This window comes from Microbacterium sp. P26 (assembly GCF_023712585.1).
In the GTDB taxonomy this organism is placed as follows: domain Bacteria; phylum Actinomycetota; class Actinomycetes; order Actinomycetales; family Microbacteriaceae; genus Microbacterium; species Microbacterium algihabitans_A.
In genome coordinates, this window is sequence record NZ_JAMAXZ010000009.1 from 1 (window position 1) to 55,572 (window position 55,572).

General features: G+C 70.7%; 58 protein-coding genes, 1 tRNA gene and 1 rRNA gene. 38 read left to right on the forward strand and 22 right to left on the reverse strand.

Annotation, left to right across the window (positions count from 1 at the left end; all coding sequences use genetic code 11):
* Positions 1–77 (forward strand): 5S ribosomal RNA (gene rrf / locus M3667_RS15570); the annotation flags it as partial.
* A 201-nt stretch (positions 78–278) separates the two neighbouring features.
* Positions 279–881 (forward strand): gamma carbonic anhydrase family protein, encoded by a 603-nt coding sequence (locus M3667_RS15575; protein WP_251509399.1) that lies wholly within the window; start codon positions 279–281, stop codon positions 879–881.
* Between the two features lie 58 nt (positions 882–939).
* On the opposite strand, the gene M3667_RS15580 is transcribed toward M3667_RS15575, so the two are convergent.
* Positions 940–3,612 carry a phosphoenolpyruvate carboxylase gene (locus M3667_RS15580; protein ID WP_251509400.1) on the reverse strand — a complete coding sequence of 891 codons (2,673 nt, stop codon included), beginning with the start codon at positions 3,610–3,612 and terminating at the stop codon, positions 940–942.
* Between the two features lie 274 nt (positions 3,613–3,886).
* Between M3667_RS15580 and M3667_RS15585 the strand changes: the two genes are divergently transcribed.
* Both M3667_RS15585 and hisS read left to right on the forward strand, forming a co-directional pair.
* Entirely contained in the window at positions 3,887–4,492 is a 606-nt protein-coding gene (locus M3667_RS15585; RefSeq protein WP_251509590.1) for a MazG family protein, read from the forward strand.
* A gap of 104 nt (positions 4,493–4,596) precedes the next feature.
* Positions 4,597–5,844, forward strand: a complete 1,248-nt coding sequence (gene hisS, locus M3667_RS15590; RefSeq protein ID WP_251509591.1) for a histidine--tRNA ligase — start codon at positions 4,597–4,599, stop codon at positions 5,842–5,844.
* Between the two features lie 160 nt (positions 5,845–6,004).
* On the opposite strand, the gene M3667_RS15595 is transcribed toward hisS, so the two are convergent.
* Positions 6,005–6,862 (reverse strand): helix-turn-helix transcriptional regulator, encoded by an 858-nt coding sequence (locus M3667_RS15595; protein ID WP_251509401.1) that lies wholly within the window; start codon positions 6,860–6,862, stop codon positions 6,005–6,007.
* A gap of 126 nt (positions 6,863–6,988) precedes the next feature.
* Here M3667_RS15595 and M3667_RS15600 point away from each other — a divergent pair, with 126 nt between their 5' ends.
* From M3667_RS15600 to M3667_RS15650, 11 genes are all read left to right on the forward strand, one after another.
* Positions 6,989–8,428: an MFS transporter gene (locus tag M3667_RS15600; RefSeq protein ID WP_251509402.1), complete on the forward strand. Its 1,440-nt coding sequence runs from the start codon at positions 6,989–6,991 to the stop codon at positions 8,426–8,428.
* 127 nt (positions 8,429–8,555) lie between these two features.
* Positions 8,556–9,398, forward strand: coding sequence for an SGNH/GDSL hydrolase family protein (locus tag M3667_RS15605; protein ID WP_251509403.1), 843 nt, complete (start codon positions 8,556–8,558; stop codon positions 9,396–9,398).
* A gap of 195 nt (positions 9,399–9,593) precedes the next feature.
* Positions 9,594–10,385 (forward strand): cytochrome c oxidase assembly protein, encoded by a 792-nt coding sequence (locus M3667_RS15610; RefSeq protein ID WP_251509404.1) that lies wholly within the window; start codon positions 9,594–9,596, stop codon positions 10,383–10,385.
* Between the two features lie 31 nt (positions 10,386–10,416).
* Positions 10,417–11,094, forward strand: coding sequence for an O-methyltransferase (locus M3667_RS15615; protein ID WP_251509405.1), 678 nt, complete (start codon positions 10,417–10,419; stop codon positions 11,092–11,094).
* Positions 11,095–11,269: 175 nt separating this feature from the next.
* Entirely contained in the window at positions 11,270–12,550 is a 1,281-nt protein-coding gene (eno, locus tag M3667_RS15620; RefSeq protein WP_251509406.1) for a phosphopyruvate hydratase, read from the forward strand.
* Positions 12,551–12,715: 165 nt separating this feature from the next.
* A complete protein-coding gene (locus M3667_RS15625) occupies positions 12,716–13,366 on the forward strand; it encodes a septum formation initiator family protein (RefSeq protein WP_251509407.1) in 651 nt (216 codons plus the stop codon).
* A gap of 83 nt (positions 13,367–13,449) precedes the next feature.
* The gene (locus tag M3667_RS15630) at positions 13,450–13,968 is read left to right on the forward strand and encodes a DUF501 domain-containing protein (protein ID WP_251509408.1); all 519 of its coding nucleotides are present in this window, start codon (positions 13,450–13,452) and stop codon (positions 13,966–13,968) included.
* Entirely contained in the window at positions 13,965–15,281 is a 1,317-nt protein-coding gene (locus M3667_RS15635; protein WP_251509410.1) for a S8 family serine peptidase, read from the forward strand. Before M3667_RS15630 ends, M3667_RS15635 begins: the two co-directional genes overlap by 4 nt.
* An 8-nt stretch (positions 15,282–15,289) precedes the next feature.
* Complete coding sequence (locus tag M3667_RS15640) at positions 15,290–16,690, forward strand: FAD-dependent oxidoreductase (RefSeq protein ID WP_251509411.1); 1,401 nt, start codon at positions 15,290–15,292, stop codon at positions 16,688–16,690.
* 599 nt (positions 16,691–17,289) lie between these two features.
* Positions 17,290–17,362: transfer RNA gene (locus M3667_RS15645), tRNA-Leu, on the forward strand.
* 113 nt (positions 17,363–17,475) lie between these two features.
* Complete coding sequence (locus M3667_RS15650) at positions 17,476–18,045, forward strand: LemA family protein (RefSeq protein ID WP_144835306.1); 570 nt, start codon at positions 17,476–17,478, stop codon at positions 18,043–18,045.
* Between the two features lie 39 nt (positions 18,046–18,084).
* On the opposite strand, the gene M3667_RS15655 is transcribed toward M3667_RS15650, so the two are convergent.
* A complete protein-coding gene (locus M3667_RS15655; RefSeq protein WP_251509412.1) occupies positions 18,085–19,326 on the reverse strand; it encodes a winged helix-turn-helix domain-containing protein in 1,242 nt (413 codons plus the stop codon).
* A gap of 71 nt (positions 19,327–19,397) precedes the next feature.
* On the opposite strand from M3667_RS15655, the gene M3667_RS15660 reads away from it, so the two are divergent.
* Both M3667_RS15660 and ilvA read left to right on the forward strand, forming a co-directional pair.
* On the forward strand, positions 19,398–20,588 hold the full coding sequence (locus M3667_RS15660) for an AI-2E family transporter (RefSeq protein WP_251509413.1): 1,191 nt from the start codon (positions 19,398–19,400) through the stop codon (positions 20,586–20,588).
* On the forward strand, positions 20,585–21,814 hold the full coding sequence (ilvA, locus tag M3667_RS15665) for a threonine ammonia-lyase (RefSeq protein WP_251509414.1): 1,230 nt from the start codon (positions 20,585–20,587) through the stop codon (positions 21,812–21,814). The genes M3667_RS15660 and ilvA overlap by 4 nt, the downstream gene beginning before the upstream one ends.
* Positions 21,815–22,139: 325 nt before the next feature.
* Here ilvA and greA read toward each other — a convergent pair whose 3' ends face one another.
* Together greA and M3667_RS15675 are read right to left on the reverse strand one after the other, a co-directional pair.
* Complete coding sequence (gene greA, locus M3667_RS15670; protein ID WP_056230000.1) at positions 22,140–22,631, reverse strand: transcription elongation factor GreA; 492 nt, start codon at positions 22,629–22,631, stop codon at positions 22,140–22,142.
* Between the two features lie 106 nt (positions 22,632–22,737).
* Positions 22,738–23,133, reverse strand: coding sequence for a DUF4307 domain-containing protein (locus M3667_RS15675; RefSeq protein ID WP_144835297.1), 396 nt, complete (start codon positions 23,131–23,133; stop codon positions 22,738–22,740).
* 63 nt (positions 23,134–23,196) lie between these two features.
* On the opposite strand from M3667_RS15675, the gene M3667_RS15680 reads away from it, so the two are divergent.
* Positions 23,197–23,472 carry a hypothetical protein gene (locus tag M3667_RS15680; protein WP_251509415.1) on the forward strand — a complete coding sequence of 92 codons (276 nt, stop codon included), beginning with the start codon at positions 23,197–23,199 and terminating at the stop codon, positions 23,470–23,472.
* Between the two features lie 80 nt (positions 23,473–23,552).
* Here M3667_RS15680 and M3667_RS15685 read toward each other — a convergent pair whose 3' ends face one another.
* A complete protein-coding gene (locus M3667_RS15685) occupies positions 23,553–24,245 on the reverse strand; it encodes a hemolysin III family protein (protein ID WP_251509592.1) in 693 nt (230 codons plus the stop codon).
* A 153-nt stretch (positions 24,246–24,398) separates the two neighbouring features.
* On the opposite strand from M3667_RS15685, the gene M3667_RS15690 reads away from it, so the two are divergent.
* Complete coding sequence (locus tag M3667_RS15690) at positions 24,399–25,181, forward strand: isoprenyl transferase (RefSeq protein WP_251509416.1); 783 nt, start codon at positions 24,399–24,401, stop codon at positions 25,179–25,181.
* 263 nt (positions 25,182–25,444) lie between these two features.
* Positions 25,445–26,806, forward strand: a complete 1,362-nt coding sequence (locus M3667_RS15695; RefSeq protein WP_251509417.1) for a PhoH family protein — start codon at positions 25,445–25,447, stop codon at positions 26,804–26,806.
* A 371-nt stretch (positions 26,807–27,177) separates the two neighbouring features.
* Here M3667_RS15695 and M3667_RS15700 read toward each other — a convergent pair whose 3' ends face one another.
* The 7 genes from M3667_RS15700 to xseA are packed head-to-tail and all read right to left on the reverse strand — an operon-like array spanning position 27,178 to position 33,631.
* Positions 27,178–27,834, reverse strand: a complete 657-nt coding sequence (locus M3667_RS15700; protein WP_251509418.1) for a response regulator transcription factor — start codon at positions 27,832–27,834, stop codon at positions 27,178–27,180.
* The gene (locus tag M3667_RS15705; protein WP_251509419.1) at positions 27,831–29,246 is read right to left on the reverse strand and encodes a cell wall metabolism sensor histidine kinase WalK; all 1,416 of its coding nucleotides are present in this window, start codon (positions 29,244–29,246) and stop codon (positions 27,831–27,833) included. Before M3667_RS15705 ends, M3667_RS15700 begins: the two co-directional genes overlap by 4 nt.
* A gap of 46 nt (positions 29,247–29,292) precedes the next feature.
* Positions 29,293–30,687 carry a class II fumarate hydratase gene (locus M3667_RS15710; protein WP_251509420.1) on the reverse strand — a complete coding sequence of 465 codons (1,395 nt, stop codon included), beginning with the start codon at positions 30,685–30,687 and terminating at the stop codon, positions 29,293–29,295.
* Positions 30,688–30,719: 32 nt separating this feature from the next.
* A complete protein-coding gene (locus tag M3667_RS15715; protein ID WP_251509593.1) occupies positions 30,720–31,364 on the reverse strand; it encodes a carbonic anhydrase in 645 nt (214 codons plus the stop codon).
* 8 nt (positions 31,365–31,372) lie between these two features.
* Positions 31,373–32,005 carry a DUF4245 family protein gene (locus tag M3667_RS15720; RefSeq protein ID WP_251509421.1) on the reverse strand — a complete coding sequence of 211 codons (633 nt, stop codon included), beginning with the start codon at positions 32,003–32,005 and terminating at the stop codon, positions 31,373–31,375.
* Positions 32,005–32,232, reverse strand: coding sequence for an exodeoxyribonuclease VII small subunit (locus M3667_RS15725; protein WP_144835277.1), 228 nt, complete (start codon positions 32,230–32,232; stop codon positions 32,005–32,007). The genes M3667_RS15720 and M3667_RS15725 overlap by 1 nt, the downstream gene beginning before the upstream one ends.
* A 10-nt stretch (positions 32,233–32,242) precedes the next feature.
* Entirely contained in the window at positions 32,243–33,631 is a 1,389-nt protein-coding gene (xseA, locus tag M3667_RS15730) for an exodeoxyribonuclease VII large subunit (protein WP_251509422.1), read from the reverse strand.
* A gap of 140 nt (positions 33,632–33,771) precedes the next feature.
* On the opposite strand from xseA, the gene M3667_RS15735 reads away from it, so the two are divergent.
* From M3667_RS15735 to M3667_RS15755, 5 genes are all read left to right on the forward strand, one after another.
* Positions 33,772–34,833, forward strand: a complete 1,062-nt coding sequence (locus M3667_RS15735) for a 4-hydroxy-3-methylbut-2-enyl diphosphate reductase (protein WP_251509423.1) — start codon at positions 33,772–33,774, stop codon at positions 34,831–34,833.
* A complete protein-coding gene (locus M3667_RS15740; RefSeq protein WP_251509424.1) occupies positions 34,830–35,435 on the forward strand; it encodes a DUF6264 family protein in 606 nt (201 codons plus the stop codon). The genes M3667_RS15735 and M3667_RS15740 overlap by 4 nt, the downstream gene beginning before the upstream one ends.
* A gap of 55 nt (positions 35,436–35,490) precedes the next feature.
* Complete coding sequence (locus M3667_RS15745) at positions 35,491–35,994, forward strand: sigma-70 family RNA polymerase sigma factor (protein WP_251509425.1); 504 nt, start codon at positions 35,491–35,493, stop codon at positions 35,992–35,994.
* Positions 35,991–36,695 carry a zf-HC2 domain-containing protein gene (locus tag M3667_RS15750; RefSeq protein ID WP_251509426.1) on the forward strand — a complete coding sequence of 235 codons (705 nt, stop codon included), beginning with the start codon at positions 35,991–35,993 and terminating at the stop codon, positions 36,693–36,695. The genes M3667_RS15745 and M3667_RS15750 overlap by 4 nt, the downstream gene beginning before the upstream one ends.
* A 78-nt stretch (positions 36,696–36,773) precedes the next feature.
* Positions 36,774–37,319, forward strand: a complete 546-nt coding sequence (locus M3667_RS15755; protein ID WP_251509427.1) for an MOSC domain-containing protein — start codon at positions 36,774–36,776, stop codon at positions 37,317–37,319.
* Positions 37,320–37,634: 315 nt separating this feature from the next.
* Here M3667_RS15755 and fbaA read toward each other — a convergent pair whose 3' ends face one another.
* Positions 37,635–38,663 (reverse strand): class II fructose-bisphosphate aldolase, encoded by a 1,029-nt coding sequence (gene fbaA / locus M3667_RS15760; protein WP_251509428.1) that lies wholly within the window; start codon positions 38,661–38,663, stop codon positions 37,635–37,637.
* 179 nt (positions 38,664–38,842) lie between these two features.
* Here fbaA and glpX point away from each other — a divergent pair, with 179 nt between their 5' ends.
* Both glpX and M3667_RS15770 read left to right on the forward strand, forming a co-directional pair.
* Positions 38,843–39,832: a class II fructose-bisphosphatase gene (glpX, locus tag M3667_RS15765; protein ID WP_144835263.1), complete on the forward strand. Its 990-nt coding sequence runs from the start codon at positions 38,843–38,845 to the stop codon at positions 39,830–39,832.
* 464 nt (positions 39,833–40,296) lie between these two features.
* Positions 40,297–40,509: a UDP-N-acetylmuramyl pentapeptide phosphotransferase gene (locus tag M3667_RS15770; protein WP_251509429.1), complete on the forward strand. Its 213-nt coding sequence runs from the start codon at positions 40,297–40,299 to the stop codon at positions 40,507–40,509.
* A 69-nt stretch (positions 40,510–40,578) separates the two neighbouring features.
* On the opposite strand, the gene M3667_RS15775 is transcribed toward M3667_RS15770, so the two are convergent.
* Positions 40,579–41,907: a DNA recombination protein RmuC gene (locus M3667_RS15775; protein WP_251509430.1), complete on the reverse strand. Its 1,329-nt coding sequence runs from the start codon at positions 41,905–41,907 to the stop codon at positions 40,579–40,581.
* Between the two features lie 54 nt (positions 41,908–41,961).
* Positions 41,962–42,555 (reverse strand): 3'-5' exonuclease, encoded by a 594-nt coding sequence (locus M3667_RS15780; protein WP_251509431.1) that lies wholly within the window; start codon positions 42,553–42,555, stop codon positions 41,962–41,964.
* A 119-nt stretch (positions 42,556–42,674) separates the two neighbouring features.
* Between M3667_RS15780 and M3667_RS15785 the strand changes: the two genes are divergently transcribed.
* From M3667_RS15785 to M3667_RS15800, 4 genes are read left to right on the forward strand one after another with little or no spacing between them, the layout of a single operon-like run.
* Positions 42,675–43,424, forward strand: coding sequence for a class I SAM-dependent methyltransferase (locus tag M3667_RS15785; protein WP_251509432.1), 750 nt, complete (start codon positions 42,675–42,677; stop codon positions 43,422–43,424).
* A gap of 39 nt (positions 43,425–43,463) precedes the next feature.
* On the forward strand, positions 43,464–44,537 hold the full coding sequence (gene ychF / locus M3667_RS15790) for a redox-regulated ATPase YchF (RefSeq protein ID WP_251509433.1): 1,074 nt from the start codon (positions 43,464–43,466) through the stop codon (positions 44,535–44,537).
* Positions 44,538–44,559: 22 nt separating this feature from the next.
* Positions 44,560–44,931 (forward strand): hypothetical protein, encoded by a 372-nt coding sequence (locus tag M3667_RS15795; protein ID WP_251509434.1) that lies wholly within the window; start codon positions 44,560–44,562, stop codon positions 44,929–44,931.
* Positions 44,928–45,140, forward strand: coding sequence for a hypothetical protein (locus M3667_RS15800; RefSeq protein WP_251509435.1), 213 nt, complete (start codon positions 44,928–44,930; stop codon positions 45,138–45,140). The genes M3667_RS15795 and M3667_RS15800 overlap by 4 nt, the downstream gene beginning before the upstream one ends.
* Here M3667_RS15800 and M3667_RS15805 read toward each other — a convergent pair.
* The 3 genes from M3667_RS15805 to M3667_RS15815 are packed head-to-tail and all read right to left on the reverse strand — an operon-like array spanning position 45,134 to position 46,403.
* Entirely contained in the window at positions 45,134–45,400 is a 267-nt protein-coding gene (locus M3667_RS15805) for a Txe/YoeB family addiction module toxin (RefSeq protein ID WP_251509436.1), read from the reverse strand. The genes M3667_RS15800 and M3667_RS15805 overlap by 7 nt on opposite strands.
* Positions 45,397–45,534: a type II toxin-antitoxin system Phd/YefM family antitoxin gene (locus M3667_RS15810; protein ID WP_251509437.1), complete on the reverse strand. Its 138-nt coding sequence runs from the start codon at positions 45,532–45,534 to the stop codon at positions 45,397–45,399. The genes M3667_RS15805 and M3667_RS15810 overlap by 4 nt, the downstream gene beginning before the upstream one ends.
* Positions 45,534–46,403 (reverse strand): hypothetical protein, encoded by an 870-nt coding sequence (locus M3667_RS15815; RefSeq protein WP_251509438.1) that lies wholly within the window; start codon positions 46,401–46,403, stop codon positions 45,534–45,536. The genes M3667_RS15810 and M3667_RS15815 overlap by 1 nt, the downstream gene beginning before the upstream one ends.
* Before the next feature lie 171 nt (positions 46,404–46,574).
* Here M3667_RS15815 and M3667_RS15820 point away from each other — a divergent pair, with 171 nt between their 5' ends.
* From M3667_RS15820 to M3667_RS15830, 3 genes are read left to right on the forward strand one after another with little or no spacing between them, the layout of a single operon-like run.
* On the forward strand, positions 46,575–47,060 hold the full coding sequence (locus M3667_RS15820; protein WP_251509439.1) for a hypothetical protein: 486 nt from the start codon (positions 46,575–46,577) through the stop codon (positions 47,058–47,060).
* On the forward strand, positions 47,061–48,449 hold the full coding sequence (locus M3667_RS17085; protein WP_251509440.1) for an ATP-binding protein: 1,389 nt from the start codon (positions 47,061–47,063) through the stop codon (positions 48,447–48,449).
* Complete coding sequence (locus tag M3667_RS15830; protein ID WP_251509441.1) at positions 48,446–49,054, forward strand: response regulator transcription factor; 609 nt, start codon at positions 48,446–48,448, stop codon at positions 49,052–49,054. Before M3667_RS17085 ends, M3667_RS15830 begins: the two co-directional genes overlap by 4 nt.
* A 49-nt stretch (positions 49,055–49,103) precedes the next feature.
* Here the strand turns inward: M3667_RS15830 and M3667_RS15835 are convergent, their stop codons facing one another.
* Positions 49,104–49,583 carry a hypothetical protein gene (locus M3667_RS15835; RefSeq protein WP_251509442.1) on the reverse strand — a complete coding sequence of 160 codons (480 nt, stop codon included), beginning with the start codon at positions 49,581–49,583 and terminating at the stop codon, positions 49,104–49,106.
* Positions 49,584–49,894: 311 nt separating this feature from the next.
* Positions 49,895–51,211 (reverse strand): D-alanyl-D-alanine carboxypeptidase family protein, encoded by a 1,317-nt coding sequence (locus M3667_RS15840; protein WP_251509444.1) that lies wholly within the window; start codon positions 51,209–51,211, stop codon positions 49,895–49,897.
* A 172-nt stretch (positions 51,212–51,383) separates the two neighbouring features.
* Between M3667_RS15840 and M3667_RS15845 the strand changes: the two genes are divergently transcribed.
* Positions 51,384–51,554: a CsbD family protein gene (locus M3667_RS15845; protein WP_074697048.1), complete on the forward strand. Its 171-nt coding sequence runs from the start codon at positions 51,384–51,386 to the stop codon at positions 51,552–51,554.
* Positions 51,555–51,694: 140 nt separating this feature from the next.
* Positions 51,695–52,663 carry an aldose 1-epimerase family protein gene (locus M3667_RS15850; protein ID WP_251509446.1) on the forward strand — a complete coding sequence of 323 codons (969 nt, stop codon included), beginning with the start codon at positions 51,695–51,697 and terminating at the stop codon, positions 52,661–52,663.
* A 58-nt stretch (positions 52,664–52,721) separates the two neighbouring features.
* On the opposite strand, the gene M3667_RS15855 is transcribed toward M3667_RS15850, so the two are convergent.
* On the reverse strand, positions 52,722–53,132 hold the full coding sequence (locus M3667_RS15855) for a glucose-6-phosphate dehydrogenase (RefSeq protein ID WP_251509448.1): 411 nt from the start codon (positions 53,130–53,132) through the stop codon (positions 52,722–52,724).
* A gap of 173 nt (positions 53,133–53,305) precedes the next feature.
* Here M3667_RS15855 and M3667_RS15860 point away from each other — a divergent pair, with 173 nt between their 5' ends.
* Both M3667_RS15860 and M3667_RS15865 read left to right on the forward strand, forming a co-directional pair.
* Positions 53,306–54,721, forward strand: a complete 1,416-nt coding sequence (locus tag M3667_RS15860) for a flotillin family protein (protein ID WP_251509451.1) — start codon at positions 53,306–53,308, stop codon at positions 54,719–54,721.
* 13 nt (positions 54,722–54,734) lie between these two features.
* Positions 54,735–55,550 carry a DNA-formamidopyrimidine glycosylase family protein gene (locus M3667_RS15865; protein ID WP_251509452.1) on the forward strand — a complete coding sequence of 272 codons (816 nt, stop codon included), beginning with the start codon at positions 54,735–54,737 and terminating at the stop codon, positions 55,548–55,550.
* The last annotated feature ends 22 nt before the right edge of the window (positions 55,551–55,572 follow it).

Genomic DNA, 55,572 nt, shown 5'->3' on the forward strand with positions numbered 1-55,572 from the left:
CGAACCCGGAAGCTAAGCCTCTCAGCGCCGATGGTACTGCAGGGGGGACCCTGTGGGAGAGTAGGACACCGCCGGACTTCCTTTAAGTCGAAATGGCCACCCAAAGCTGGGTGGCCATTTCGCATTTGCGGGCCCGATTGCGAAATCGACGGCTCGACGGCTTCAGCGCCGGTGCACGCTTCTTCACGGGAGTGCGCACCGGCGCTTCGTCGTATCCGGGGTACTCGAGTGGCGCAGCCCACGCGACTACGCTGACGGCACCGGAGAAGGGACGCGCCATGCGCTACTCACACCTGGGGGCTGAGCCCCGCATCCATCCCGATGCCGTCATCGCTCCCACCGCGGTGATCAGTGGCGACGTGACGATCGCCGCGGGATGCCAGGTGCTGCACGGGGCGGTGATCACCGCCGAGGGCAGCCGCGTCGTGCTGGGTGAGAACACGATCGTCATGGAGAACGCGCTGGTTCGTGCCAGCTCCACGCACGCCGTGCACGTCGGAGCGCACACCCTCATCGGACCGATGGCGAGCGTCGCCGGTGCCGACATCGGGGAGGAGGTGTTCCTCGCCACCGGCACGCGAGTGTTCAACGGCGCGGAGATCGGCGACCGCAGTGAAGTGCGCATCAACGCCGTCGTCCACGTGCGCACCGTCCTGCCCGCCGACACCATCGTGCCGATCTCATGGGTGGCCGTTGGTGATCCGGTGCAGATCTTGCCTCCTGCCAAGCACGAGCAGATCTGGGCCGCGCAGAAGGAACTCGACTTCCCGGGCTATGTCTTCGGTCTCGACCGTGAGACGCCCGACCTGATGGTGCAGCTGACGCAGCGTTATGGGCGCAGTCTCGCGCGTCACTCCGCCGACCGTCGCCTCGACGGCTGATCGCGGAAACGACGATGCGCCGGCACCCGCGAGGGCGCCGGCGCATCGAGGACGGTTTTCAGCCGGTGTTCTGCAGACCCGCCGCCACGCCGCTGACCGACAGCAGCAGAAGGCGCTGGTGCTCGGCATCCGGAGTCGGATCGTCGGCGTTCGTGTCGCGCAGCGCGCGCAGGGCACGCAGCTGCAGGAGCGAGAGGGCGTCGACGTACGGGCTGCGCATCTTGACCGCTCGCTGGAGGACCGGCTTGTTGCCGAGCAGCTCGCCTCCCGTGATGCGCTCGACCCATGAGCGGGTGAGCAGCATCTCGTCCATCACGAGCTGGGCCAGATCGTCGCGGTCGCCGAGGGCGAGGTAGCGACGGGCGATGCGCTCGTCGGCCTTCGCGAGGCTCATCGCGACGTTGTCGATCATCGTGCGGAACAGCGGCCACTGCTCGTACGCGTCGCGCAGACGGTTCTCGTCGCCCACGGCGTCGAGGGCCGTGCCGAGTCCGAACCAGCCGGCGAGGTTGATACGGGCCTGCGTCCACGAGAACACCCACGGAATGGCGCGCAGGTCTTCGAGCGACTCGACGGAGAGACCACGGCGGGCGGGACGCGAGCCGAGGGCGAGGTGCCCGATCTCCTCCATGGGAGTGACCGTCGCGAACCAGGGCGCGAAGCCCGGCGCCTTGACCAGCGCGAAGAACCGTTCGCGTGAGGCGACATCCATCGTCGCGGCGACATCGGCGAAGGCCTCTGCCGCCCCGCGGTTGCGGCGTTCGATCGAGGGGGAGGAGGCGGTGAGCACCGCGGCCGCGACCTGATCGATGTGGCGCATCGCGATGTCGGGGTCGCCGTAACGCGCGAAGATGACCTCGCCCTGCTCGGTGAGCTTGAACCGGCCGTCGACCGAGTGCGGCGGCTGCGCGAGGATTGCGGAGTTGGCGGGTCCGCCACCGCGGCCGAGGGCACCGCCGCGGCCGTGGAAGAGCGTCAGTTCGATGCCCTCGGCCTGCGCCCACGTCGAGATCTTCGCCTGCGCCTCGTACAGCGCGAGGTTGGCCGCGACGGGGCCGACGTCCTTCGAGGAGTCGGAGTAGCCGAGCATGACCTCGAGGCGGCGTCCGGTCGCCGCGAGGCGATCGGCGAACGAAGGGTGCGAGACGATCTCGGCCAGGATGCCGGGGGCCGCCTGCAGGTCGGCGAAGGTCTCGAACAGCGGGATGACGTCGAGAATCGGGAGGTCTTCACCCGGACCCATGGCGTACGAGGCGAGCTCGTGCACGTTGGCGAGGTCTTCGGCCGACTGCGTGAACGACACGATGTATCGGCCGGCGGCGCGGGGGCCGAAGCGCTCCTGCACGTAGGCGACGGAGCGGAAGACTTCGAGCACCTCTTCGGTCTGCTCGCTGCGGGCGCCGCCGGCGCGCAGCTCGTCGAGCACCTTGCGGTGCACCGCCGAGTGCTGGCGCACCTCGAGCTCGGTGAGGTGGAAGCCGTAGGTCTCCACCTGCCACACCAGACGCTGCAGCGCGCCGTAGGCCTGACGCGCGGCACCGGCCGCCACCAGCGAGTCCTGCACGATGCGCAGGTCGGTGAGCAGGTGCTCGGGGTCGCGGTACGCGAGGTCGGCGTTGCGCGTGCGGGTCGCGGCGATCTTGCGCGCGAGCAGCAGCAGGATGCGGCGGTGCGGCTCGGCGGGGGAGCGCTCGGCGATCTCGGCCGCGGCGTCTTCGTCGGCGGCGCGCAGACGGTGCCACAGCGCGAGCAGAGCGTCGCTGGGCGGAGTGGTCTCGGCATCCAGGGTCAATCCCCGACCCACGCGCTGCGTGGTGCGCTCGAGACCCAGGAGCACGTGCTCGCTCGCGATCGCCGCGGCCTTGCGCGTGACGGACGCGGTAACGAACGGGTTGCCGTCGCGGTCGCCGCCGACCCACGAGCCGACGCGGACGAACGGCTTGACGATCGGGGCGCGGGCCCCGGCGTTCTCGCCCTGCAGGATGTCGTCGATGCGGCGGTAGACCCGCGGGACGGCGGTGTAGAGCGTCTCGTCGAAGACGGCCATGACCGAGCGCACCTCGTCGACCGGCGACGGCTTCTCGCGCCGCAGCGGGGCCGTGCGCCAGAGGGTGTCGATCTCTTCGAGCATGCGGCGCTCGGCGCGGCGGCCCTCGGAGTCGTTGTCGCCCGCATCGTCGTGCTCGACGAGCAGCTCGGACAGGCGACGGATGCTCGTCGAGATCGCGCGCCGCCGCGCCTCGGTGGGGTGCGCGGTGAAGACGGGGTGGAAGCGCAGCGCCTGAAGACGGCTGAGGGCGGTCTCTTCGCCGACCTCGCTCGCGAGGCGCTCGTAGGCGGTCGCGATGGTGTCGGGGGTGCCTCCGCGTGCGGGACGATCGCCGCGCTCGCGCAGCACGCGCACGCGCTGGTGCTCCTCGACGAGGTTGACGAGGTGGAAGTACGCCGTGAACGCGCGGGCGACCTCGTCGGCGCGCTCGATCGAGAACCCGTCGGCGATGGCCGCCGCGCGTTCGAACGCCTCGGGCGTCTCGTCGGTGTAGGCCTGGATCGTCGCCGTCCGCAGGCGCTCGACGTCGTCGTACAGGCCGGGGGAGCCGCTCTCCTGAAGGACCCGGCCCAGGAGGGATCCGAGCAGGCGCACATCGGCACGCATCTGTTCGGGGAGCTCCTGGCCGGCTTCGAAGCGGCCCACGAGGTCGATGGCCTCGGTCGGGGTCAGTTCACGCACACGCCCCAGATTATCGGCGTCCTGTTGCCGACAGATCACACGTGACGACGTGCAACGGTCGCCGGGGCCGAACTCCGGATTTTCTCCGGGGATGAGCGGGGGAATCCCCAGGGTTTCGCGGTGGCGGGGGCGCGGCATCCGGAAAGATCCGGAGTTCGGCACGTACCGCCGCCCGGGGCGGCTCAGCCGGGGGATACTCGCAGTCAGCGGAGCCGCCGGGCCCGCGGAGGGAGAGACCGTGAGCGACGACGCCCTGCGGGAAGCCGCCGAGACCATGCGTGCGGTGCGCGAGCGCTGCGTGTGGACGCAGCGGATCGACCACCGCGACCTCGTGCCCTACCTCGTCGAGGAGAGCGCGGAGGTCATCGACGCCGTCGAGGCGGGCACGCGCGCCGATCTGCGCGAGGAGCTCGGCGACCTGCTGTGGCAGGTGCTGTTCCACGCGGAGATCGCCGCAGGAGACCCCGACGACCCGTTCGACATCGACGACGTCGCACGGGGGCTGACCGAGAAGATGGTGCGCCGGCACCCGCACGTGTTCGCGGATGCCGTGGCCACCACGCCCGAAGAGGTCCTCGTGCACTGGAATGCGGCCAAGGCGGCCGAGAAGCGCGAGCGCACGAGTGTGCTCGACGGGGTGAGCGACCATATGCCCTCGCTCGCCCTCGCGCAGAAGGTGATGGGCAAGGCGGTGCAGGTCGGCGTCTGCGCCCCGACGCATCATCTGGCCGATCCCGAGACCGAGGCGGAGCTCGGCGACGCGCTTCTCACGCTCGTGCACCTCGCCCGGGCTCGGGGGTGGGATGCCGAACGCGCCCTGCGCGAGCGCGTGCGTGATCTGCGTGCCGAGGTCAGGGCGGCGGAGGCCGGTACGAGCTGACACGTTCGGCTCGCGTCCGTGCGGCGGGCGACGCGCCGGGAGACGGAGCCCCTGATCCGCTCTGGAAGAATGGCACCGTGGCATCCGTGAACCCGCCGCGCGGCATGCGCGACTTTCTCCCCGCTGACAAGGCCCGTCGCGAGCGCGTGCTCGCCGTCATCCGCGAGCGCTACCGTGCGCACGGCTTCGATGAGATCGAGACCCCGGTCGTGGAGGACTACGACCGCCTGCACGCCGGTCTCGGCGGCGACAACGAGAAGCTGTCGTTCAGCATCCTCAAGCGGGGGATGGATGCCGACGGCATCCGGGCCGCGGCCGACGACCCTGCCGCGCTGGCCGACCTGGGCCTGCGCTACGACCTGACCGTGCCGCTGGCCCGGTTCTACGCCACGCACCGGGCGTCGCTGCCGACGGTGTTCCGCTCCATCCAGATCGCCCCGGTCTGGCGTGCCGAGCGCCCGCAGAAGGGTCGCTACCGCCAGTTCATGCAGTGCGACATCGACATCATCGGCGACGCATCGGCGCGTGCCGAGGCCGAGCTCATGGTGGCGAGCCTCGACGTGCTCGATGCGCTCGGGCTCGAGGGCGGCACGATCCGGGTCAACGACCGGCGCGCCCTCGATGCGATGCTCGACGTCTTCGGCTTCGCCCCCGAGGAGCGCCCGGGCGTGCTCATCACGATCGACAAGCTCGACAAGGTCGGCCCCTCGGGGGTCGTGGAAGAGCTGCGCGGCCGGGGAGTGGCCGCCGCAGCGGCGGATGCCTTCGCCGCGTACCTCGAGCGCCCCGCGGTCGAGTCGTCGTTCGATGAGGCCGGTATCCGCGCGGCGCTACCCGACGGCATCCCGGACGAGGTCGTCGCGCACCTCGTCGACCTCGGAGACACGGTCGCCGCCGCCCGCGGGGGAGCGGTACCGCTGGTCTTCGACCCGTTCCTGGTGCGCGGCATGGGGTACTACACGGGCACGATCTTCGAGCTGGCCCACCCGAGCGTCGATTACTCGCTCGGCGGCGGAGGGCGTTACGACGGCATGATCGGCCGCTTCCTCGGGCAGCAGGTTCCGGCCGTCGGCTTCTCGATCGGCTTCGAGCGCATCGTCGACCTGCTGCCGGCCACCGACGCCGACGGCGAGCGGTCGGTCGTTCTCGTCCACGATCGCGACGTGCCGTTCGCCCAGTTGCTGTCCATCAAGACGGCGCTGGTTGAGCAGGGCGCGCGCGTGCGCGTGGAGCAGCGCGCGAAGAACATGAAGGCGCTGCTCGAGCGCTCCGCCGCCGACGGCTACACCTCGTTCGCGACGGTGACCACCGGCAGCAGCGTCGACGACCTGGAGCTCAAGCCGCTGGGCTGAGGCGGCCCCGGACCCTTCGACAAGCTCAGGGACCTCCCGACCGAGGTGGCTGAGCTTGTCGAAGCCACCGGGCCGCGCGTGGGTCCCGGCCCCTTCGACAAGCTCAGGGACCTGGCTTCGACAGGCTCAGGGACCCCGAACCGAGATGGCGGAAGGTGCCTCAGGCGACGGCGCTGATCAGCGCCTCGTCGGGGCGCTCGGCCGCCAGGCGTTCGAGACGGTCGGCGGTGGCCGCATCGCGCGGCGAGAACCACACCACCCGGGAACCGAGAGCGTCGTCGAGCCAGAGACTCGACATCTCGAGGTTGAGCTCTCCGACCCGGGCGTGGACCAAGTGCTTCGTCGCGGCGCGCTCGCCCCCGACATCGCCCAGACGCCAGAGCTCGGCGAATCGCGGGGACCGCTCCTCGAGCTCGGCGATGAACCGTTGCCACGCGGGCTCGTCGTGGTGACGGCCGAAGGCGGCGCGGAGACGGGCGGCGATGCGGCGCTGCGCGTGGTCGAGGTCGACGTGTGCACGCTGCCACTCGGTGTCGGTGAACAGCAGCACGGCGCAGTTGCGACCCTCGGCGGGCAGCTGGTCGAGGTCGCCGAAGAGGTGGCGGTACGACCGGTTGTAGGCGCGGATGTCGAAGCGCGCGGTCTGCACCGCGGCGGGGTAGGGCAGCAGCTTCTCGAGCAGGTCGAGGTGCGCGGCGCCGACGCAGGGGCGGCTGTCGCGGTCGGGCACGGGAAGGTCGGCGAGGGCGAACAGGTGGTCGCGCTCGTCGTCGCTGAGGCGCAGGGCGCGGGCGATCGCCGACACGACCTGGGCGGATGCCGCGATGGGCCGGCCCTGCTCGAGCCAGGTGTACCAAGTCAGTCCGACCCCGGCGAGCTGGGCGACCTCCTCACGGCGGAGTCCGGCGACCCGCCGGCGCACGCCCTCGGGGAGCCCCACGTCGGAGGGACTCAAGCGCGCGCGGCGACTGCGCAGGAAGGCCGCGAAGGCGGCGCGGGTCTCGTCCGAGCGGGGCATGAACTCTCCTGTCCTCCGGCGAGCCTAGAGCCGTACGCTGTGCGGGCTCGCATGGTGGGGAGTGCTGTCAGTACCAGGATGAGCAGACTCCTGGTACCAGGATGGCATCCGGTTCATCCTGGCACCATGACCAGTACCGCGCACCCTGCAACCGGGTCGGCCCCGACGCCTTTGCGTCCCGGAGCGTTCGATGTGCCGACGTGGCGCTATGTGGGGTTCCTCCTCGGACCCTTCGCCGGCACGTTCGCCTTCAACGCGGTCACGGTCACCCTGCCGGCACTGCGCGACCGCTTCGGCGCGGGCGACGTGTCGCTCGAGCTGGTCGTGGCGGGATACGGCATCCCGTTCGCGGTGTTCCTGATCCTGGGCGGCCGACTCGGCGACCGCTTCGGTCGTCACCGCCTGTTCGTCATCGGTATGGGACTCTTCCTCGCCTCGGCCATCGCGTGCGCGGTCGCCCCCTCGATCGAGACGCTCATCGCGGCTCGTGTGGCTCAGGGACTCGGGGCGGCGCTGTGCACGCCGCAGGTGCTCGCGACGATCCAGGCGACCTCGCAGGGCCCCGCACGCACGAGGGCGATCGCCGCCTTCGGCGCCAGCGGCGGCATCGGCGCGGCCGTCGGTCAGGTCGCCGGCGGTGCTCTCGCGGCGACCTCGTTCGGCCCGGTCGAGGGCTGGCGCGCGGTGTTCGTCGTCGTGGCGCTCATCGCCGTCGCGGCGATCGTCTGCGCTCCGCTGGCACCGCGCTCCCGCGCCCACGAGGCGGTCGCGATCGACCTCGTGGGATCGGCGGTGCTCGCTGTCGGCATCCTCGCGGCATCCGTCGCCCTCACCTTCGGCCCGGTGTGGGGCTGGTCATGGCCGGTGTGGGCGGTGCTCGCGCTCGCCGCCGTGGCCCTGGTGGCGATGTGGCGTCACCAGAACGCGATCGAGCGATCGGGACGCGTGCCCCTTCTTCCGCCGAGCGTGCTGCGCCTGCGCCCCCTGCAGCTCGGTCTGGTGGCCGCGGCGCTGTTCTTCGCGGGATACTCGGCGCTGCTGTACGTCTTCCCCCGCGCCGTCGAGGGCGGGGGACTGACCTCTCTGCAGGCCGGAATGGCGTTGCTGCCGTTCGCCGTCGTCTTCGCGGGGATGTCGCTCGCGGTCGCCCGCATCCAGAGCAGGCTCGGCGACGCGACGCTCGTGCTGGGGGTGAGCCTGCAGATCGTCGCCCTCGTGGCGATGACGGCGACCCTCGCGTTGGCCTGGGGGAGCGACATCGGCCTGTGGCTGCAGCCGGCCCTCGTGCTGCTCGGCGCGGGGCAGGCGCTGATCTTCTCGCCGCTGACCCAGCTGGTCGTGCGGGAGGTGCCGGTCGAGGCGGCGGGCCTCTCGGGCGGGATGTTCAGCACCGCCCAGCAGCTCGCGCTGTCGTTCGGGGTGATCGTGATCGGCAGCGTCGTCACTGTGACCGGGGTGACCGGCCGCGACGAGCTGGTCGCCGGCCTCGTGCTCGACATCGGACTCGCCGCCGCGGTGCTCGTGCTCGCGACGGTGCTGCGGGCCCGGGGCCGGCGCGGGGTCTGATCGCGCGGGACCGGGAGCTCCCGGCATCCGCCTCCGGAAGAGATGCACCGGATGCCGGGAGCCGGTCGTCCGCCGGGCGTCACGCCGCGTCCACCCCGCGTTCACCGGCGAGGGGTGTCATCGACGCATGTCCTCTCGTCGGCCCCTCGCCGTGACGGCCGCCTCCGCGGTCGCGATTCTCGGGGCGGGGGCGGTCGGAGCCCGCACCCTCATCGTGCGTCAGGCGGCGATCGCCCGGCGCCGCATCGGCAAGCCGCTCGGCGAACAGGCGTTGGACGCCGATCGTGTGTGGCGCCGAAAGAAGCATCCCGGCAGCCCGGTGGATCTGTTGCTGCTCGGCGATTCGATCGCAGCGGGTCTGGGCGCGACGCACCGACGCGACACGCTCGGCGCGCGCCTGGCGAAAGGCGTCGCGCGCTCGGCCGGACGCCCCGTGCGGCTGAGAACCGCCGCCGTGGTCGGATCGGAGACGTCGGCCCTCGCCGGGCAGGTCGCCTCTCTCCCCGCGGGGTATCGACCGGATGCCGCGGTGATCGTCGTGGGCGGAAACGACGTCACGCACCGCATCCCGGCGTCGCGCGCGGCGCAGCAGCTGGAGCAGGTCGTGCGCGACCTGCGCGGACGCGGCGTGCCGGTGGTCGTCGGCACGTGCCCCGACCTCGGGACCCTCCGTGCGATCCCGCAGCCGCTGCGCGCCCTCGCCGCCCGCTCGTCGCGACAGCTCGCGTCCGCGCAGGCCGCCGCCGTGCACCGGGCCGGGGGTCGCGTCGTGGCTCTCGCGCGCGCCGTGGGGCCGGTGTTCGCCGAGCGGCCCGACGAGATGTTCAGCGAGGACCGGTTCCACCCCAGCGCACTCGGCTACCGCCGTACGGCGGAGGCCCTGCTGCCCGCCGTGCTCGCGGCGCTCGAGCCTGCATCCGGAGTGCGCGCTGGCGACGTGCGCGAGCGCGCGGGCGTGCCGAACTCCTGAATTCCCGGTCGGGCGGGCGCGCGCCGCCGCGGATTTCCGGGATCGAGGTGCGCGACGCGTCGACTTCTCCGGAGTTCGGCACGCCCCGATCCCCGGCGGACGCATAGCTCGCCGATCTACGTTTCCCTCACGCCTCCCATCGATGTCTTCCTCAGCACCTGGCGCGCCGACCCGCTCACGCTCGGCGTGCTCTTCGTGGCATCCGTCGCGTACCTGCTCGGCGTCCGGCGGGTGCGCCGTCGCGGTGAGCCGTGGCCGGTGCTCCGCACGATCGGGTTCTTCGCTCTCGGACTGCTGCCGTACGCGGTGATCGAGCTCGGCTTCCTCGGGGCGTACTCGGCGGAGCTGCGGTGGGCTTTCTCGACACGCGTCGCCCTGCTGATCTTCGCCGTGCCGGCGGGGATCGCGGCCGGGCGCCCGCTGGACCTCGTGCCGTCCGGCATCCGGGAGCGGTTCCTCGCGTCGAGGGTCACACGCATCTTCGGAAATGCGATGGTGGCCACGGTCGTCATCGCCGCGGTCTTCTGCCTCTTCCTCACCCCGATCGCCGGCATCCTGCGCGTGAATCCGGTGGTCGAGGCCTCGCTCGGGATCGTCGTGCCCCTCGTGGGGCTCGCGATGGTGCTTCCGATGATGGCGTTGGGCGCCGTGCACACCGGCGCCTTCATCGCGATCGAGTTCCTGCTCGTGTTCGTCGAACTGCTGATCGACTCCGTGCCCGGGCTGCTGCTGCGGCTCAACGACGGCGTGCTGGATCTGATCCCGGATGCCGCGCAGACGGCGCCCTGGTGGCCCTCGCTGCTGCACGACCAGCACCTCGCCGGCGACATGATCTGGTTCATCGCGGAGTTCGCCGACGTGCCGATCCTCGTCATCCTCATGATCCGCTGGATGCGCTCGGACCGCGTCGAGGCCAAGGGCTTCGACGACCTCTCCGATGAGGAGTACGACGAGATGACCCGCGCTCACCTGCGCGGAGAGCGTTGACCGGCCGCCCGCACGCCGACAGGCTGGGGGAGTGCGCACCCACGACGACGTCGACGCCTTCCTGACCGAGACCCTCGTCGGGCCCGACCCCGCGGGGGAGGCCGCGCTCGCCGCCCAGCACGACGCCGGACTGCCCGCGATCGAGGTGGCGCCGGTGAACGCGAAGTTCCTGCACCTGCTCACGCGCATCGCCGGGGCGCGCCGCGTGCTCGAGATCGGCACCCTTGGAGGGTACTCAACGATCTGGTTCGCCCGGGCGGTCGGCTCCGACGGGCAGATCGTGACGATCGAGGCAGAACCGGCCAATGCGGAGATCGCCCGCGCGAATCTAGCGAATGCGGGCGTCGCGGACCGCGTCGACGTGCGCATCGGTCGCGGAGCGGATGTGCTGCCGACCCTCGTCGACGAGGAGCCGTTCGACCTCGTGTTCATTGACGCCGACAAGGAATCGAACGAGACCTACCTCGACTGGGCCGCGCGCCTCGGCCGACCCGGCACGGTCGTCGTGCTCGATAACGTCGTGCGCGGGGGAGAGGTCGCTGACGCCGACACGCCCGACAGCAAGGTGCAGGGCGCTCGCCGCGGCATCCTGATGCTCGGCTCCGACCCCCGCTTCGACGCCACGGCGCTGCAGACCCTCGACCGCAAGGGCTGGGACGGGGTGGCCGTGGCGATCGTGGTGGATCCGTTGGCGGGCCTTGGAGGCTGAACAGGTCCCTGAGCCTGTCGAAGGGACCGGGACCCGCGCGCACCGGTGGCATCGACAGGCTCAGCCACCTCGCACCCGACCCGGCCCCACGGCCGCCGAGCGAGATCACTAGACTCGACCACGGACCGACGACGCTCCGCCCCCTCTCCACCCAAGAACCAACGAGGAGTCCTTCGTGGCACTTATCGAGGCTGTCAACGCGCGCGAGATCCTGGATTCGCGCGGTAACCCGACCGTCGAGGTGGAGGTGCTCCTCGACGACGGAATCGTCCAGCGGGCCGCCGTCCCCTCCGGCGCGTCCACCGGCGCGTTCGAGGCCTACGAGCTGCGCGACGGCGACAAGAGCCGCTACAGCGGCAAGGGCGTGCTGAAGGCCGTCGCCGCGGTCGTCGACGAGCTCGGCCCCGCCATCGAGGGCGTCGAGGCCAGCGAGCAGCGCATCATCGACGAGATCCTCATCGAGACCGACGGCACCGAGAACAAGTCGCGCACGGGCGCCAACGCCATCCTCGGCGTCTCGCTCGCCGTGGCCAAGGCCGCCGCCGACAGCGCCGACCTGCCCCTGTTCCGCTACCTCGGCGGACCCAACGCGCACCTGCTGCCCGTTCCGCTGTTCAACGTCATCAACGGTGGCGAGCACGCCGACAACGGCATCGACTTCCAGGAGTTCTTCCTCGCCCCCATCGGCGCCGAGACCTATGGCGAGTCGCTGCGCTGGGGCACCGAGGTCTACCACGTCCTCAAGGGCGAGCTGAAGTCGGCCGGCTACAACACGGGCCTCGGCGACGAGGGCGGCTTCGCCCCCGACCTGCCCAGCAACCGCGAGGGCCTCGACTTCCTCATCCGCGCGATCGAGAAGGCGGGCTTCACCCCCGGCAAGGACATCGCGGTCGGCCTCGACGTCGCCGCCACCGAGTTCTACAAGGACGGCGTGTACACGGTCGAGGGCAAGGAGTGGAGCGTCGACACGCTTGTCGACTACTTCGCCGACCTCGTCGCGAACTTCCCGATCGTCACGATCGAGGACGCCCTCGCCGAAGACGACTGGGACGGCTGGAAGAAGCTGACGGATGCCATCGGCACCAAGGTGCAGCTCGTCGGCGACGACCTGTTCGTCACCAACCCCAAGCGCCTGCAGCAGGGCATCGACCTCGGCGTCGCCAACTCCCTGCTGGTCAAGGTCAACCAGATCGGCACGCTCTCCGAGACGCTCGACGCGATCTCGCTGGCCACCCGCTCGGGCTACACCTCGATGCTCTCCCACCGCTCGGGTGAGACCGAGGACACCACGATCGCCGACCTCGCCGTCGCCGTGAACGCGGGCCAGATCAAGACCGGTGCCCCCGCGCGCAGCGAGCGCGTCGCGAAGTACAACCAGCTGCTCCGCATCGAAGAGGACCTCGGCGGCGCCGCGGTCTTCGCGGGCCGCTCGGCGTTCCCCCGGTTCAAGGGCTGATCGACCGACCATTGAGGAGGGGGAGCCGAGAGGTTCCCCCTCCTTCGTCGTTTCCGGCTGAACGGATGCCGAGACGCGGCGCGTCCGCGAGCCGCCGAGGCCCCGCGACGTAGACTCGCTCGGGTTCCGATGACGTGCGCGCCGGGACGAGGAAGGGAGCATGACGTGGATCGACCGACATTGCCTCCCCGCCGCCCCGCGGCATCCGACGCCCCGAAGGCGAAGAAGACCGCTGCGTCGCGCGCAGGATCGTCCGCCCGTTCGTCCGCCTCGCGTCCCGCCTCATCGCGACCGACCTCGTCGCGTCCCTCGGCTGCGCAGGCGACCGGTCGTCGTGTCGACGTGCGCGAGTGGCTGGGCAAGGTGCGCGTCTCGGGCTTCGTCGTCATCATGCTCGGCCTGGTGGTGCTCGGCACGTTCGTGCTGGTTCCGACCGTCGGCACCTACATGGACCAGCGTCAACAGATCCAGGCCCTGCGCAGCGCTGTCGAACTCAGCCAGTCGGAGGTCGCCGACTTGCAGACCCAACGCGACCGGTGGTCGGACCCCGCCTACATCCGCACCCAGGCGCGGGAGCGGCTCGGCTACACGTTCCCCGGTGAGGTGGTCTACCTCATCGACAACGACCTCCCCGCCTCGGCGACGCCGCAGGAGCAGGACGACGTGAGCCAGGACGTCGGCCAGACGCACACCGACTGGATGGCGCAGATGGTCCGCTCGGTGGCCGCCTCGGGCGCGGCCCAGGTCGCGGTGCCCACGACCCCGACGATCGGCGTGCCCGACCCCGCGCCCACCGACGCCCCGCCCGCGGGCTGAGCGGCTTTGTCCGCCACGCCGGGCGGATTGCGGGGGCTCGGGCGTTCGGCGGAGTGTCGGAGACCCCGGGTACCCTGAGAGCGATGAGTACCGCAACGCTTCCCCCCGCTTCCGACGCCGACCTCGCCGTGCTGCAGGCGCAGCTGGGGCGCGTCCCGCGCGGAGTGGTGGGCATCGCCGCGCGGTGCGTGTGCGGCAACCCGACGGTGGTCGCGACCTCGCCGCGGCTCGACGACGGCAGCCCCTTCCCCACGTTCTACTACCTGACGCACCCGGCCGCGACGGCCGCGATGTCGGTGCTCGAAGCGGGCCACGTCATGAAGGAGTTCTCCGACGAGCTCGCCGAAGACGAAGAGCTGCAGGCGGCCTACGTCCGCGCGCACGAGGCGTACCTGCTCGATCGCGCCGCCTACGGAGAGCCCGAAGAGATCGCGGGCATCTCCGCGGGCGGAATGCCCACCCGCGTGAAGTGCCTGCACGCCCTCGCCGGGCACGCGCTCGCGGCCGGTCCGGGGGTCAACCCGATCGGCGACCGCGCGCTCGCCCGCGGTACCTGGTCGCCCGAGCGCTGCGCCTGCGAGAGCCCCGGGGCGGGCGGATGAAGCGGGTCGCCGCAGCCCTGGCATCCGTCATCCTCGTGGCGGTGCTGACGGGCGCGACGGCGACGCCCGCACCGGCCAACCCGGTGCCCGAAGACCCGACCGACTCGGTGCGCGCCTCGGAGTACTGGCTCGACCAGTACGGCGTGCGCGAGGCGTGGAAGACCACGCGCGGCGCGGGCCAGAAGATCGCCATCATCGACACCGGAATCGGTCGAGGACCCGCCGAGTTCAGCGGGGCCGTCGTCGGCGGCACCGATGTGTCGGGGGTCGGCGCAGCCGACGGGCGTACCCCGGTCGGCGCGGTGGACTCCAACCACGGCAGTTGGGTCGCCTCGCTCGCCGCCTCGCGCGGCACCGGCAACGGCCGCGGAATGATCGGCGTCGCGCCGGAGGCCGAGCTGCTGTCGATCTCGGTCGGCTTCGGCAACTCGACCCCCAAGCCCTTCACCGAGCAGATCGCCGACGCCATGCGCTGGGCGGTCGACAACGGCGCGACGATCATCAACCTCTCGCTCACCACGAACACCCTCGATTGGGACACCAGCTGGGACACCGCGTTCGAGTACGCCTTCGACCACGACGTCGTCGTCGTGGTCGCCGCCGGCAACCGGGGGAGCGGGACGGACCGGGTCGGTGCGCCGGCCACGATCCCGGGCGTGCTCGCCGTGGGCGGCGTCGACCCCAACGGCGTCGCGAGCAACGACGCGTCGACCCAGGGCATCACGATCGGACTGTCGGCGCCCAGCGAGCGGCTTGTCGGGGTCTCGGCCGATGGAACGCTCGTCGGGTGGAACGGCACGAGCGGAGCGGCCCCGATCGTGGCCGGCATCGCCGCGCTCGTGCGGTCGGCGCATCCCGACCTCGACGCGAACAACGTGCTCGCCCGCCTGATCGAGACTGCCAAGCCCGCCAACGGCGCCTCGTCGGTGCCCGACAAGCTGTACGGGTACGGACTCGTGGATGCCGCCGCGGCGGTCTCGGCGCGCGTGCCGAGCGTCACCGAGAACCCCCTCGGCAGCCTCAAGGAGTGGATCCGCCTGTACCGTCGGGCCGACACCGAGCCCGCACCCGAGCCGACGTCGTCACCCGTCGTCATCCCGCCCCTGCCCCCGGTCGAGGCGGCGCCCGCCGCCGGTTCGCCTCTGCTGCCCTCGCGCGATAGCGTGCTCTACGGATCGTTGCCGCTCGCGGGTGCCACCGTCGCGGCTATAATGATTGCGCTCGGCGTCACTGCTGCTGCCCGGCGAATTCGACAGGCGCGCATCTCCCGCGAGCCGAGCCGCACCACAAACGAGGAGTCCCTCCCATCGTGACAACTACCGTGCCCAGAATCCTCATCGTCGGTGGGGGCTACGCAGGTTTCTACACCGCCTGGAAGCTCGAGAAGCTCCTCGGCCGCGGCGAGGCCGAGGTCACCCTCGTCGACCCGCTGCCGTACATGACATACCAGCCGTTCCTCCCCGAGGTCGCAGCCGGCGAGATCGAGCCGCGCCACGTCGTCGTGGGTCTGCGCCGCCACCTCAAGCGCACCACGGTCATCGCGGGCAAGGTCACCGGCATCGAGCACGCCTCGAAGACCGCGACCATCACCCCGATCGAGGGCGACGAGACCTTCACGCAGAGCTACGACCAGATCGTCGTGACCGCCGGCGCCGTCTCGCGCACGTTCCCCATCCCGGGCATCGCCGACAACGCGATCGGCCTCAAGACGATCGAAGAGGCCGTGGCCATCCGCGACCGCCTCACCTCGAACTTCGATAAGGCGTCGGTGCTGCCCGCCGGCCCCGAGCGCGACCGCCTGCTGACCGTCGTCGTCGTCGGCGGTGGCTTCGCCGGCATCGAGGTCTTCGCCGAGCTGCGCGCGTACGCCTCGTCGCTGCTGAAGTTCTACCCGACGCTGGCGTTCGAAGACACGCACTTCCACCTCATCGAGGCCATGGGCCGCATCATGCCCGAGGTGTCGCAGAAGACGAGCGAGTGGGTGCTCGCCGACCTCGCGAAGAAGGGTGCGTTCGTGCACCTCGACACGCAGGTCAAGGGCGCCGTCGACGGCGTCATCGAGCTGTCGACCGGTGAGCAGCTGCCCACCGACCTGATCATCTGGACCGCGGGCGTCATGGCTAACCCCACCGTCGTGCGCGGCAGCGACCTGCCCGTCGAGGAGCGCGGTCGCATCCGCACCCGCCCCGACCTGCGCGTCGGCACCGAAGACGAGATCGTCGAGGGCGCCTGGGCCGCCGGTGACGTCTCGGCCGTCCCCGACCTCTCGGGTGGTGGCGTCGGCGGCTTCTGCGTCCCCAACGCCCAGCACGCGGTGCGTCAGGGCAAGCTCATGGCGAAGAACATCGTGGCGGTACTGCGCGGCGAGCAGCCCAAGGAGTACAACCACAAGAACCTCGGCGCCGTCGCGGGCCTGGGCCTCTACAACGGTGCATTCCAGTCGGGCAACATCGCCCTCACTGGTCTGATCGCCTGGTTCGCCCACCGCGGTTACCACGGTCTGGCCATGCCCACGTGGGAGCGCAAATTCCGCGTGATCGGCGACTGGATGCAGAACTTCTTCCACGGCCGCGAGGTCGTCAACCTCGAGGCCGTGCAGAAGCCGCGTGCCGCGTTCGAGGAGTTCGCCGCGCGCCCGCGTCCGGCCGCTCCCGCCGCCGACGCTCCCGCGCCGGCCGCAGCCCCGGCCGACAAGAAGGCCGAGCCCGTCGCCGCGAAGTAACCTCTCGCACGCTCGAGACCCCCGTACCCCTGTGGGCGCGGGGGTCTCGTCGTTTCCGGATGCCGCGGGGCGACGTGGCCGCGCCGCCGTGCTATTCGCCGGTACGCGGCGCCGGGTCGCGGCATCCGGGATCTCCCAGCCGGGGCAGCTGTGACGGTGTTGCCCGGTTGGGGCGGCGCGGCGTCTCGTCGTGGCCCCGGGGCCAGCTTTGACGCCCCGGGGCCACTTTCAGCGCCCCATCGCGAGCGAAGGGCCCCGCGCGCCGGGGCGCGGCATCCGGGGTCCGCGTGTCGGGGTGGTTTGGCCGGGCATGCCTGGTCGGGCGGCGCGGCGTCTCGTCGTGGCCCCGGGGCCAGCTTTGACGCCCCGGGGCCACTTTCAGCGCCCCATCGCGAGTGAAGGGCCCCGCGCGCCGGGACGCGGCATCCGGGGTCCGCGTGTCGGGGTAGTGGGGCCGGGCATGCTTGGTCGGGCGGCGCGGCGTCTCGTCGTGGCCCCGGGGCCAGCTTCGACGCCCCGGGGCCACTTTCAGCGCCCCATCGCGAGTGAAGGGCCCCGCGCGGCGGGGCGCGGCCGCCCCGCGATACGGTGGAGCACGGGCCCCCGTAGCCCAATGGCAGAGGCAGGCGACTTAAAATCGCTTCAGTGTGGGTTCGAGTCCCACCGGGGGTACGCGAACGGTACAACGCTCTCCGCATCGCCTGGGAGTCCTCACCCGGCTCCGTAACCTCCCTCACCCCGCGGTTACACTGGAGGGCAATCTCTCGAACGGAGTGTGGGGACTTATGTGGGAGTGGCTCGTACCGGTCATCGTGATCGTCGGCATTCTGGTGATCGCCGGCATCTACCTGTGGGCCACCTACAACGCCCTCGTCGCGCTCAACGTGCGCGTGGACGAAGCGTGGAGTGACATCACCGTCCAGCTGAAACGGCGCGCCGATCTTCTGCCCAACCTCATCGAGACGGTGAAGGGCTACGCCGCCCACGAGAAGGCCGTCTTCGAGAACGTCACCCGGGCGCGCGCCGAGACGCTCTCCGCGCAGAGCCCCGCCGAGGCGGGAGTCGCCGAGGGCCACATGCAGCAGGCGCTGAAGTCGCTGTTCGCGGTCGCCGAGGCGTACCCCCAGCTGCAGGCCAGCCAGAACTTCCTCCAGCTGCAGCACTCGATCGTCGACACCGAAGACAAGATCCAGGCGTCGCGCCGGTTCTACAACGGCGGTGTCCGCGAGCTGAACACCAAGATCAAGGTGTTCCCCAACAACCTCTTCGCGCGCCAGCTCGGGTTCCACGAGCGCGAGTTCTTCGAGGTGGTCGACGGCGCCGCCATCTCGGAACCGCCACGCGTGCAGTTCTGACCCCACGCGCTCCCTCCGCTCCGGCAGAGGGGGCGCGTTTCAGTTGGCGCGCCCGTCGGGGTGGTCGTGCCGGTCGGCGCGCAACGCTCCGGCGATCTGGTCGGCCGCGTCGCCCCAGCGCGACACGGTGACGCGTTCGAGGCCCTGCCAGCGGGCGGCCGTGCGCAGCTCGGCGGCCACGCGCTCCGCGGCCTCGGGGGGTGCTCCGGGCTCCCACCAGGCCGACTGGACGCGCAACGCGCTCTCGGCGCGATCGGCCTTCAGATCGATGCGGCCCACGACGCCGTCACCGACGAGCACGGGCAGCGAGTAGTAGCCGAACCGGCGCTGGGGAGCGGGCGTGTAGATCTCGATGCGGTAGTCGAAGTCGAACAGCCTCTCGGCGCGATCCCGGAACCACACCACCGGGTCGAAGGGGGTGAGGATCGCCGCCGCATCGATGCGTCGCGGGCGGGCGGCATGGCGGTGCAGCCAGGCCTTCGCCGGGCGCCCGGCGATGCGCCACCCGTCGACCTCGACAGGCAGGAGCTCGCCGCTGTCGACGAGATCGCGGATGCCCGCGAGCACGGCGGGACGGTCTCGGATGCGCCAGTAGTCGGCCAGGTCGGACGCCGTGGCCACGCCGTACGCCACGGCGGCGCGTCGGACGAGCTCGCGGATGGCCTCGGCGCGGGGGACCGCCGTGTCGAGGACGGAGGCGGGGAGGACGTCGGATGCCAGGGCGTAGCGCCGCTCGAAGCCGCGACGCCCCGCGATGGCGACCTCGCCGAACAGCCACAGGCGTTCCAGACCGTTCTTGACGTCGTCCCAGCCCCACCAGGAGCCCCGCGATCTGCTGCGCGCGTCGTGGTCGATCTCGGCCGGTCGCAGGGGCCCGCGATCGGCCAGCTCGTCACGCAGCCACTGCAGCAGGGGCTGGTTGGCCTCGGCCCAGGCGTCGTGCCCGTACTTGGCCCGAAGGTCGTCGCGCCGGAACTGCAGCAGCGGCCAGTCGTCGACCGACACCAGCGAGGCGACGTGCGCCCATGACTCCACCCACGACGGACGACGGGCGAAGGCGAGCTTGTCGAGCAGCGCGGTGTCGTACGCCCCGAGGCGTGCGAACAACGGCATGTAGTGCGAGCGGGAGAAGACGTTGACCGAGTCGATCTGCACGATGCGCATGCGATGCAGGGCGCCGGTGATCTGGCGCGTGCCGACGGCGTCGGGCCGGGGGCGGGCGAAGCCCTGAGCGGCCAGGGCGATGCGGCGCGCATCGGCGCGGCGGAGCGTCGTGGTCATGTCTGTCACCGTATCGGCGACCTCCGACATGCCCGGCGATCCACGTCGGAGGGCGGCGGTAGGCTGACGGGATGAGCGGCACCGATCCCGAACCTCGCGGATCGTTCCTCGACGCCCTCAAGCGGCGCACCGTCTCGAGCGACCTGCAACCTCCGGTGCCGCCCGCGCTGCGCCAAGCGACCGCCTACGCGTGGCGTCTGCTCATCATCGCCGCTGCTCTCGCCGTCGTGGTGTTCGTGGTCATCCAGCTGAAGCTGCTGGTCGTGCCGCTTCTCATCGCGGTGCTCATCACCGCGCTGGTGTGGCCGGCCTTCTCGTTCCTCCTGCGCCATCGGTGGCCGAAGTGGCTGGCCATCGTCGTCACGGTTCTGGGCACGATCGCCGTCATCTCGGGGCTGGTGTGGTTGGCCGTCTGGCAGATCACGCGCGAGTTCGGCTCGGTCCGCCAGCGCACGGTCGACGCCGTCACGCAGTTCCGCCAGTACCTCATCGACGGCCCGCTGCACTTGAGCGCCCAGCAGATCGACGACGGCCTGCGGCAGGCGGGGACCTTCCTGCAGCAGCAGGCGGAAGTGCTCTGGACCGGCGCGCTGGCCATCGGCACGACGATCGGCCACGTCGGCACGGGCGTGCTGCTGACGCTGTTCATCCTGCTCTGCCTTCTCGCCGACGGCGGCGGCATCTGGCGCTGGACGACCCGGTTGTTCCCCCGCGTCGCTCGTCCCGCCGTCGACGGCGCCGGTCGCGCGGGGTGGCGCACCGTGAAGAGCTACGCCCGCACGCAGCTCCTCGTCGCCACGATCGACGCGGTCGGCATCGGCCTCGGTGCCTTCTTGCTCGGCGTGCCGCTGTCGATCCCCATCGCCGTGCTGGTGTTCCTCGGCGCGTTCATTCCGTTCGTGGGAGCCGTCGCCACCGGAGCCCTCGCCGTCTTCATCGCCCTGGTCTACAACGGCCCGCTGATCGCCCTGTTCATGCTCATCGTCGTGCTGGCCGTGCAGCAGATCGAGAGCCACATTCTGCAGCCGATCCTCATGGGCTCCGCCGTGAAGGTGCACCCCCTCGCGGTCGTGCTCGTCGTCGCCGGTGGGGCGATGGTCGGCGGGATCGCCGGCGCCCTCTTCGCGGTGCCCCTGGCGGCGTTCGTCAACGTCGTGGCCGTGTACCTCAGCACCAAGGCCTGGCAGCGCACCGGCGACCCCCTCGCTTCCCCGGATCTCATCTGGCGGACCGTCCCGCGCGAGCGCGGAAGGAGATCATGAACGACACTCCCACTCTGGCCGAGTTCGAAGATGCCGCGCAGAACCTGCGCGGCATCATCACGCGCACGCCTCTCGACGAGTCCCTGCACCTGACCGAGCTCCTCGGCGTGCCGGTAAACCTCAAGCTCGAGAACCTGCAGCGCACGGGGTCGTTCAAGATCCGCGGGGCGAGCTACCGCCTCTCGCGGCTGTCCGCCGAGGAGCGCGCGCGAGGCGTGGTCGCGGCATCCGCCGGCAATCACGCGCAGGGGGTCGCCCTGGCCGCGCAGCAGCTGGGCATTTCGGCGACGATCTTCATGCCGCTGGGCGTTCCCGTGCCCAAGCTGCTCGCGACGCGGGGATACGGCGCCGAGGTCATCCTCGAAGGCGCGACCGTCGAGACGCCCCTGCGCCTCGCGGCGGAGTTCGCCGAGCGCACGGGCGCCGTGCTGATCCACCCCTTCGACCACCGCGACATCATCGTGGGTCAGGGAACGCTCGGACTCGAGCTCGTCGAAGACATGCCCGACCTCGAGACCGTGATCGTCGGGATCGGCGGAGGAGGCCTCGCCGCGGGCGTCGCCGCGGCCGTCAAAGCCCGCGCAGCCGCCGAGGGGCGGACGGTGCGCGTGATCGGCGTGCAGGCGCACAACTCCGCGGCCTACCCGTCATCGCTCGCCGCGGGGTATCCGATGCAGGTCGAGACGACGCCGACGATCGCCGACGGCATCGCCGTCGCCCGCCCGGGCGACCTGCCGTTCGAACTCATCCGCCAGTACGTCGACGATGTCGTCACCGTCACCGAGGACGACATCGCGCGAGCCCTGCTCGTTCTGCTCGAGCGCGCCAAGCAGGTCGTCGAACCCGCGGGAGCCGTCGGCGTCGCCGCGATCCTCGCGGGCAAGGTGAAGGCCAGTGGCCCCACGGTCACGATCCTCTCGGGCGGAAACATCGATCCGCTGCTGCTGCAGCGCGTCGTGGCGCACGGGCTCTCGGCATCCGGTCGTTACATGTCGCTGCGCATCCCGCTTCCCGACCGCCCCGGGCAGCTGGCCCGCGTGTCGGAGCTGCTCGCCGGAGTTGGCGCGAACGTCATCGAGGTGCTGCATACGCGCCACGGGCAGGGCCTGCAGATCAGCGAGGTCATCCTGCAGTTGAGCGTCGAGACGCGCGGAGAGGAGCACCGGGCGCTGGTGATCCAGACCCTCGAGGACGCGGGGTTCATCGCGACCGTCGTCCCGAACTGAGCGCCGTGCTTCGGACCGGTCGAGGCCGGTTCTGACGCGGGAGGATTCGCGGGCTGTGCGGGCGCGTGGCGGCGTGCGCCGGAGGGCGCGGTCGATGTCGCACGTCGCGCGGTTCGGGCCCCATTTCGCCGTTCGGGGCGAGAATGATCCGCCCCACGCCGTGGAACCGCCCCGGACCCGTGGAACCGCCCCGGACCCGTGGAACCGCCCCGGACCCGTGGAACCGCCCCGGACCCGCGGAACCCGCCCCGAACCCTAGGGTCCTCGAAAACGCCGCGAGCCGCCCACCCGACGCCGGGGGAGCGGCTCGCGAGGAGTCAGCGGGTCACTGACCCGAGTAGGTCTCGACCTTCACGACCTCGACCGAGATCTCCTTGCCGTTGGGCGCGGTGTACGAGCCCTTGTCGCCCTCTTTGAGCCCCATGATGGCGGCACCGAGGGGCGAAGCCTCGCTGTAGACGTCGAGCTCGGAGTTCGCCGCGATCTCGCGGTTGCCGAGCAGGAACTTCTCTTCGCCGCCGGCCACGATCGCGGTGACGACGGTGCCCGACTCGACCACCCCGTGGCTCTCGGGGGCCTCGCCGACCTTGGCGTCTTTGAGCAGCTGCTGGAGGGTGCGGATGCGGGCTTCCTGCTTGCCCTGCTCGTCTTTGGCGGCGTGGTAGCCGCCGTTCTCCTTGAGGTCTCCCTCTTCGCGTGCGGCCTCGATGCGCTTGGCGATCTCTTCGCGACCCGTCGTCGAGAGGTGCTCGAGCTCATTGTGGAGGCGGTCGTAGGCGTCTTGCGTGAGGAACGTCACCTGAGCGTCGTTGGACACGGTTACTCCTTCGTCGAGGCGCTGACGGCGATGCGTTTTCGGGCCGTCGGCGGGGGATATGTCGAACGCCCCGGCATCGAGCCGGGGCGCTTCCTGACCTACGAGTCTACGGGACCCAGCAAGCGTTGACAAAACCCGTCGTCGCCAGGGAGAGCGTGGGAATCGTCTCGGTGAAGGCGCGGGTGTGATCCTCGGATGCCGGGTACTCCACGACCCGCCAGCCCACGGTGCCGTGGTCTTCGTCGCGGGCCTCGAGGGCGCAGGCGACCGGCTGTCCGGTGGGGCCGGTGATCTGGAACGTGGCCGACACCGACTTGTCGTTCTCGACGGTGAAGCCGGTGTCGGTGGCGGTCACCGAGGCGGCGCTGCTGGCGAAGGTCGTCCACCCGAGGTAGCCGATCGCGCTCAATGCCAGGACCGCGACGATCGTCCAGCCCAGGATGCGGCGCCGCGGGGAGCGCGTGCGCCCGTAGCGGTCATCGAGCAGGGCTTGCGTCGTCATGGTCTCTCCGGGCTTTAGGCTGGAGTTCCAGGCTACGCGCTTCCGCCCGGACCGAAGGACTCCATGCTTCCCGTGATCGTCGCTCTTGCGACCACACCCTCCCCGGTCGTCACCCCCGACGAGTCGATCGTCACGCCCGGGCCGCTCGGCTTCGCCGCGATCGCCTTCATCGGCGTCGCGGTCTTCCTGCTCGTGTGGGACATGCTGCGCCGCATCCGCCGCGGCCGCTACCGCGAGGAAGTGAACGCCGAGCTGGATGCCGAGGAGCAGGCCCGCGCCGCCGAGAACGCCAGCACGGTCGACGACCAGGACATCGATCCGGCCGGTCCCCGCAGCTGAGCCGTCGCCGAGGTTCCCGGCATCCGGAGCCTTCTTCGACCTGCGCGTGACCGCGGACTCGCGCGTGACGCGGGGCGGGATCAGCCCCCGTGGTACGCGGGGGCGAGTGAGATGAGCAGGCACGCCGTCCAGTGGCAGAGGAACGCCAGCACCGTGCACACGTGGAAGATCTCGTGGAACCCGAAGTGCCCCGGCCACGGGTTGGGCTTCTTCAGGGCGTAGACGATCGCCCCGGCCGTGTACAGCAGCCCGCCGACGACGACGAGCACCATCATCGCGACGTTCGCCGCGAGCAGGTCGCCGAGATACATCACGGCGGCCCAGCCGAGCGCGAGGTACAGCGCGACGTAGAGCCAGCGCGGTGCGTTGATCCAGAAGACGCGGAACAGGATGCCGAGGATCGCCCCACCCCACACGATCGACAGCAGCAGCGTGGTCTTGGGGGTCGGCAGGGCCAGCACCGCGAGCGGGGTGTAGGTGCCGGCGATCAGCAGGAAGATGTTGGCGTGATCGATGCGCTTGAGCACCGCCAGCGTCCTCGGCTTCCAGTTGAAGCGGTGGTACAGCGCGGAATTGCCGAACAGCAGCATCGACGTCACCATGAACACCGCCGCGGCCCACTTGGCGGGCGTGCCCTGGGCGAGCGCGATCAGGACGATTCCGGCGACGATCGCGACCGGGAACGTACCGGCGTGGATCCATCCGCGCCAGGTCGGCTTCATGTCCTTCTGCGCGCCGAGGGCTCCCGCTTCGAGGAGGGGGAGCTGGGGCATGTCGGGGCCGTCGGCCGGGGTGGGACTCGTCACCCTTCCGACATTACGTCTGCTCCCATGCGCGGCAGGGAACATGAACCGATGCTCACCCTTCCCCCAGCAATCGACCACCCGGGATACGAGGCCGAGGCCTCGACGCGGTAGCGTAGGCGGGTGGCGCGCGAGCGGAAGAACGAGGGGCGGGGTCCTCTCTACCGTCTCTACATCTCGCGCCTGCGCCGGCGCATGCCGACCACCGTGCCGCACCACGTCGCGATGATGATCGACGGCAATCGTCGCTGGGCGCGCCAGCTCGGCTACGACAGCGCCGCGCACGGTCACCGGGCGGGTGCGGCGAAGATGCACGAATTCCTGCGCTGGTGCGACGACCTCGGCATCGAGGTCGTGTCGCTCTACCTGCTCTCCAACGACAACCTCGTCAAGCGCGACAGCAAGGAACTCCAGGAGCTGCTCGAGATCATCGCGCAGCTCGCGGGAGAGCTCTCGCACGAGCCGAACTGGCGGGTCCAGCACGTCGGTCGCGCCGAGGGACTGCCGCCCGAGCTCGCCGAGGTGCTGCACGAGGCGACGGAGCGCACCCGCGGCCACAAGGGTCTGCACGTGAACCTCGCCGTCGGCTACGGCGGGCGGAGCGAGATCGTGGATGCCGTGCGCTCGATCATCGTCAAGCACGACGAGTCGGGCGGGTCGCTCGAGGAGCTCGCCGCGAGTCTCACCCCCGAGCAGATCGGCGAGCACCTCTACACCGGTGGCCAGGCGGATCCGGACCTGGTGATCCGCACGTCGGGGGAGCAGCGGCTCAGCGACTTTTTGCTGTGGCAGTCGGCCCACTCGGAGTTCTACTTCGTCGAGGCCCTCGGCCCCGACCTGCGCGAGGTGGACTTCCTCCGCGCGATCCGCGATTTCGCGGCGCGCGACCGCCGGTTCGGTCAGTAGAGCCCATCCGGCTGGTCCCGCCCGGCCACGCGAGGGCGCTGGAGCGGCATCCGGTGAACTACTTCACGGCTGCGAGACGCGCGAACGCGCTGTTCACGAACTCGTCATATTCGCGGCGTGTTAACGACCCTCGTGGGTGTCGCGGAGTCGTACGGTGATCACATCGGACACGGAGTCCGGTCGAGTCGACCTTCGGATCGCGACTCGTGACCCACAGGTCGACTCGTGAAAACCGGGTGAAACACCCGGGTCGGGAGTGGGTTGTGACTGCACGAGCACCGTACGACCAGCGTCACGTCGTCGAGAGCACCGAGTCCGAAGCCGGAGCCGATCAGGCCCTGCGCACGTACGTCCTGGACACCTCCGTCCTGCTGAGCGACCCCCGGGCGTTCTTCCGCTTCGCGGAGAACTCCGTGGTGATCCCCGTCGTGGTGATCATGGAACTCGAGGGCAAACGTCACGATCCCGAGATCGGCTACTTCGCGCGGCAGGCCCTGCGCCACCTCGACGAACTCCGCATCGAGCACGGCCGCCTCGACTTCCCCGTGCCGGTCGGAGACGACGGCACGCTGCGCGTCGAGCTCAACAACACCGACCCCTCCGTGCTGCCCTCGGGCATGCGCACCGGCGGCAACGACAGTCGTATCCTCGCGGTCGCGATGAACATCGCCAAGGACGGCGCCGAGGTCACCGTGGTCTCGAAAGACCTGCCGATGCGCGTGAAGGCCGCGTCGCTGGGCCTGGCGACCGAGGAATACCTGGCCGAGCAGGCGATGGACTCGGGCTGGACCGGAATCACGACGATCGACCTCTCGGGCGACGAGATCTCCGACCTGTACGAGACCGAGGTCGGGGTGAGCCCCGCCGTGGCGGGTCTGCCGGTGAACACCGGCCTCGTCATCCACTCCGAGCGAGGATCGGCGCTCGGGCGCGTGACCGGCAAGGGGGAGTACCGCCTCGTGCGCGGCGACCGCGACGCCTTCGGGCTGCACGGCCGCTCCGCCGAGCAGCGCATTGCCCTCGACCTGCTTCTCGACCCCGAGGTCGGCATCGTGTCGCTCGGCGGTCGCGCCGGCACCGGCAAGTCGGCCCTCGCCCTCTGCGCAGCCCTGGAGGCGGTGCTGGAGCGCCAGCAGCAGAAGAAAATCATCGTGTTCCGCCCCCTGTTCGCCGTGGGCGGTCAGGAGCTCGGCTACCTCCCCGGCGACCAGGCCGAGAAGATGGGGCCCTGGGGACAGGCCGTCTTCGACACGCTCGGGTCGGTGGTCTCGGGCAACGTTCTCGAGGAGGTGCTGGCGCGCGGCCTGCTCGAGGTGCTGCCCCTGACCCACATCCGCGGTCGGTCGCTGCACGACGCGTTCGTGATCGTCGACGAGGCGCAGTCCCTCGAGCGCAACGTGCTGCTGACGGTGCTGAGCCGCATCGGCCAGAACTCCCGCGTGGTGCTGACGCACGACGTGGGCCAGCGCGACAACCTGCGGGTCGGTCGGCACGACGGCGTCGCCTCGGTGATCGAGACGCTGAAGGGCCACGGCCTGTTCGGGCACGTCACCCTCACGCGCTCGGAGCGCTCGGCGATCGCCGCGCTCGTGACCGAGCTGCTGGAGGCCGGCGAGCTGTCCTGACGAGATCGCGGAGGGTCGGGATGCCGCGGCGTCCCGGCCCTTCGTCGTGCGGGGCGAGGGGCGCTGGTGTCGGGCGGGGTGGCATCCGGAAACTCCTTCGTCACCCGGCGATGCGCACGACGAGGCGCCGCGGTCTTCGGCGGGCGCGCGTGTCTGCAGATGAGAGGGTTCTCATCTGCGGCTCCCCGCGATCTCACGAACGCCCGTCAGGGTGGAAGCACAGGCGGGGAACACCCCGCCGCCGCCTCGGCGGATCCCCTGGAACGAGAGCGTCACGCGCAGGTCACCGCTCTTCGGGTGAGTCGGAAGACCACCGGACGCATCTCCCTGAACCCCCGGTTCCCCCACCGGGGGTTTTCGGGTTTCCGCCGTCACTCCCAGCGGTAGCCGGCCCCGCGGACGGTGACGATGTGGGCCGCGCCGATCTTCGCCCGCAGGTAGCGCACGTAGACGTCGACGACGTTGGAGTTGGGGTCGAAGTCCATGCTCCACACGCGACTCAGCAGCTGCTCCCGGCTGAGCACCTGCCCCGCGTGACGCACGAACTCCTCGGCGAGGGCGAACTCGCGGGCACTCAGATCGACCTCGCGCGAGCCGACGGTCGCGCGCCGACCGAGCACGTCGAGCGTGACCTCGCCGTGGGCGAGGGTCGTGACGCCGACCGTCACCGGCTCGCGCAAGCGCAGGCGGACGCGCGCCAGCAGCTCGTCGAACTTGAAGGGCTTCGCCACGTAATCGTTGGCGCCCGCATCGAGCCCGTCCACGGTGTCGCGGGTGCTGGTGCGCGCGGTCAGCATGATGACGGGGATCGTCGCCCCCTGCCCGCGCAGGCTCCGCAGAACCTCGAAGCCGTCCATCGTCGGCAGCCCCACGTCGAGGAGCACGAGGTCGCACGAGCCCGACAGGGCGGTGTCGAGGGCTTCGGCGCCGTCGTCGACGATCAGGGTCTGGTAGCCGGCCGCCTCGAGTCCCTTGGCGACGAAGGCCGAGATGCGCTCTTCGTCTTCGGCGATGAGGATGCGGGTCATCCGGTGGCCTCTCTCTGCAGCACGACGTCGCCCGCGCGCACCGGGGTGGGCAGGGCGGCCGAGGCGCGGACGCCGGTGACGGGGATGTGGAGTGTGACCGTGGCGCCGCCGCCGGGGGTGTCGGAGACCGAGCAGTGCCCGTCGTGGGCTTTCGCGATGGCGTCCACGATCGACAGGCCGAGACCCGAGCCGTCGACTCCGCGGCGCGTCGACAGCCGATCGAAGCGACGGAACACGCGGTGACGGGCGGCGGGAGGGATGCCGGGACCGTGATCGCGCACCCAGAGGTAGGCCGTGGTGTCGTCGGCGGTGCTGCCGATCTCGACGGGGGAGCCGGCGGGGGTGTACTTGGCCGCGTTGTCGGCGAGCTGCAGCCACGCCTGCACGATGCGGTCGGTGTCGCCGAGGATGCGCACGCGGGCGCGCTCCGCGACCGACCAGGAGTGGTGGGGGATCGCTCCGGCGAGCTCCGCAACGCGGTCGGTCAGCGCGGAGACGTCGATGACCTCGGCCGCCAGCTGGTCGGTCTCGACGTCGGCCAGCGCGTCGATGTCGTCGACGAGGCGCGTCAGCCGGTCGAGTTCGGCGATGCCGAGCTCTCGCGTCTCGGCCGCGTCGTGCGGGTCGGCGGGATCCATCATCTCGAGGTGACCGCGCACGATGGTGATGGGGGTCTTCAGCTCGTGCCGCACGTCGTCGAGCAGCTGGCGTTGGGCATCGACCGACATCGCGAGGCGATCGAGCATCGAGTTGACGGAGGTGGCGAGGTCGGAGATCTCGTCGTTGCCGTGGGCGCGCAGGCGGTCGCCCATGCGGTCGATCGTGATCGCGTCGGCGGTGTCGCGCAGGCGCTTCAGGGGCGAGAACGACCGCCCGATGACGAACCATCCGACGACGGCCACGAGCACGAGGACGACAGCGCCCGTCACCGCGTAGCTGGCAGTCGAGAGGGTCACGAGCTCCATGCGCTGGTCGACCGAGATCAGCTGCGCGACGACGCCGTCGGCAACGGGCACCGCGGCGTACATCATCGGACCGTGGCTGCTGTCGACCCGCCCCGAGAACTCTCCGTCGGCGACGACCGCGGACAGCGATGAGACCAGGACGGCGTCGCCCGCGACGTCGAGACCGGGAGGTGAGGGCGTCGAAGCCAGCACCCGTCCGTCGACGAGGGCGACCGTGCCGTCACTGCGACCCGGGATCGCCGCCGAGGCGAGCTCGACCGCGCAGCCCCCGCTCGACGACACCGTCGCGACGAACCCGTCGAGCTGGCGTTGGGCGTTCTGGACGACGCGTTCGCTCTGCACGAGGAACGTCGCTCCGCCGGCCAGGATCAGCCCGAGCAGCACGACGCCGAGGATCGCGCCGAGGAGTCGCACCCGCGTCGAGAGGGGTCTCGTCGCGGGGCTCATCCTTAGATTATGGCGCGCCTCGGCGTCGTGATCGTGCGGGGGCGGCTCAGCCCGGGTGCGTCATCGACAGCAGGTCGAGCTTGGCGTCGAGCACCTCTTCGGTGATCTCGCCGCGCTCGACGTAGCCGAGGTCGATGACGGCCTCGCGCACCGTGATGCCCTTGGCGACGGAGTGCTTCGCGATCTTCGCCGCGGCCTCGTAACCGATGACCTTGTTCAGCGGGGTGACGATCGAGGGCGACATGCCGGCGAACGCCTCGGCGCGCGCCACGTTGGCCTCGAGGCCGTCGATGGTCTTGTCGGCCAGCACGCGCATGGCGTTGGAGAGCAGGCGGATCGACTCCAGCAGCGCGGTGCCCATGACGGGGATCGCGACGTTGAGCTCGAACGAGCCCGAGGCGCCGGCCCAGGCGACGGTGGCGTCGTTGCCGATCACGCGGGCGCACACCATGAGCGTGGCCTCGGGGACGACCGGGTTGACCTTGCCGGGCATGATCGAGGAGCCGGGCTGCAGGTCGGGGATGTGCAGCTCGCCGAGACCGGTGTTGGGGCCCGACCCCATCCAGCGGATGTCGTTGTTGATCTTGGTCAGCGACACGGCGATGGTGCGGAGGGCTCCGGATGCCTCGACGAGGCCGTCGCGGTTGGCCTGGGCCTCGAAGTGGTCCTTCGCCTCGGTGATGGGCAGCTGCGTCTCGGCCGCGAGCAGCTTGATGACCTTCTGCGGGAAGCCGAGCGGGGTGTTGATGCCGGTGCCCACGGCCGTGCCGCCGAGGGGGACCTCGCCGACGCGGGGGAGGACGGCCTCGACGCGCTCGATGCCGAGACGCATCTGGCGGGCGTAGCCGCCGAACTCCTGGCCGAGGGTGACGGGGGTGGCGTCCATGAGGTGGGTGCGACCCGACTTCACGATGCCCTTCCAGGCGTCGGCCTTGGTCTCGAGGGCGGTCGAGAGGTGCTGCAGCGCCGGGATGAGGTCGGTGATCAGCGCCTGGGTGACGGCGATGTGCACCGAGGTCGGGAAGACGTCGTTCGACGACTGCGAGGCGTTGACGTGGTCGTTGGGGTGAACGGTGTCGCCGAGGATGCGGGTCGCGAGGGTTGCGAGCACCTCGTTCATGTTCATGTTCGACGAGGTGCCGCTACCGGTCTGGTAGGTGTCGACCGGGAAGTGCGCGTCGTGCGTTCCGGCGACGACCTCGTCGGCGGCCTGGGCGATGGCATCCGCGATCGCACCGTCGAGCGTGCCGAGCTCTTTGTTCGCGAGGGCGGCGGCCTTCTTGATGCGCGCGAGGGCGGCGATCTGCGTCGACTCGAGCCCCTTCCCCGAGATCGGGAAGTTCTCCACCGCGCGCTGGGTCTGCGCGGCGTAGAGCGCGTCTTTGGGCACCCGCACCTCACCCATGGTGTCGTGTTCGATGCGGTACTCGATGTCGGTCACGTCGTCGTTCCTCCAGGTCGTTCGTTCGGTTCTCAGATGCGGGGGTCTTCTACGTCGCCCACGATGACGACGGGGACGGCTTCGCCCTCGTCGAGGCGGTAGTTCGCTCCGACCACGGCGGTGCGGCCCTCGGCCACGGCTTCGCTGATCAGTTCGGAGGCGCGCAGCAGGTCGGCCACGGTGTGCCGCAGGTGCTCGCGACCCACGAGCTCGGGGTCGACGTGCTCGGGCAGGTGGCCGTCGACGACGTTCTCGCGCTGCACGCGGCGCACGGCGGGCACGATCGGCGCGATCTGCCGCCAGATGTACGGGGGGAGCGTGGGGGCGTCGGCGCCGGTGCTCTCGATCGCCGCGCCGACCGCGCCGCACGCGTCGTGAGCGAGCACGACGATGAGCGGGACTTCGAGCACGCCGACGGCGTACTCGAGGCTGCCGATCACCGAGTCGGAGATGACCTGGCCGGCGTTGCGCACGACGAAGAGGTCGCCCAGACCCTCGTCGAAGATGATCTCCGCGGCCAGGCGCGAGTCGGCGCAGCCGAAGAGGGCGGCGCTGGGGTGCTGCGAGGAGGCCAGCTCGGCGCGGCGCTCGACGTCCTGACGGGGGTGGGCGGGTTGACCCGCGATGAAGCGCTTGTTGCCCTCCACCATCTGCTGCCACACCTGACGGGGGGTCATGCGCTCGCTCACGGGACCTCTCTCAACTGCTCGATCTGGGAAGTGACGGATGCGGCCGCGAGGGCGGCCGTCTCGGGGGCTGCGTCGCCGTACACGAGCACGTAGTCGGGCCCGGCGGGGGTGGCGAGCGCGTAGTCGATGTTGCCCGTGCCCGAGGGGTTGGACGGGCGGTAGACGTTCCAGGTGATGCCGTTGATCTCGGTGGTCTCGGTGCTGCGGGTGCCGTCGAGCACCTGACCGACCCACGCCTCGTCGGCGTCGAAGCCCTGGGCGACGCGGAGGAAGCCCGACTCGCCCTCGCGCACGTAGACCATGGTCCACGCCTCGGTGCCGCCGACGCCCTCGGTGCTCGCCTGGTTGACGCGCCAGCCCTCGCCGAGCGAGGGGGTCAGCACGGGACGACCGAGATCGCTCTCGATGCCGGCCGCGAGGGCGGGCACGTCGGGCTGGGGCTGGGCCACCGGCTCGCCGCGGGGGACGCCGGCCACGACCACGAACACCACGGCGACGGTCACGAGGATCGCGGCGATGAGGTTTCGGAACGTCTTGCTGTTGCGGTAGCGCGCCGAGAACTCGGCCTTGCGGTCGGCGGTCTCTTGCGGGGTCTCGGGGCGACCGAGGTGCGCGACGACGCGGGCCATCAGTCGTCTCCCTCGCCGCGCGCGGCGTCGAGCCGTCGCTTGGCGCCGAGGAGCCACTCTTCGCAACGGGCGTAGAGCTTCTCGCCGCGCTCCCACAGAGCCAGGGACTCCTCGAGCGTGGGTGCGCCCTGTTCGAGTTCGGCGACGACGCGCACGAGCTCGTCGCGGGCCTGCTCGAACGAGAGGGTGGCGACGTCGGCGGCGGAGCCGGGGGTCGTCGCGGTCATGTCGTCCATTCTAGGCGCGACCCTCTGACGGGCCGTCGCCGATTGACTCGGCGTCGAGGGGAGTGTTTCCGGATGCCGTGCCCTCGGAGTTCGACAGGGGTGCGGCATCCGTCGTCCCGTGCGGCACCACGTCGGGCACCGCTCCCTCGGACCGGGCGGCGAGCGTGCCGTTCTCGACCGTGAGGCGCAGCGTCGCACCGGCGGGAGCCTGGGCGGCGTCGCGCACGACCGAGCCGTCGTCGAGCTGGGCGATCGCGTAGCCGCGGGCCAGCGTGGCCACGGGGGAGAGCGCGCGCAGGGCCGTGCCGAGCTCGCTCGTGCGGCGTTGCCCGGTCTCGATGCGGCGGTCGACGATGTCGCGACCCCGGTTCGAGAGCATCCACAGCTCCTGCGCGCGCGAGGTGAGCATGGTGTGCGGGGTGCGCAGCGCCGGGCGGGAGCGGACCTGCTCGAGTTGGGCGATGTCGTGCAGCACCCGCTGGGTGAGGCGGCCGGTCAGGCGCGCTCGCAGCTGCGACACGAGAGCGCGCTGCTCGCTGACGTCGGGGACGACGCGCTTGGCCGCGTCGGTGGGGGTGGACGCGCGCACGTCGGCGACTTCGTCGAGCAGCGGGCGGTCGTTCTCGTGGCCGATGGCGCTGACGATCGGGGTGGATGCCGCGGCCACCGCTCGCAGCAGGCGCTCGTCGCTGAAGCCGAGCAGGGTCTGCGGATCGCCGCCGCCGCGGGCGATGATGATGACGTCGACCTCGGGGTCGGCATCCAGGGCCTTCAGCGCCGCGATCGTCTCGGGGACGCAGCGATCTCCCTGCACGGCGGCGTGCCGCGTGCGGAAGCTCACCCGGGGCCACCGCAGCTCGGCGTTGCGGTGCACGTCTTTCTCGGCATCCGAGTTCTCGCCCGTGATGAGACCGATGCAGTGGGGGAGGAACGGCAGCTTCTTCTTGCGCACGGGGTCGAACAGGCCCTCCGAGCGCAGCTGCACGCGCAGGCGCTCGAGGCGCTCGAGCTGTTCGCCGAGGCCCACGTGCCGCATCGCCGAGATGGCGAACGAGAAGTCGCCGGTGCGCGGGAAGTAATCGGCCTTCACGCATGCGACGACGTGGTCGCCGACCTTCAGGTCTTTTGGCAGCCGGTTGAGGGTGCTCGACCAGATGCGGAACGCCACCGTCGACTCGGTGCCGAGGTCTTTCAGTCGCCCGAACACGTTGCCGCCGCGGCGGTTGAACGAGGTGATCTCGCCCTCGACCCAGACCGATCCCCAGCGCTCGATGAAACCGCGGATCGTGTCGTTCAGCCGTGACACCGAGGTGGGGGCGTCGGTGGAGGAGTCGCGCGGGTGCACGCTGTCGGCGGGCGGCGCCTGACCCTGGACGGTCTCGGGCTGGAAAGAGGTCATGTCACTCGCTGGGATGCACGCCGTCGGCGGGGGCCGCGAGAGCCGGACGTCTCTCGGGAGGGGAAGGTCCCATGCTATCCGGCCCGGTCGCGCCGGGCGGGTTCGGCCGGTGTCCAGGGGCACCCCCGTAGAATCGAGGGGTGAGCTCACCTGCCGTGCACCTGCCCGTTCCCCGCATCCCGGGTCGACGCGGGCGGCTTCAGGACGTCCCCGTCCAGGGCAAGAAGAAGGTGCTGCTCGCAGCACCCCGCGGCTACTGCGCCGGCGTCGACCGTGCCGTCATCGCCGTCGAGAAGGCCCTCGAGCGCTACGGCGCCCCGGTCTACGTGCGCAAGCAGATCGTCCACAACATCCACGTGGTGACCGAGCTCGAGAAGAAGGGCGCGATCTTCGTCGAGGAGGTCGACGAGGTGCCCTCGGGCTCCCACGTCGTCTTCAGCGCCCACGGGGTGTCGCCCGCCGTCGTTTCCGCCGCCTCCGACCGCGGCCTGCAGGCGATCGACGCCACGTGCCCCCTCGTGACCAAGGTCCACCGCGAGGCCGTGCGCTTCGCCCGCGACGACTTCGAGATCCTGCTGATCGGCCACGAGGGCCACGAAGAGGTCGAGGGCACCGCCGGCGAGGCTCCCGAGCACGTCACCGTGGTGAACTCTCCCGACCACGCCGACACCATCGAGGTGCGCGACCCGTCGAAGGTCGTCTGGCTCTCGCAGACCACGCTCTCGGTCGACGAGACGATGGAGACCGTGCGGCGCCTGCGCGAGCGCTTCCCCGAGCTGCAGGACCCGCCCTCCGACGACATCTGCTACGCCACCCAGAACCGACAGGTCGCGATCAAGAAGGTCGCCGTCGGCGCCGACCTGGTGATCGTCGTGGGTTCGGCGAACAGCTCCAACAGCGTGCGTCTGGTCGAGGTCGCCCTCGAGCACGGCGCGAAGGCCGCCTACCGCGTCGACTACGTCGACGAGGTCAAGCAGGAGTGGCTCGAGGGCGTCGAGACCGTCGGCGTCACCAGCGGCGCTTCCGTGCCCGAGGTGCTCGTGACCGAGGTGCTCGAAGAGCTCGCCGGCGCCGGCTACCGCGACGTCGAAGAGGTGCGCACCGCCGAGGAGGACCTGATCTTCTCGCTGCCCAAGGAGCTGCGTCAGGATGCCTCGGGCAAGCGCGACAGCCGCGCGCTCGGCGGTCGGGGGCACGCGTGAGCGACGACTCCTCCCGCGACGATGCACGCTCGGCCGAGGTCGGGTCGCGGCCGCGTCCGCAGTTCGGCGAGTACGCCACGCCCGAAGAGCAGCGCGCCCGCATCCAGCGACCCGAGGTGACCGAGGCGCTCGACGCCGGCGTCGCCCCGCAGCCCGCCCCGGTGGTCCCCGAGCCGGCGCGCGCGTCGCAGCCGGCCGCCGCGGGCTTCCCCGTGCCGACCACCCGCGGGGCCCGCGTCGACCGCATCGTCACGTTCGGTCTGCTCTTCTACGGCCTGTTCTCGGTGGTCACCACGATCATCCAGTTGCTGAACTTCCCCGAGTACGCCGAGACCGGCGCGCGCATGCTCGGCGTCGAGGCAACCTTCACCAACCTGTCGGCCGGCTACGTCTGGGGCGCCGCGGCAGCGGCCGTCTACGGCATCGGCTGGCTCGCCACCGCGGTGCTCACCTGGCGCCGCCTGAAGCGCGGTCGCCTGGCCTTCTGGATCCCGCTCGTCGGATTCGTCGTGACGGCACTCATCGCCGGCATCTGCGTCACCGTCGCCCTTGTCGGCGACCCGCAGTTCATGTCGGCGATCGTGAACAGCGTCCCGAGCTGAACCGTCGGGCCCGGCATTCCGTGTCCCCTGTGAACGAGGGAGAGGGGATGCCGCGGTGCGAGACGAACACGCGCAGTTGACAGCGCTCTACGACGCGCACGCGACGCCCGTCTGGCGCTACGTCGTCAGCCTGACCGGCGACCACGCCGGAGCCGATGATGTGGTGCAGGAGACTCTGCTGCGTGCGTGGCGCACGCCCAAGGTGATGGCGGACGACCCCGCGTCGCTGCGGTCGTGGATGTACACCGTCGCGCGAAACATCGTCATCGACGAGGCCCGAAGCGCCCGTCGGCGCCACGAGCACTCGGTCGACGAGCTGCCCGAGAGGGTACGCGACGACGACACGGATGCCATGTTCGATGCGCTCCTGGTCGAGGAGGCCCTCGCGACCCTGACCCCGGACCACCGCGCGGTCATCGTCAGCGCCTACTACGGCGGGCGCAGCGTCGCGCAGGCGGCGGAAGAACTCGGCATCCCGACCGGCACCGTCAAGTCGCGATTGCATTACGCGGTGCGAGCACTGAGGCTCGCCCTGCAGGAGAGAGGGGTGACCCGATGAGCCACGAACACGATCGACTGTCGTCGTGGGACGGCGCCTACGTGCTGGGCGCGCTGTCGGCGAGCGACCGGGCCGAATACGAAGCGCATCTGGCGGAGTGCGCGGAGTGCCGCGCCGCCGTCGGAGAGCTCGCACCGACGGCAGGACTGCTGTCGCGCCTGTCGGCCGATCGCGCGCGCGCCCTCGACGCCTCGACCGGCCCGGTGCAGCTCGCGACCCCCAGCCCCGCGCTGCGCGGACGCATCGTCGAGACGGCCAAGCGACGCAAGGCGCGGCGGAGGACGGTGTGGGTGCTCGCGGCATCCGTCGCCCTCATCGGCGTGGCCGTGCCGAGCGTGGTGGCCCTCACGAGCTCGGCGCAGCAGTCGGCGGGCACCGTCTACGCGCTGGACGACATCGCGGGAGCGCCGCTCGAGGCATCGGTGCGGCTGACCTCGGCGCCCTGGGGCACGCGGATCGACCTCGTGTGCGAGTACACCGGCGAGGTGCTCGACGCCCCGCCCGGCGGATGGCCGTACGCCCTGGCGATCACCGACGGGTCGGGCGCGACCAGCGTGCTCTCGACCTGGCGGGCCGACCCCGGCTCGACGACCGAGCTGAGCGCGGGGACCGACCTGGCGACCACCGACATCGGCGCGGTCGAGATCCGCACGCTCGACGGTGACCGCGTGGTCATGCGGCACGAGTTCGCCACGCCCTGACACCTGCCGCCCTGACGCCCCTGCCGGGCGCGGCGGCGGCGTGACGGCGGCCTCGAGCAAACCGTTTAGCATCGACGCATGCCCCGTCTCGTCGCCGTCTGCGCCGTCCATGAATTGCATCCGGATGCCGGATCGATCGGCGTCACTGCGATCGACAAGCGTCCCATCGACGGAGCTGTGCGCGTCGGCACGCTCGGCGTCCGCGCGGACGTGCAGGCCAGCCGCAAGCACCACGGAGGACCCGACAAGGCCGTGTACGCCTACGCGCAGGACGACGCGTCGTTCTGGGAGGGCGAGCTCGGCCGCGAGCTGCACCCCGGCTGGTTCGGAGAGAACCTGCGGGTCGAGGGGCTCGACGTCAACGGCGCCCGCATCGGCGAGGTCTGGCGCATCGGCGACACCGTCGAGGTCGAAGTGACGATGCCCCGCACGCCCTGCGCGACCTTCGCGCGCTGGGTCGGCGGAGCCGCCTCGCGAGGATGGGTCAAGCGCTTCTCCGACGAGGGTCGCCTCGGCGCCTACCTGCGCGTGCGCCGTGCGGGGGAGGTGCGGGCGGGGGACACCATCGAGGTTCTGTCATCGCCCGCGGATGCGCCGACGGTGCTGGAGATGTACCGCAGCTGAGGTGCGCCCGGCCCCGGTCTCGGCCCCGGTCTGCGATCTGTCGCTCGGGGCGTTCTGCCTCGCCGGTGGCGCGAGACTGCAACTCGCTGACAAGGTCGTTGCAGGCTGACACCCGGTTGTCGGCGAGATGCAGTCTCGGCGCGTGGGAGGCGTGCGCGGGCGCGCGCGGCGGCGCAAGCCGGGGCGCGCGGCGGGGGATGCTGCGGCGCGCGCGCGGCGGATGCCGGGGCGTGCGGCGGGAGCCCGGGGCCACGGCATCCGGAAACGACGAACGCCCCGGCGTGGGAGCCGGGGCGTTCGCGGGATGACGAGGTGTCAGCTCTTCGAGTGGCCGAACGAGCCGAGCTGCTTCGTGGCCTCGACGACGCGGACGGCCATGGCCGACTCGGCAACCTTGCCCCACGCGCGCGGGTCGTACTGCTTCTTGTTGCCGACCTCGCCGTCGAGCTTGAGCACGCCCTCGTAGTTCGAGAACATGTAGCCCGCGATCGAGCGGGTGAAGGCGTACTGGGTGTCGGTGTCGATGTTCATCTTCACGACGCCGTTGGCGACCGCGAGGGCGATCTCTTCGTCGGTCGAGCCGCTGCCGCCGTGGAAGACGAGGTCGAGGGGCTTCGGGCCGGTGCCGAACTTCGCGGCGATGCCCTCCTGGATCTCACCGAGCAGCTCGGGGCGGAGCTTGACGCCACCGGGCTTGTACACGCCGTGCACGTTGCCGAAGGTGAGGGCCGAGATGTAGCGGCCGTTCTCGCCGAGGCCGAGGCGCTCGACGGCCTTGGTCACGTCGGCGACCGTGGTGTACAGGGCCTCGTTGGAGCCCTCGTGCTGCACGCCGTCTTCTTCGCCGCCGACCACGCCGACCTCGATCTCGAGGATGGCGTTGATGTTCTTCATGCGGGGGAGGAGCTCGGCGGCGATGTCGATGTTCTCGTCGAGGGGAACGGCCGAGCCATCCCACATGTGCGACTGGAAGATCGGGTTGCGGCCGGCCTTGACCTCTTCTTCGGAGGCCTCCAGCAGGGGCAGGACGAATCCGGGCAGGGCGTCCTTGGGGCAGTGGTCGGTGTGCAGCGCGACCGTTACGGGGTAGTTCTTCGCAACCTCGGTGACGTACTTGGCGAAGGCGAGGGCGCCGGTGGCGCGCGCCTTGACGGTGTGACCGGCGAAGTAGTCGGCACCGCCGGTGGTGACCTGCAGGATGCCGTCGGAGCCGGCCTCGGTCAGGCCCTGGAGCACCGAGTTGATGGTCTGCGAGCTGGAGACGTTGATCGCGGGATACGCGAAGCCGCCGGCCTTCGCGCGGTCCAGCATGTCGGCGTACTGCTCAGGGGAAGCGACGGGCATGGAGGTGCTCCTTGGTCGTTGTCGGGACAACGGTCACTCTAGCGAAGCCGCCCGATCGTGACGGTGCGGGCGCGGCAGGAACACGACACTTCTGCTGTTTCGTTAAGAACCGCGATTCCTTCGTTGCACATGCGCTCAAAACCCGCGATTGTCTTCTCTCGGCTGGATACAGTGACCCCATGGTGAGCCTGACTGCCGACATGAGCCCTTTGCACCCCGACCGCAACCTGGCTCTGGAGTTGGTGAGGGCGACGGAGGCTGCATCCATCCGCGCCGTCCCCTTCATCGGTCGAGGCGATAAGGAGGCCGCCGACGGTGCGGCCGTCGACGCGATGCGCGCGTTCTTCAGCACCGTCAACTTCGACGGCACGATCGTCATCGGTGAGGGCGAGAAGGACAACGCCCCCATGCTCTACAACGGGGAGCGCGTCGGCAGCGGTCGCGGACCCCAGTGCGACGTGGCCGTCGACCCGATCGACGGCACCTCGCTCACGGCCGCGGGCCGTCAGAACGCGCTCTCGGTCATCGCCGTGTCGGACCAGGGCACCATGCTCGACGCCTCGAGCGTGTTCTACATGGACAAGCTCGTCACGGGTCCCGCCGGTGTGGGCGTCGTCGACATCCGCCTCCCGATCGGGGAGAACATCCGACTGCTCGCGAAGGCCCTCGGCAAGCCGGTCGACGAGCTCGTCGTCTCGGTGCTGAACCGCCCGCGTCACGAGAAGCTGATCGCCGACATCCGCGAAGCCGGTGCCGGAACGCGCCTGATGAGCGACGGCGACGTCGCCGGTGGCATCAACGCCGCCCGCCACAACGCCCGCACCGACATGTGCGTCGGAATCGGCGGCAGCCCCGAGGGCATCGTCACCGCGTGCGCGATCAAGGCGCTGGGTGGCCACATCCAGGGTGTGCTCGCCCCGCGCACCGACGACGAGAAGGAGAAGGGTCGGGATGCCGGCCTCGACGTCGACGGCCAGGTGTACGAGGCCGATGGTCTGGTGAAGGGCAAGAACACGATCTTCGTCGCCACGGGCGTGACCGATGGTCAGCTCGTGCAGGGCGTCCGTCGCGATGGCGACTTCATCTACACCGAGAGCGTCGTGCTGCGCGGTGCCTCGGGAACGCTCCGCCGCATCTCGTCGGAGCACCTGACGTCGAAGTGGTTGTGACGCCGCGCGGCTGATCTCTTTGCCCGCGCGTCGCCTGCTGTGGATGCCGCGGCGCGTGTCTTTTCCTCGCGAGACTGCATCTCGCTGACAAGTCGGTTGCAAGCTGCAGCTGTTTCGTCAGCGAGATGCGTCTCGCGGTTCTAGGGGGCGCGGACCCCCACCCGAGCACGGGGCGCGGGGCGCGGACGCGGGGGTGCGTGGCACGGACGCGTGGTGCGTGGCGCGCGCGGGGCGTGGCGCGTGCGGGGCGCGGGGCGCGGGGTGCGGACGCGGGGTGCGTGGCGTGCGCGGGGCGCGGGGCGCGGGGGCGCGGGGCGAGGCGCGCGGTCGTCGTCCCGACGCGCAGATACAGCCGGGCGTGTCGTGACGCAAGCGTGACCGGCGTAGGAGGGCTCGTCTGGCAGAATCTCAAGGAGTGTCAACGGCGACGCTGTGTTCTTCCGAGACCCGAAGGGGGATCGTCCATGGCAACAGCTCCGACGAATCAGACAGCACCTCAGACAGGTGCGCAGGCGGTCATCGCCAGCGCGGTCGACCCCGCGCGCCGCCCCGACGTGCTCCTTCGCGTTCGCCGCGACGAGGGCCACGAGGTCAGTGCGTGGTGGATGGTCGGCGCCTTCGTCGGTGTCTCCGCGGCCGTGGTCAGCCTGCTGAGCTGGGTTCCCGGCGGGTCTTGAGCCTCGGCGCGGGCGAGCACTGCGGCTCATCCCTCTGAGTCACCGCGACCCTCTGAGTCACCGTGCCCCTCACTGGTCTCTTTCCAGTCCGGCGCGCTCCCGCACCGACCCGAGGTCTGCGCGGACAGCGGTGGGGCCGTCTCCGCCATCCGCGAACTGTGCTGACGGCTGGTCGTTGTCGAGATCGATCATCTCGGGGGCCGTCCATCGCCGCGGCGTCGCATCGAGCGCGGCCGGGGCCGCTACCGCGTCGAGCTTGGTCTCGTCGATGCCGGGGAACTTGCGCGCCGTGACGAGCACGCGCGACTCCAGGGATCCGGCGAAACGGTTGTAGCTGTCGACCGTCTTCTCGATCGCGCGACGGAGTTCGTTCGCGTGTCCGGCGAGCACCCCCACCCGCTCATACAGTTCGGTCCCGAGGGTGAAGAGCGTGCGGGCCTCGTCGGAGACGTCTTGCTGCGTCCACGTGAACGCCACCGTCTTGAGCACGGCCCACAGGTTCACCGGGGAGGCGAGGGCCACGCGCCGCGTGAAAGCGTAGTCGAGCAGCGTCGGGTCTTCGTCGAGTGCGGAGGCGAGCAGCGACTCGCTCGGCAGGAAGCAGACCACGAACTCGGGGCTCGTCGTCAGCCCCGACCAGTACGCCTTCTTCGCGAGGGCGTCGACATGCGCGCGCACGGCCCTCGCGTGCTTCGCGAGAAGACCGGAACGGCGGATGCCCTCGTCGCCGTTCGCCGTGACCGGGATCGCGCTCGCCTGCAGGTACGCATCGAGCGGCACCTTGGCATCCACCGCCAACGCTTTGCCCCCGGGCAGCCGCACGACCATGTCGGGTCGACCGGCGCCCGCGTCGCTCGAGATCGACGACTGCAAGTCGAAATCGACGTATCGGGTGAGACCGGCGGCCTCGACGACGCGGCGCAGCTGGGTCTCGCCCCACACTCCGCGGGTCGTTCCAGAGCGCATGGCGGAGGCGAGGGACTCCGTCGTCGCGCGCAGGGCTTCGTCTGCTTCGCGCGAGAGGCGCAGCTGCTCGCCGAGCGCGGTGTACTGCTCGACGCGGTCGCGCTCGAGACCGTCGACCTTTCGCTGCATCGCGTCGAGCGTCTCGCGCACGGGGTCGAGGGCGCGCAGCACGGTCTGCTCGCGACGTTCGCGCTCTTCTCGCGCAGCCTGGTCGGCCCGGGATTGCCCCGCCAGCTCGCGATAGAGCGACACCTGGTGGTCGAGCTGCGCCCTGAGGCCTGCACCCTCGGCCTCTGCGGCGGCCACCCGGGCCGACAGAGCCTGCTGCGCGGTCGCGTCGCGAGCCGCCGCGCGCGAGGTCGCGACGAACCAGCCGCCCGCGGCGCCGACGGCGAGGGCGATGATGACGAGGATGAGGGCGATCGCGTCCATGGGGTCAGCATGCACCAGACCTCCGACATCGCCGGCAAGACGGGCCGGAAGGGCTCAGGCGACCGCGCGCTCGGCCGGCTCGACGGCGATCTGCGACACCCGCACGCCGAGATGCGCGGCGAGGGCGAAGACGTCGTCCGCACCCGCGCGCCGGGCGCAGTCGATCGTGATCTCCGCGCACGCGACCGCATCGGCGAGGGCGTCGTGGTGGGCGAACGGCGAGCAGCCGGCCTCGGCGGCCACGAGCGGGAGGCGGTACGACGCGAGGGAGTAGGTCTTGCGCGACATCTGCACGCTGCAGAGGTAACGGTAGGGCGGGCACTCGTCGCCCGTCGCGGCGCACGCGCGGCGCAGCACCGACATGTCGAAGCCGGCGTTGTGGGCCACGAGCACGTCGGAACCGGCGAACGCGGCGAGGCGCTCCAGCTGCTCGGACCAGCCGGGCGCGTGCATCACGTCGGCAGGTTGTATCCCATGAATGCCGACGTTGATCGGCGCGAAATGGTCGTGACCGGCGGGAGGCTTGATCAGCCAGGCGGCGGTGGCGACGACGCGGCCGCCCCGGACCCGGGCGAGACCCACGGCACACGCGGACGCACCACTGGAGTTCGCCGTTTCGAAGTCGATCGCGGTGAAGTCCAGAGCCACGCCTCCACCCTCACCCGGCCCGGCGTCGAGCCGAGGAGGCGCGCCGGGGTCGGCGGCATCCGGGATTGCTCGAAAAGACTCCGGATGCCGTGTCGGAGGGTCGGCGTAGGGTCGGGGCCATGAGCGATCAGGCGAAGTCGACCTCGTTCGGACAGGCGGCCTCCGCCTATGAGTCGGGGCGTCCGGGCTACCCCGCCGAGGCGGTCGCGTGGCTGCTGGAGCGGGTGCGCGAACCGGGGCGCGGTCTGCGCGTCGCCGACGTCGGTGCCGGCACGGGCAAGCTGACGCGCTCCGTCGTCGAGCTCGGTGCCGACGTGGTGGCCGTCGATCCGGATGCCGACATGCTCGCGACCCTACGGGAGAACGCGCGAGGAGTGCCCACGTTCATCGGAACGGCCGAGAGCCTGCCGCTGCCCGATTCTGCCCTCGACGCCGTCGTCATGGGGCAGGCGTGGCACTGGGTCGACGTCGAGTCGGCCTCCCGTGAGGTCGCGCGTGTGCTGCGCAGCGGGGGAGAGCTGGGGCTCATCTGGAACATCCGCGACGACAGCGTCGACTGGGTGAAACAGCTGACGGCGGCGATGGGCGGTTCGAACGCCGAGGTGCTCCTGGCGACGAGCGGACCGCGCGTGGCGGAGCCTTTCGAGGGGCTGGAGCACCGTGAGTGGCGCTGGGATCGGCAGATCACCCTGCCGCAGTTGCGCGACCTCGTCGGCTCGCGCAGCGACGTGATCACGGCCAGCCCCGAGAAGCGCGCGGGCATCGACGCCGCGGTCGACGGGGTCGTGGCATCCGTGCCGGGACTCGCCGACGGCGGGGCGGTCGCGCTGCCGTACGTCACCCACGCGTTCCGCGCGCGACGACCCTGACGCGGTGAGGAGTCTCTCAGCCGGGTAACCTGGACTCCCGTGGCTCTTACCATCGGAATCGTCGGCCTTCCCAACGTCGGAAAGTCGACCCTCTTCAACGCTCTGACCAAGAACTCGGTGCTCGCGGCGAACTACCCGTTCGCCACCATCGAGCCCAACGTCGGGGTCGTGAACCTTCCCGATGTGCGCCTGCAGAAGCTCGCCGACGTGTTCGGCAGCGAGCGGCTCGTGCCCGCTGCGGTGTCGTTCGTCGACATCGCCGGCATCGTCCGCGGCGCGAGCGAGGGCGAGGGCCTCGGCAACCAGTTCCTCGCGAACATCCGTGAAGCGGATGCCATCGCGCAGGTCGTGCGCGGATTCGCCGACGACGACGTCGTGCACGTCGACGGTTCGGTCAACCCGGCGAACGACATGGAGACCATCAACGCCGAGCTGCAGCTCGCCGACCTCCAGACGCTCGAGAAGGCGATCACCCGATACGAGAAAGAGGTCAAGGGCAAGAAGCTCGACCCCTCGGTGCTCGAGGCCGCCAAGGCCGCGCAGGACGCCCTTCAGCGTGGCGTGCTGCTGTCGGCATCCGGAATCGACCTCTCGCCCATCCGCGAGCTGGGACTGCTCACCGCCAAGCCGTTCATCTTCGTCTTCAACGTCGACGAGGCCGTGCTCACCGATCCGTCGCGCAAGGACGAACTCGCCGCTCTGGTCGCCCCCGCGAAGGCCGTGTTCCTCGACGCGAAGATCGAGTCGGAGCTCATCGACCTCGACCCCGAGGACGCCGCCGAGCTGCTCGCGTCGACCGGTCAGGACGAGTCAGGCCTCGACCAGCTCGCCCGCATCGGCTTCGACACGCTGGGCCTGCAGACCTACCTCACCGCCGGCCCCAAGGAAGCGCGCGCCTGGACGATCCCGCAGGGCGCGAAGGCGCCGCAGGCGGCCGGTGTCATCCACACCGACTTCGAGAAGGGCTTCATCAAGGCGGAGGTCATCTCGTTCGACGACCTCGTCGAGCTCGGCTCGGTCTCCGAGGCCCGTGCGAAGGGCAAGGCCCGCCTCGAAGGCAAGGACTACGTCATGCAGGACGGCGACGTGGTGGAGTTCCGCTTCAACAACTGAGCGGGTCGAGAGGAGCGGTCGGGTGAGTCGCGACGGGATCCGACGGGACGCGGGGCGACGCGTCGCAGAGCTTCGGGCTCGGCTCATCGAGTGGGACGTTCTCGGGGTCTATGCCGACGACGACGGACCGGGTGATGAGAACGAGTACGACGATCTGATCGCGCCGATTATGCGTTGGCTCGGGGCTGGTGACGACGCCCCTCTCCTCAGTGCGCGCATCGTGACTCTCTTGCGCGACGATTATGGTCTCGACATTCCGCATGAGGATGCGGCGTTGCCGTTCGCTTCGTCGCTCGTCCGATGGTGGCGGGAGGCCAACTCGAACATGGACACGGCGCCGTCTATGAGCCCTGCGGCAGGGCCGCGGCGGCGCGGAGATCCGGTGAATTCGTGAACGACATTCGCACGTTCAAGATCGCGCAGTTCGTGTGCCTTCCCGTGTGGATTGGCGCAATGTTCGCCGTGTTCGCCGCACCCGCTGAGGGGCGGTTGATCTGGCTCGTTCTCTGGATCATCGCGGCGATCGTGTTCTTCGTCGCGTTCTGGCGCGCCATGTGGCTCTCCGCAGATCCCGTGCGCGACCGACGCCGCGACGATCAGTAGTGGTAGCGAGCCTGCAGGATCGTCACTCGAGCGTCGTCGGCGACGTAGACGAGCCGGTTCGCCTCATCGATGCGTCGTGACCACGCTCCCGCCAGCGCGTGCTTCAGTGGCTCGGGCGTGCCGATCCCGTCGACGGGATCGTCACGCAGAACGTCGGCGAGGAGCAGGTTGATGCGGCGAACTGTTTTTCGATCCTGGGTCTGCCAGTAGAGGTAGTCCTCCCGCGCGCCGCTGGTCCACGCGAGGAGACGTTCTCTCACGGTTCGACGAGCTCGTGCGACTCGACGTCTCCGGCGCGCGCGTCCTGGAGCGCGCTCAGAAGTCGACGAGCGTTCTCGGGGGATCGGAGAAGGTAGCTCGTCTCGATGAGAGAGTCGTACTCATCCTTCGACATCAGCCCCCGATGGGGGTGGGGTTCGTCGGGTTCGGGGGGACGGGGAGCGACCCGTTGATGCGGTTCTGCGCCTGGCACTGGCTGGTGCAGTTGGTCGCACCCGCGGAGAGCTCGATCGCGTCCTCGCCCAGCACGCCGCCCATGCGGCCGCCCGAGGCGACGGTCCACTTCGTGACGGTCGCATCCTGGTAGGTCTTCGTGGCGACCTGCGGGCTGTCCTTGCCCAGCAGCATCTGGTGCGCGCCGGGGCCGGAGGTCACGGCATCCACCCCGTTTCCGAAGTTGATTTTGCCGGTGTACGGGTTGACGAAGGAGAAGAGCCCGGGGCCGAGCGTGTGCACGAGCTCGACCGGGGCGGCGAACTCGGGCTCCATCTGGAAGATGCCGCCCTGCGCGCCGTCCTTCGCCTGGATCTTCAGCTTGCCGCCGGCAGTGGTGAAGATCGCCACCAGGGAGTCGTCGCGCACCTCGAGACTCGACAGCCGGGCACCGCTGCGCTGGGCGGCCGTGAGGGTCGGGACCTTCGAGGCGAACACGACGGTGGGGCTCGTGACCATGCGCTGCGTGTCGGGAGCGCCCGTGAGCGTGTAGTCGTAGACGCCGAGCGTGGCGGGGTCGATCGTGAAGCGGTTGTTCGTGCCGCTGACGGTGATGCGGCCCGAGACGGCGACGTCTTTGAGCTTCGCGTCCTTGCCGGGTGCGGGGTTGTAGGTGGTGCCGTTCACGGTGACGGCGTAGTCGCCGCCGACCGAGGTCGTCTTCGCCTGCGCGGCGGCGGGGAAGAGGAGACCGGATGCCGCGACCAGGGCGGCCGCGACGATCGCGGTGGTGCGGGTCAGGGTCGAACGGGGGGAGGTGCTGCTGCTCATGAGGGCCTCGTTTCGTCGGTTGAGCTGCTCCCACCGTCGCGGCCGGCGCCCGGACCGGGCAATGCGACCTTGGTACTACGACCATCGTCCGATGGCCCGACCGTGCGGTTTCGCGAACAGTGGACAGCGTTCCCCGCACCGCGGGTGAAAATGGGCGAAAGGACGGATGACATGAAGAAGCGGATCCTTGTCGGAGCGGGAGCCCTGCTGATAGCTGCCGCACCCGCGGCGATCGGGTTGTGGGGCAATGCGTCGTTCGCCGAATCGGTGCCGGTGCCGGTGCCCTCGCTCGCCCAGGTGCTCGCGCCGACGCCCTCGCCCTCGGCATCCGTCGACGATCGTGGCGGAAACGTTCCGCGCGATCAGCGGGTCGAGCCCGGCGACGACCGCGACGGCGGCGCCACCTCGACCGATGACTCCGCTCCCGGCGGCGGCTCGCCCGGCAGCGACGACGGTGCGGCGGTGACGACTCCCGAAGATGCCGGTGGCGACGCCCCGCGCGACACGCGCGTCGAACCCGGCGATGACAGAGCCGTGCAGGGCACGGGCGATTCGACGCAATCCCGTACCGACGACAGCGGCCGCTCTGACGGCGGCGGCGCGGATGACGGCGGCACGAGCGGACACGGCGGCGACCGCCACGGGGGAGACGACTGAGTGGCATCCGACCCCTCCGCTCCGTCCTGGGAGGTGCTCGTCACGGCGCGCCCCTCTCGGACGCTCCCGCGCACCCTGTCGACCCGTGCCGTGCTGCTGCGCCTCGCCGCGGGGCTGGCCGCCGTGCTGGTGGCCGTCGCAGCGCTCGCCGGGTTCGGTGCGCAGTGGCTCGCGGAGCGCGAGGCGGTCAACGACGCCGCGCAGGTGACCAACGTGCTCGCGGACGCCGTCGTGCGGCCCGCGCTCAGTGACGCGCTCGCCGCGGGAGACCCGGCCGCCGTCGCTGCCTTCGACGTGACCGTGCGGTCGCAGATCCTCGGCGACGACGTCATCCGGGTGAAGATCTGGAGCCCCGAGGGGCGCGTGCTCTACGCCGACGAGCCGCAGCTGATCGGCCGCACCTTCGAGCTCGACGAGGCCCAGCGCGCTGCTCTGACCACTCCGTCGACCCGCGCGGCGGTCTCCGACCTGTCGGAGGACGAGAACGAGTTCGAGAGCGGGTCGCGCCTGCTCGAGGTCTACCGTCCGGTGTGGTCGGCGAGCGGGCAGCAGCTGCTGTTCGAGGTCTACTACCCCTACGAGCCCGTCGCGGCGCGCTCAGCGGAGCTGTGGCGCGGATTCGCCGGCGTGACGACGAGCAGTCTGCTGTTGCTCGTCGTGCTCACCGCCCCGATCGTCTGGACGCTGCTGCGGCAACTCCGCCGCGCCGAGACGCGACGCAGCGAACTGTTGCAGCGGGCGGTGGATGCGTCGGATGCCGAACGCCGACGCATCGCGGGCAGCCTGCACGACGGCCCGGTGCAGGAACTCGTCGCGACCAGCTACGGCGCCGAGAGCGCGGCCGTCGAGGCGGACCGCCGCGGCGAGGAGGCCGGAGCGTCGCGCCTGCGGGAGGTGGCGGCGGCGGTCCGCGGAAACGTGCGGGTTCTGCGCTCGCTGTTGGTCGACATCTACCCCGAGAGCCTGGGCGCGTCCGGTCTCGCCTCCGCGCTGCACGACCTCGCGGCGACGGCCCGCACGCGGGGAGCCGACGTCGTACTCGACCTGCGGATGCCGGTGGACGAACTATCGGAGGAGCAGGATCGCCTGCTGTACCGGGTCGCGCAGGAGGCTCTGCGCAACGCCGTGACCCACGCGGCTCCCTGCCGCGTCGTGATCACCGTGGCCGCGGAGACCGGCGGCACCGTGCTGACGGTCGCCGACGATGGGTGGGGGTTCGACGCGGCGACCCTGCACCGCCCACCCGCCGAGGGGCACCTCGGCACCCGCGTCCTGCGCGACCTCGCCACCGATGCCGGCGCCGAGCTCGCCCTCGCCACCGCTCCCGGTCACGGCACGGCGTGGCGCTTGACCCTTCCCCCGCACGATCGCCCCCGGGAGTCCGAATGATCCGCGTCCTCGTCGTCGACGACCACTCGATGGTGCGGGAGGGACTCGCCTCGGTGCTCGCCGCGGACGGCGACATCGTCGTGTCCGCCACCGCGGCGAACGGCGCGGAGGCGGTCGCGCTCGTCGGCACCACCGAGGTCGACGTCGTCGTCATGGACGTGTCGATGCCCGTGATGGACGGGATCGCGGCGACGCGTGCCGCGCGGGCGGAGCATCCCGGCATCCGCGTGCTGGTGCTGACCTCGTTCGGCGACCGCGACCAGGTGCGTCGGGCGATCGCCGCCGGCGCCACGGGGTATCAGCTCAAGGACGCCGAGCCCGCCGACCTGCGCTCCGCCGTGCGATCCGTCGCGGAGGGACATACGCCGCTCGACGCCCGCGTCGCCGGGGCGCTGCTTCCGGATGCCGCGGCGCCGGGCAACGGCCTCAGCGCGCGCGAAGAGGAGGTGCTGCGACTCGTTGCGAACGGCCTCGCGAACAAGCAGGTGGCCACGGCGCTCGGCATCTCGGAGCGGACCGTGAAAGCCCATCTGGGCAACGTCTTCCGGCAGATCGGTGTCGCCGACCGCACGAGCGCCGCGTTGTGGGCGCGGGATCACCTGTGAGGCCGTCACGGGACGCCCACGCCGGCGGCGCGCCGCGACGTGCGCGGGCTCAGAGGTCGCTGTAGTCGTCCGCCGGAACGAGGATCGACTTCACCGAGTCGCCGTCGAGCACGAGCATGACGTACTCGCGACCCGTCTCGCCGGGGCGCTGCAGGGACTGAGTGCCTGGCACGTCGCGGAAGCCGAGGCGCAGCTCGGTGGAGTCGAAACCGTCCACCGCGCCCGCTGCCACCCCTTCGGCGCGTGTGGAGCCGACGGAGAGACCCTCGGCCGTCACGACGGGGTGTCCCGCCACGGTCGGGCTCGACACGAACAGGCGTCCGGTCGCCGAGCCGTCGTTCGGCACGGTCATCTTCAGGCCGGGCCACTCGACCACGGTCATCTGGAGGTCGTACCCCGGAGGGCCCTCGGCAGGAGACGTCGACGGTGCGCTGCCGAGGGCGGCGGTCCACGCGTCCACGGCGCTCAGCGAGTACTCGAGCGTTGGTCCGTCCGAGAGCGACGCGCTGTCGAGCGACAAGGTCAGCACGGCGTCACTCGAGGGGGCGTCGGACCCGGCGGTTGGTGAAGGCGAAGGCGGGACCGTGGTCGAGGCGGCGGCCGTGGGCGTGCTCGGGGCCGAGGGATCGGCACTCGGTTGGGACGCGCACCCGGCGGATCCCAAGAGCAGGGCTGCGGCGAGAGGGAGGGCGAGGACGCGGCGTGAGCGGGGCACGATGCGACGATATCCATCAAGGGCGGGCTGTCGAGGTTCGCCGCGATAACGATCCGACAACGCGGATCTCGCGCACGAATCGCAACCGACGAGGACGGATCGGTCGGGTTGCCGCACCCGGCGGCTCAGCCCAGCTCTCCGGGATGGGTGAGGCGCCACCACAGCGTCGGCTCCTCGATCGCGCCCGAGATCTTCACGCTCGACGAGGTCGATCGGGGCCCTGCGGTCCACGAGACGCTGCCCACGACCTCACCGTCGGCGTAGTTCTGCGGTGTGGTGGTCTTCAGATCGACCGCGATCGGGGTGTCCGACCACGTGCGCACCTCGCTCGTCTGAGCGAGCACGAGCGAGGCCTTGGCGCCCCAGGGCGTCGAGATCGAGCCGATGGTGTCGCCGACCGTGCCGACGGTGACGTCGTGGAACCCGTCCGCGACCCCCTGCAGCATGCGCCGCACGTCATCGTCGGTGGAGTCGTGCGTCCCGCCGCCCATGCGCACCCCGGTGATCTGCAGGGGCGTGCCGACGCCGACGTCGAGGCGGGAGGTGAAGAGCAGATTGAACGTGCCGTCGCCGAGATTGCCGGTCTTGAGCCCCGTGACTCCGAGGGTGCCCAGCAGGTCGTTGGTGTTGGTGACGTATCCGGGACCGGGTACGTCGATCGAGCCGGTGGCGGCGATGGCCGCGACGGCGGGATTCGCCGCGGCGAGGCGCGCGAGGGCGAGCAGATCGCTCGGCGTGCTGGTGTTGCGGGAGTCGAGCCCGGTGGCATCCACGATGCGGGTGTTGGTCAACCCGTTCGCGCTCAACCACGCGCGGGCGGCCTGCACGTAGGCGCCCTCCGAGCCGAAGCCCCACCGCGCGAGGGCGACGGCGTAGTTGGCGGCCGAGGGGAGCAGCATCGTCGCCAGGGCATCGTGCTGCGACATGCGCGTGCCGTCGGGCATGCGGGCGACGACGGCGTCCTGCACGTAGAACTGGTCGTACAGGTCGGTGTCGGCCCTGGTGAACGAGATCGTGGGACCGGGGTCGTCGGCGCTCGCGAGCGGGTGCGCATCGAGCACGACCAGCGCCGTGATGAGTTTCGCGACGCTGGCGAGGGAGCGGGCGTCGTCGCCACCGGCCGAGGCGAAGACGTTCGCGGCGTCGGGCCCCAGGAAGGCGTCTCCGCCCTCGACCCGGAGGAGAGCGGCACCGGTCGCGGGCATGGGCACGGACGCGACTGCCCCGGGGGCCACCGCGGGAGCCTGCGAGGTGACGGTGGGAGCGGGCAGCGCCGCCGTCGACGCCCACCACACGTACCCGCCGGAGCCGGCGAGGAGCAGCAGGATCACCCCGAGGAAAGAGAGGGCGACGATCTTGCCCGCCGGTCCGGGCGGGGTCGGCTCCGGGGGAGCGTCGTCGAGCAGATCGGCGAAATCCGCGAGCGTGTGAGACGTGGTCATGAGCGGTCACGGACGATCGTGATGGCTGCTTCCCCCCGGTGCATGCTCCGAACCTAACCCGGAGGTGTGCCTCACGGCGAGACGAATATCAAGCCCCCCTCACGCGTGGAGGTCGGCGACTTACCGTGTAAACACATCGGGAGATTCCCGAAGACCACAGGGAGGAGCCGACATGGGACTCGACGACAAGATCAAGAACGCCGCGGAGAACATCGCTGGTAAGGCGAAGGAAGCCACTGGCAAGGCGACGGACAACGAGCGCCTCGAGGCCGAAGGTCAGGCCGACCAGACCAAGGCCCACGCCAAGCAGGCCGGCGAGAACGTCAAGGACGCCTTCAAGTAAGTCGCCCTCCCCGAAGTGCCCTCACCCCTCGCGGGTGGGGGCACTTCGTCTTTTCGGACGACATCGCGCCGACCCGGGCGGTGCCCGCCACGGCGCGCCCCGTGGCGGGTGGCAGCGAGGCCGACCGGGATAATGGCGACATGACCGCTGTCGTTCCCACCGAGACGCCCACGCTCGTCTCGGGCACCCCCGTCGTCCTGCGCGCCCACGGCTACGAAGCCGCGATCGCGAGCGTGGGCGCCTCCCTCCGCTCCCTCACCTTCGAGGGTCGCGACCTCGTCGTCCCCTTCGCCGCAGACGAACTGCGTCCCGCCTACCGCGGCACGACGCTCGCGCCGTGGCCGAACCGCGTCGTCGACGGCATCCATCACTTCGACGGCGTCGAGCACCAGCTGCCCCTCACCGAGCCGAACCGCGGCCACGCCCTGCACGGACTGCTGTCGTGGGTCGACTGGAACGTCCGCGAGGCGACCGACGACTCCGTCACCCTCGTCGCCACGATCACCGCGCAGGCCGGCTACCCGTGGTGGGTCGTCGTGTCGACCACGTTCTCGCTGGATGCCGACGGCCTCACGCAGACCGTGCGCGCCACCAACCTGTCGGACACCCCCGCACCGTGGGGCACCGGGCCGCACCCGTACCTCGTCGCGGGACCCGCGACCCTCGACGAGTGGACCCTCGGCCTGCCGGCCGACACCGTGCTGGAGGTCACCCCGGACCGCTTGGCGCCGGTGGCCCTGGCATCCGTCACCTCCGACGCCGAGCGATTCGACTTCCGTGAACCGCGAGTGCTCGGCGCCGTGGAGATCGACCACGCGTACACGGGTCTGATCCCGGATGCCGGCGCCCGCACGACCGTCACGCTCACCGACCCGTCGGGCACGGGCGTGGCCATGAGCTGGGGTGCGGACTGCCCGTGGGTGCAGATCCACACCGCAGACCTCCCGGCCGGTCCTGGCACGCCCGGACACCGCGCCGGCCTCGCCGTGGAACCGATGACGTGCGCGCCCGATGCGTTCAACGACGACGCGTACGACTTCGCCACCGGCGTCGTCTCGCTCGACCCCGGTGCTTCGCACGAGGCCGGCTGGACTATCTCGGCCCGCTGAGCCCTTGAACGACAGAACCGCCCCGGAGTGATCCGGGGCGGTTCTGTCGTTCAGGCGGTCAGACGACCTGGGCGCCGCACATGCCGCAGTCGCCGCCGACCGAGACCTCGACGAAGCAGTCGGGGCACATCGTGCGCGTCGGGCGGTCGGTGATCAGCATCGGCTTCGAGCTCGGGGTGCGACGCTCCTTCGGGGCGGACGCGGCGCGTGCGCGTCGAGCCTCGATGGTCGGAGCGGGCGGCGGCGGGGGAGCGACCGGCTTGTGCGCCTCGCAGTAGAAGCGGACGAAGCCGCCGTGGTGCTTGGGGTGCTGGTGCTTCACCGCCCACAGCTCGGTGCGGTCGTACAGGGGGCCGTCGGCACCGCACGCGACGCAGCGGGTGGCTTCGCCCGGAACGACGTCGGCGACCAGCACGGGGACATCGAAGCGGATGGCATCGCGCCAGTCCTGCGACGAGACGATCTTCATGGGGGACCCTTCTTCGGGCGGTTCGGGCCGCCTCACCTTCAACGGTACGCTCCTGGCCGCCCGTCGGGGGACGCGATCGTGCGCGGATGGGGTGGACAGCGGCCGGAGCCCCCCGGATAGGTTGGGAGCAATTCCCCCGTGCCGCGGTTCGCGGCACCCGTCGAAGGAGAAGCATGGAACTCGCCGCTCTCGGAGCAGTCGGTCTGATCGCCGTCATCGTCGTGGTGGTCGCGATCGTCGTGATCCTGGTCCTGGCCCTCGTCGTCCGCGGGTGGTACCGCGTCGCCAAGGCCGACGAAGCCCTGGTCATCGTCGGAAAGCGGCAGAAGGGCGCCGACGGCGAGTCGTCGCGCATCACGGTGATCACCGGCGGGGGAGCGATCGTCAACCCGCTCACCCAGCGCGGCGAGATGATCTCGCTGCGGGCCCGCCAGATCAAGATGGAGCCCACCGCGCAGTCGTCGAACGGCGTCACGGTCAACGTCAGCGGCGTGGCCCTGGTGAAGATCGGGTCCGACCCGGAACAGGTGCGCCGCGCGGCCGAACGCTTCGCCTCGCAGGACAAGGCGATCGAGCAGTTCACCACCGAGCAGCTCGAGGGTGCGCTGCGCGGCGTCGTCGCGACGCTGACCGTCGAAGAACTCATGCGCGATCGTCAGCGTCTGTCGGACCAGATCGCCGAGGGCATCAAGGGCGATCTGTCGTCGCAGGGCCTCATCCTCGACTCGTTCCAGATCCAGGGCGTCACCGACAGCAACGGCTACATCTCGGCGCTCGGCGCCACCGAGGTCGAGCGCGTCAAGCGCGAGGCCGAGGTCGCCCGCATCAACGCCGTGCGCGAGATCCGCGCCCGCCAGATCGCCACCGACGAGGCCAACCTGATCGAGCAGACCAAGCTCGACAAGAACAGCGCCGCGGCCAAGGCCGAGGTCGGCCGCGCCAACGCCGAGGCCGAGCAGGCCGAAGCCCTCGCCCGCGCCGAGCGTCGCCAGGCGGTGCTCGAGCAGGAGGCCCAGAACACGCAGGCGCGCCTCGAGTCCGAGGTCAACCGCGTCGCCGACGCCGACCTGTACCAGCGTCAGAAGGACGCCGACGCCGATTCGTACGCGCAGATCAAGGCCGCTCAGGCCCGTGCGCAGATCGCCGAGCAGGAAGCCGCCGCCGTGCGCGTGCGCGCCGAGGCCGATGCGCAGTCGGTGCGCCTCGCCGGTGAGGCTCGTGCCGAGGCGATCCGCGCGGAGGCCGAGGCCCTGTCGCACAACCAGGAGGCCCTGCTCGCCCAGCGTGCGCTCGAGTCGCTGGTGCCCATGATGGCGGAGTTCGCCAAGGGCTACGACCGCGTCGGGAACATCACCGTGCTCGGCGGCGAGGGGGCCAGCGGTCACCTCGCGACCGAGTCGGCGACGGGCCTGCGTTCGTCGTTCGAGGCCGTGAAGGCCGCCACCGGCATCGACCTGACGCAGATCATCCAGGGCCGCGCGATGGCCGACGCCTTCGCCGAGTCGACGCAGCGGCCGGCCGCCACCGGCACCACGCCCGCGTCCTCGGCGCCGTCGATCGCCCCCACGGCATCCGAGCCCGGAGCCTGAGAGCAGCGCCGACATGCCCGAGGCACCCGAGGTCGAGGCGCTCGCGCTGTTCCTGCGCGAGCGCCTCACCGGTCATGAGGTCGTCGGTGTCGACCTCGTCGAGGGGCGGGCGCTGAAAACGCGTGCCCGCCCCCTCGACGAGGTGGTCGGCCGGCGGGTGACCGCGGTCACGCGGTTCGGCAAGCACATCGACCTCGACCTCGACGGGGCGCACCTCGCGCTCGGCTTCGGTCGGGCGGGATGGGCGACCTGGCAGGACGCGGGGGCCGCAAAGATCGACTCCGCGGCCGCGGTGATCGCGCGGGTCGCGTTCGACGACGGCATCCTGGGCATCACCGACGCCGGTGAGTGGCTCTCCGTGCAACTGCACGTGGTGGATGCCGCCGATGAGGTGCCCGCGGTGGCGAAGCTGGGTCCGGATGCCGCGGACCCGGCGTTCTCGCGCGACATGCTCGTGACCGCGCTCGGCGGCCGGCGCAAGCAGCTGAAGGCCCTGCTGCAGGAGCAGGAGACGCTGGCCGGGATCGGCAACGCGTACTCCGACGAGATCCTGTTCGCGGCGCGGCTGGACCCGACGGCGCATGCGGCGAGCCTGAGCGCCGACGAGATCACCCGGCTGCATGCAGCCCTTCACGACACTTTGACCTCGGCCGTGCTCGCGCGACGGGGAGTGCCGATCGCCGAGCAGAAGGCCGCGAAGGTCGCCGCGATGCAGGTGCACGGGCGCACGGGCGAAGCCTGTCCGGGCTGCGGCGGCGTGGTCGAAGACATCCCCGGCACCAAGGGCGGCGGTCAGTGGTGTCCCGCGTGCCAGTCGTCCTCCGCGTGAGGGGTCGAGAAGTGTCGCCTGG

Bases quoted from the DNA above. Each gene is read 5' to 3' on its own strand.
- M3667_RS15575 (WP_251509399.1), top strand. From the start codon at position 279: ATGCGCTACTCACACCTGGGGGCTGAGCCCCGCATCCATCCCGATGCC.
- M3667_RS15585 (WP_251509590.1), top strand. From the start codon at position 3,887: ATGCGTGCGGTGCGCGAGCGCTGCGTGTGGACGCAGCGGATCGACCAC.
- hisS (WP_251509591.1), top strand. From the start codon at position 4,597: ATGCGCGACTTTCTCCCCGCTGACAAGGCCCGTCGCGAGCGCGTGCTC.
- M3667_RS15595 (WP_251509401.1), bottom strand. From the start codon at position 6,862: ATGCCCCGCTCGGACGAGACCCGCGCCGCCTTCGCGGCCTTCCTGCGC.
- M3667_RS15600 (WP_251509402.1), top strand. From the start codon at position 6,989: ATGACCAGTACCGCGCACCCTGCAACCGGGTCGGCCCCGACGCCTTTG.
- M3667_RS15605 (WP_251509403.1), top strand. From the start codon at position 8,556: ATGTCCTCTCGTCGGCCCCTCGCCGTGACGGCCGCCTCCGCGGTCGCG.
- M3667_RS15630 (WP_251509408.1), top strand. From the start codon at position 13,450: ATGAGTACCGCAACGCTTCCCCCCGCTTCCGACGCCGACCTCGCCGTG.
- M3667_RS15635 (WP_251509410.1), top strand. From the start codon at position 13,965: ATGAAGCGGGTCGCCGCAGCCCTGGCATCCGTCATCCTCGTGGCGGTG.
- M3667_RS15650 (WP_144835306.1), top strand. From the start codon at position 17,476: ATGTGGGAGTGGCTCGTACCGGTCATCGTGATCGTCGGCATTCTGGTG.
- M3667_RS15655 (WP_251509412.1), bottom strand. From the start codon at position 19,326: ATGACCACGACGCTCCGCCGCGCCGATGCGCGCCGCATCGCCCTGGCC.
- M3667_RS15660 (WP_251509413.1), top strand. From the start codon at position 19,398: ATGAGCGGCACCGATCCCGAACCTCGCGGATCGTTCCTCGACGCCCTC.
- ilvA (WP_251509414.1), top strand. From the start codon at position 20,585: ATGAACGACACTCCCACTCTGGCCGAGTTCGAAGATGCCGCGCAGAAC.
- M3667_RS15675 (WP_144835297.1), bottom strand. From the start codon at position 23,133: ATGACGACGCAAGCCCTGCTCGATGACCGCTACGGGCGCACGCGCTCC.
- M3667_RS15680 (WP_251509415.1), top strand. From the start codon at position 23,197: ATGCTTCCCGTGATCGTCGCTCTTGCGACCACACCCTCCCCGGTCGTC.
- M3667_RS15685 (WP_251509592.1), bottom strand. From the start codon at position 24,245: ATGCCCCAGCTCCCCCTCCTCGAAGCGGGAGCCCTCGGCGCGCAGAAG.
- M3667_RS15700 (WP_251509418.1), bottom strand. From the start codon at position 27,834: ATGACCCGCATCCTCATCGCCGAAGACGAAGAGCGCATCTCGGCCTTC.
- M3667_RS15705 (WP_251509419.1), bottom strand. From the start codon at position 29,246: ATGAGCCCCGCGACGAGACCCCTCTCGACGCGGGTGCGACTCCTCGGC.
- M3667_RS15715 (WP_251509593.1), bottom strand. From the start codon at position 31,364: ATGACCCCCCGTCAGGTGTGGCAGCAGATGGTGGAGGGCAACAAGCGC.
- M3667_RS15720 (WP_251509421.1), bottom strand. From the start codon at position 32,005: ATGGCCCGCGTCGTCGCGCACCTCGGTCGCCCCGAGACCCCGCAAGAG.
- M3667_RS15725 (WP_144835277.1), bottom strand. From the start codon at position 32,232: ATGACCGCGACGACCCCCGGCTCCGCCGCCGACGTCGCCACCCTCTCG.
- xseA (WP_251509422.1), bottom strand. From the start codon at position 33,631: ATGACCTCTTTCCAGCCCGAGACCGTCCAGGGTCAGGCGCCGCCCGCC.
- M3667_RS15750 (WP_251509426.1), top strand. From the start codon at position 35,991: ATGAGCCACGAACACGATCGACTGTCGTCGTGGGACGGCGCCTACGTG.
- M3667_RS15755 (WP_251509427.1), top strand. From the start codon at position 36,774: ATGCCCCGTCTCGTCGCCGTCTGCGCCGTCCATGAATTGCATCCGGAT.
- fbaA (WP_251509428.1), bottom strand. From the start codon at position 38,663: ATGCCCGTCGCTTCCCCTGAGCAGTACGCCGACATGCTGGACCGCGCG.
- glpX (WP_144835263.1), top strand. From the start codon at position 38,843: ATGGTGAGCCTGACTGCCGACATGAGCCCTTTGCACCCCGACCGCAAC.
- M3667_RS15770 (WP_251509429.1), top strand. From the start codon at position 40,297: ATGGCAACAGCTCCGACGAATCAGACAGCACCTCAGACAGGTGCGCAG.
- M3667_RS15775 (WP_251509430.1), bottom strand. From the start codon at position 41,907: ATGGACGCGATCGCCCTCATCCTCGTCATCATCGCCCTCGCCGTCGGC.
- M3667_RS15785 (WP_251509432.1), top strand. From the start codon at position 42,675: ATGAGCGATCAGGCGAAGTCGACCTCGTTCGGACAGGCGGCCTCCGCC.
- M3667_RS15810 (WP_251509437.1), bottom strand. From the start codon at position 45,534: ATGTCGAAGGATGAGTACGACTCTCTCATCGAGACGAGCTACCTTCTC.
- M3667_RS15815 (WP_251509438.1), bottom strand. From the start codon at position 46,403: ATGAGCAGCAGCACCTCCCCCCGTTCGACCCTGACCCGCACCACCGCG.
- M3667_RS15820 (WP_251509439.1), top strand. From the start codon at position 46,575: ATGAAGAAGCGGATCCTTGTCGGAGCGGGAGCCCTGCTGATAGCTGCC.
- M3667_RS15830 (WP_251509441.1), top strand. From the start codon at position 48,446: ATGATCCGCGTCCTCGTCGTCGACGACCACTCGATGGTGCGGGAGGGA.
- M3667_RS15840 (WP_251509444.1), bottom strand. From the start codon at position 51,211: ATGACCACGTCTCACACGCTCGCGGATTTCGCCGATCTGCTCGACGAC.
- M3667_RS15845 (WP_074697048.1), top strand. From the start codon at position 51,384: ATGGGACTCGACGACAAGATCAAGAACGCCGCGGAGAACATCGCTGGT.
- M3667_RS15850 (WP_251509446.1), top strand. From the start codon at position 51,695: ATGACCGCTGTCGTTCCCACCGAGACGCCCACGCTCGTCTCGGGCACC.
- M3667_RS15855 (WP_251509448.1), bottom strand. From the start codon at position 53,132: ATGAAGATCGTCTCGTCGCAGGACTGGCGCGATGCCATCCGCTTCGAT.
- M3667_RS15860 (WP_251509451.1), top strand. From the start codon at position 53,306: ATGGAACTCGCCGCTCTCGGAGCAGTCGGTCTGATCGCCGTCATCGTC.
- M3667_RS15865 (WP_251509452.1), top strand. From the start codon at position 54,735: ATGCCCGAGGCACCCGAGGTCGAGGCGCTCGCGCTGTTCCTGCGCGAG.